The sequence below is a fragment of the Tenacibaculum sp. MAR_2009_124 genome, from assembly GCF_900105455.1.
GTDB lineage: Bacteria > Bacteroidota > Bacteroidia > Flavobacteriales > Flavobacteriaceae > Polaribacter.
The window spans coordinates 524,045-581,715 of record NZ_FNSF01000001.1; the positions used below are offsets into that span (position 1 = coordinate 524,045).

Sequence of the window (57,671 nt, forward strand, 5' to 3'; positions counted from 1 at the left end):
CAATTAAATACTTAAAATTTGTAATTCACAGATAAGTTAAATAAAGATCCTAATTGACTAAAGTGGTAACCATCATAAGTCATTTGAGAGTATCTTTGATTAAATGTGATTAAGTTTGATTGGTTCTTAACCTGAGCAGGATCATTTAATATAGCTTCACCAGCAGCATTTTCTGCTTTGAAACTCCATTCAGGTAAAACATTTAAAATGTTATTGGCATTGAAACCAATAGTCCAGTTTTTATCAACGTTAAAGCTAACACCTAAATCAGATACAATCTTTGGTGTAAATTCAGTTCTTAAGTTGGTGTCTAAACCTTGTTGTTTAAAGATAGTTTTACCGAAATAAGTATTATTTAAAGAAAAACTAAATTTTCCAATATCATAATTTACTCCTAAAATCCATTTTGTTCTAGGTCTAGAAGTGAAAAATAACGCTTCCTGTGTTTCATTTACAACTGATTGACCAGCTCCTTCTACAATAGCAGGGTTTTTAACATCACCATCTCTTTCATTTTGAATGGTATAATTACCTGAAAGGTTGAATCCTAATTTTCCGTTACCTGCTTTTAAATTATTATAACTAAAAACAAAATCTAACCCTGAAGTTTTAGTGTCAAGAGCATTTGAGAAGAAACTAATATCACTTAAATTGTTATTAGTTAAAACAATGTCTAATGGGTTTGTAGGATCTCCCGAAGGACCAATTTCCGTCCCTAAAACGATTCTATCTTCAACAGATATACTATAATAATCTATAGTAAACGAGAAGTTTTTAAAAGGCTTTCCTCCAATACCAACGGTAAAGTTAGTAGAGCTTTCAGCATCTAAGTTAGGAATATTTAATAAACGAGCTTGTGGAGATACGTTATTCACTAATCCACCAACTTGAATACCTTGTCCTGGAACGAAACTATATTGAGCTTTTTGAGTGTAGATTTGGTGTAAGGTAGGAGCTCTAAATCCAGTTGAAATCGAAGCTCTTAAAGTATATTTGTCTTCTGCAAATTTATATCTTGAACTTGCTTTCCAAACAAAAGTACTCCCGAAATCAGAATAATTTTCAATCCTAGCAGTTCCGCTTAATAAAAAGTCTTTATTTATATCCCAGTCGATACTAGCATAAGCACCTAAATTGTACCTGTTAAAGTTTCCTGAGTTTTCAGGTCTATTTCCAGCAAATGAATCCGCGCCTCCACCGTCATATGAAGCTAATTCACCTTCAATTACTTCAAAGTTTTCTGTTCTGAACTCAGCACCAAAGGCTACAGCAACTTGATCAGATAATATTTTTGAAATATCAATATTTCCTACTACGTGACTAAAGGCCGTTCCTCCTGGATCAAAATTTATCTGACTATTTTCTTGATATAATCTCGTTGGTTCAAAAGTTCCTGTATTACTATCATAAGTTGGTACAAAAACTTCATTTCTATTGTGTGAGTTACTTACTTTATAGGTTTGTTGGTTACCACCGAAAGTAGCACTTACATCAACATTCCATCCATTAAGCTTTGATTTAAACCCAACGGTCGCGTTATAATCATTTAAATCACCTTCAAATGTTGGAACATATCCGTCATACCCGTTACCTTGAAAAGTATTTCCATAAGCATCGGTATAAGAACCTTGATTGTTTGAGTTACTGCCAGGGAAGAAGTTTCCTAAATAAGGAAAATCTTCAATAGTTCTCCAATATGGAGTTCTATAATTAGCAAAACTATTTACCTTTTTGTAAATATAAGCAGCATTAAAATATAGTTCACTATCATCCTTTAAATCAACAGATCCATTGATTAAAAACTTAGCAGCTGTTGTTTCTGGAGAACCATTAACATTTCCTGCATCTGGTCTTCTTGATAAAAATTCTTGTACATCGCTAATGTCAGCACCAAAATCTGCTGCTTCACCAGCGGCGTCAACTGTACCTGGTCTGTTTGCTAAAGCTGTTTTAGAGAAATCAACTGTATAGTTGATAAAACCTTTACCTTCTCCAAGTTTAGTACCGTTGTTTACACTAATACCTAACATTTCACCATCACCTTCACCAGTTAGTCCTGATCTAAAGGTTGCTGAACCGTTTTTATAATCATCTTTTAAAATAATATTCATTACCCCCGCAATTGCATCGGAACCGTATTGTGCAGAAGCTCCATCACGTAAAATTTGAATAGTTTTAATGGCATCTGTAGGGATACCAGAAATATCAGCACCAGTTTCACCTCTACCTGGAGATGTTTGTGTATATAGTAAGGCACTTAGGTTTTTACGTTTACCGTTGATAAGAATTAATGTTCTACTTGGTCCCATATTTCTAATTTCATATGGATCAAGTAAAGAGGTAGCATCATTTACAGGTGTATTTACAGTGTTAAATGATGGTATTTTGTATTGTAACGCCTTGTCAAATGTTGTTTGACCTGTAGCTTGTAATTCCTTTACGCCAACAATGTCTACTGGCAAAGGACTTGAAGTATTACTTCTCGCCGGTGTTCTACTTCCCGTAACAACAACTTCTTCCAATTGAAGTCCATCTTGAAGGGTTATCGTAAATGTTTTTTTCCCATCTACCGCTATTTCTTGAGTTTCAAAACCAGAATAACTGATTACTAGAATAGCTCCTTCTTGGATCGTTAATTGAAATTTTCCATCGAAATCTGTAGTAGCACCGTTTTGAGTTCCTTTTTCTAATACATTTGCTCCTGGTAGTACATTGTTATTAGCGTCTTTAACTACTCCGGATATTTGTGTTTGAGCCCACGAGGCATAAGTTATTGCAATAGAAAAAAGAAATGTTAGTATTTTCTTCATAAATAAAATTTTAGTTAATAATTTTAAGAATATGATTATTGAATAAATATTCATTTAACATATTCGCTACATTATTAAAAAAGACCCTTAGGTTTTATTTATACTCTTTTTTCTTAAAGAAAACATAAAAAAGTTAAAATTTTAACAATAATTTGGAGTAATAGAAAGCACCATTAGCCCCCATTTGTATAGCGTCCCAAAGCCCTCCACTATCAGTGTTTCTAGCTTGTTCAGAGGGATAAGTGTTGAAGAGGTTGTTAACTCCGGCTTGGAGAGATACATGATTTGTTAAATCATATGTAATATGTGTGTCGAATGTATATTTTGGTTGGTAATAATCGACTGAAGCATCAAATCTTTGTTGAGGAGAATTGTTAAATAGGCTTAAAGGTTTAAATATTTGCCAATCAATTAATTCTAAACTGCTAAACCTCGTTAAGGTACTACTTATAGAAAAATTTTTGAGAGAGTAGATTGCGTTTAAAATAAGTTTGTGTTTTGGAGCAGAAGCAAGTAAAAAGTACTGTTCTCTTGAACCAAAGAAAGTTTCTTTATCAAGATTTTTATTATTAATCTTAGTGATCGCCATTTTATTTAGGTTCCCAACAAAACCAATATTTAACCTTGAGTTCTCGAAATATTTAACCCAATCAAATCGAAAATCTAAACCAATAGTAGAAGTGTTTACACCATTAGCAAAAAATTGCACATTCTTAACGTTAGAATTAAGTTCGGAGGCATCAAAGTTTCCACTTAAAATTATTCTATCCTTAATAAAAATATAATAAGAATCTAAAGAAAATTTGAAGTTTCTATTAAAAACATGATTGATTCCTAAACTATAGTTAATAGCTTTTTCTTCTTTCAACTGCTCTATTCCAAACTTTTCCGTTAACGGGTTATTATTAGCTATTAAAAAAGATTCTACGGCTTCGTTATCGATAAAATTTGTAAACTTTAAATTGTAATAGATTTGGGCTAATGAAGGAGCACGAAAACCTGTACTGAAGGAAAATCGTAGGTTTGTTTTTGGAGTAACTTTATAGCGGGCTGCAATTTTAGTGTTAATGCTACTTCCAAAGTCGCTATAATTTTCATAACGAAAAGCGGTTGCTAAGAGCCATTTTTTGGTGAAATCTATTTCCCCATCAAAATACAAACTAACACTTGTTCTCGTTCTATCTACTTCATTTAATGGTGAATATCCAGGGAAACCCTGAGAACCACCAGGTCTTATTTCTCCGTTATGCATTGGTAAAAGGTCTGTAGGTGTTGAATCAGTTACTATATCTCCATTAATGTCATACCATTCATAGGAACCTTCTTCACCTGAGAAAATTCGATAGTTCTCGATTCTATGCTCAACTCCGGCAGCAATATTTAACCCTTCTAAAAACTTATTAAAGTGTTTGGAAACATCAATATTTGTGGTGTTCTGAATTAGACTATGACCACCTGCATCAAATTCTTTTGGAGATGCTGCTAAAAGTGAGGCATTAAGTGTTTTTTTTATATAATATTGAAAGTAGTTATTTCCATAAGTGTTGCTAAAGTCAACATTCCAACCAGAATATACTCCATTTGCACCGACGGTTAAAGATTTGTCTGAAATATTAGAGGTTATTAAAGGGTTAAACCCCATAGGATAAATTTCTGTAACATTTCGTTCACTATCCGAAGGTCTTGTAAAGGCATAAGCACGAGTATTCTTGTAGTTATAACCTCCATTAAAATAAAGTTTCATTCCATTTGATAAAGGGATTTCTGAATTAACGAAAATACTACTACTGGTAGTAGCAGGATCTCCATAGTTCTCTCGTATATCCGTTCCACGCCTGAAAGTATGTCCTTTACTTAAAAATTCAGCTGATAAATTTATAAATCCCTCTTCGTTTATTTTGGCTCCATAATTTACATCCGCTTTATATGTAACTCCATCAATTCCTTGTCTATCTTTATTCGTGTTATTTGAAGCATTATGAAAACCAAAAGTTGAATTGATTTGAGTTTCTTTCGATTGATCATTCAATACAATGTTAATTACGCCAGCAATTGCATCTGAACCATACTGCGCTGAAGCTCCATCTTTTAGAATTTCAATTCTTTTTATTGCGGAAGCGGGAATTGCATTTAAATCAGTCCCAGAATTACCACGTCCTCTTGTTCCATAAAGATTAATTAAAGATGCTTGATGTCTTCGTTTACCATTAATAAGAACAAGAGTTTGATCAGGTCCTAAACCGCGATAGGTTGCTGGAACAATATGATCAGAACCATCGGAACCAGATTGCTTTGTAGCATTAAAAGAAGGAATTTCATTTTGAATGAATTGATTGACTTGAATAAATTCACTTTTACTTTTTACTTGACGAATATCAATAACGTCCGTAGATACAGGTGAATCAATTTTTTGTCGAGTATTATTTCTAGATCCTACTACAAAAACTTCATCTAATTCAACACCCGATTTTAAGTGCACTGTAATAAAGCTTTTTTTAGGGGGAATAACTTGTGTATTATATCCTATATGAGATATTTCAATTGGGTTGTTACCTGAAACATAAAGATCAAAGGTTCCATCGTTATTGGTAATAATACCATTTTGCGTATTTTTTTCAATAATATTGGCTTTTTGAATAGGAGCATTGAACTGATCTAGGACAATTCCTTTAATAAGATATTTATTTTCTGATATTTGTTTTTTTAGCTCTCTAACATCAGCTATTGTTATGTTAACAGAGTCTTTACTTTTTTTGGATATACGTTTATACTGTTCATTTATTTTATAAATAACAAAATAGTTATTTCCTAAATATTCAATATTAAAAGGCGTAGTTTCCTTTAGAAAAGCAATAGATTCATTAATAGAAAGATTTTTGAAATCTGCAATTTTCACCTTTTGTTTTTTTATAACCACAGGGTTATATGTGAAAAAAACGCGATGTTTCTCACTTAAGAAAGTCAAAGCCTCTGGAAGAGAGATATACTCGGTATCCTGAGAATAAAGTTTATGGGAGTTGCTGCTGAATACAAAAATTATTAGAAAAAATAAAAAAGTATTCTTACGTATCATTAAAAGAGGATTACTAATTTTTATATACAACTAATTTAGCATTTTCTTTTTTGATGATAACATTTGCAGATTTTTTTATTGCGTTTAAACAAATTTCAAGGTTTGTTGTTGGAACCGTTCCAGTTATGAGTGTGTTTTTTGTTTCTTGGTCATGAAAATCAAATTCAACGCCATATGTGTCAGAAACTTTATATAAGGCATTTAAAAGACTCGAATTGTTGAAAATGAGTGTTCCATTTTTCCAAGCGAGTTGCTCATCACTTGAGCTTAACTGATCGTCGATTAGAATTTTTTTTGCATCTGAAGAGTATTCGATATAATTACCTGGAATCATTTTTTTCGAAGTTCCATTATTTAAATTCAACCATATATTCCCTTCCTCAAGAAAAACCTTTGTTTTGTTCCTTTGTGTATTTACATTAAATTGTGTTCCAAATACTTCAACAATTAAATCATTAGTGTTTACCCAAAATTTAGCATTCGTGCTTTCTTTTTTGTTTACTTTGAAAAACGCTTCTCCTTTCAGCCAAACATTTCTAGCGTTATTTTTCTTGTAGGATATACTTGAGTTGGAGTTTAATGTTACTAGCGTTCCATCGTTTAACTTTAATTCTAAAACTTCTCCATACGCCGTTTTATGAGTTACTCTAGATAAATCATTCATTAAAAACCAAGCACTCACGGAAAATAACAAAAGTAAACTAGCAGCAACAGCTGTAATAGCAAATTTCTTATCTCTTTTTGGAAGTGTTTCTTTTTGTTCTTTTTGTTGAATCTTTTTTAATTTTGTTTCAAGCTTATTCCATTCAAAATCAATTTTTTCTTCAGGAATATCATTTTTTTTGAAGTTGATACCTAATAAAATATCCCGGGCTTCAAAAGCTAATTCTTTTTTGAGTGGGTTGTTTTTTAGCCAGAAATCCCAAAATGAAACATCCGAGAGCCGGCTATTAAACGCCCAATTTTTAAATGACTGATCATTTAAAAAATCATGAATGGTATTGTAATTTTTTTGTGCCATACGAAAATTAAGCATAGGGTAACATATAAATGAGATGCTAATCTCATAATTATACCCTTTTTATTTTACAAATTTACGAAATTATAAGTTTAATAATTCTGAAACTGCTATTTCTTCTCTTAAACTCTTAATGGCTTTGTGTAAGGTGTTGACAACACTTTGGTAATTGATTTCCATTGTGTCGGCAATTTCTTGAGGTTTGAGTCCGCAATGGAACTTTAAATAGATAACTTCTTTTTGCCTCTTGGGAAGTTGATTGATTATTCTAGCTAAATTTTTGTTGCGAAAAGTTGTTGATTCTTGATTGGTAATGAATTCTTCTGGTGTAAAATCGATATCCACAATATTGGAATCTAAATTTCTAACCATAGAATATTTTTTAGATTTATTTAATCTCTTTATAATGAATCTTCTAAAAGAGGAGAATAAGTATGGAGCTATGGTTTCTAGATTACTTAAATTTTCTTTGTGTTCATATATATAAACAAAAAAGTCCTGCAAAGAATCTTCGGTTACATCAACATCATTTGAAATTTTTAAACCATAACTAAAAAGGGAAGGGTAGAACTTTTTGAATAAAACAGAAAAAGCTTTTAAATCTCCCTCCTTTAACGATTTCCATAAAATTTCGTCACTTAAATAACTCATTTTTCGTTGGTTAAAGTACGTAAATGTAGTAAAAAATTAACAAACCTTTAATAAAGTCTTAATTTCTCATTAAAATAGTTGCGAAGAGTTTGGAGATCATATCGTAAAAAATGAAGTATTGTGCTATATTTGCCACGCTAAATTAATACAATAGATAATGAAAGCTGGAATTGTAGGATTACCTAACGTGGGGAAGTCAACCTTATTTAACTGTTTGTCAAACGCGAAAGCACAGAGTGCGAACTTTCCGTTTTGTACGATAGAACCTAATTTAGGTGTTGTAAATGTTCCTGATACAAGATTGGAAAAGCTTGAAGAATTAGTAGACCCTGAAAAAGTTATACCTGCAACAGTAGAAATTGTTGACATTGCAGGACTTGTAAGAGGTGCTAGTAAAGGGGAAGGTTTAGGAAACCAGTTCTTGGCAAATATTAGAGAAACAGATGCTATCCTTCATGTGTTACGTTGTTTTGATAATGACAACATTATACATGTAGATGATTCTGTTGATCCAATTCGAGATAAAGAGACTATTGATATTGAATTACAGTTAAAAGATCTAGAAACAGTAGAAAAAAGACTAGATAAAGTAAAGAGAGCTGCAAAAACTGGTAATAAAGAAGCTCAGAAAGAATTAGAAATTTTACAAACCATACAAGAAACTCTTTTAGCAGGGAAATCTGTTAGAACTATTGAGTTTACTGAAAAGGAAGACGAACTGGTTAAATCAATGCAATTTATTACTGATAAACCAGTATTGTATGTTTGTAATGTAGATGAATCATCAGCAAAAGATGGTAATCACTATGTAGAAAAAGTTCGCGAAACAGTGAAGGATGAAGATGCTGAAATAATTGTTTTAGCGGTAGCGACAGAAGCTGATATTGCTGAGCTTGAAGATTACGAAGAGCGTCAAATGTTCTTGTCAGATATTGGATTGGAAGAACCAGGAGTTTCTCGATTAATTCGTTCAGCTTACACATTACTTAATTTACAAACGTATTTTACAGCAGGAGTAAAAGAAGTAAGAGCTTGGACTATAGATGTAGGGTCAACGGCTCCGCAGGCGGCAGGAGTAATCCATACTGATTTTGAAAAAGGATTTATTAGAGCAGAGGTCATTGGCTATGATGATTATGTAGCTTTTGGTTCGGAATCAAAAGTAAAGGAAGCTGGAAAAATGAGAGTGGAAGGGAAGGAATATGTAGTATTAGATGGTGATGTAATGCATTTCAGATTTAACGTATAAATAAGTATTTAAAAGCATAATAAGTAAACTCTACAAGGAATTTCCCGTAGAGTTTTTTTTATATCTTTAACCAAATCTTTTTTTATGAAGTTTAAAAAGGAAAGTCTTACTTATTTAAAAGACTTGAAAGAAAACAACAATCGAGACTGGTTCGCGGAGTATAAAGAGGAATTTACTGAAGCTCAAGGTAATGCGAAAGAATTGTATGCTTCTATCAGAGAAAAGTTAGAAGAGCACGATGAAATAGAAAAATTCAAACTATTTCGAATATACAGAGATGTTCGGTTTAGTAAGGATAAAACACCTTATAAACCCCATTTTGCGGGTTCTTTTTCACGAAAAGGAGCTCATTTAAGAGGAGGTTATTATCTTAGAATACGACCAGGAGAAAGTTTTTTAGCTGGAGGTTTTTGGGAACCTAATAAAGAAGATTTATTCAGGATTAGAAAAGAATTTGAATTAGATGATTCTGAAATTCGAGATATTTTGAGTGAACAAAAATTTACAAAGTATTTTGGTGGAAAACTTGAAGGAGACGAATTAAAAACTGCACCAAAAGGATTTGATAAAGAGCATCCAACAATAGATTTGATAAGAAAAAAAGCTTTTATTGCAATAAGGAATTTTTCGGATGAAGAGGTACTATGTAATAACTTTTTAGAAGAAGTTAATAATTCCTATTTAGCACTACGTCCGTATTTTGATTTTATGAGTGATGTATTGACTACAAACTTAAATGGAGAATCGATACTTTAAATAGTAAAACTATTTAAAGTATCGATATGAAATTTTCTTAAATTTGACTTAATCCACCATCAACCTCGAGCTCAACACCATTAATATATGAGGCATCATTTGAGGCTAAAAATAGTGCCGTATTTGCAACTTCTTCTGATTTACCAAATCTTCCTAAAGGAACGCTTTGAGCAAAACCTTTTCCCATTTCTTGAACAACTTCTTCAGGTAAATTCATTTTGCCATAAATAGGAGTTTCGATTGGACCTGGAGCGATAGAGTTTACTCTAATACCTCTATCTTTTAACTCTGATGTTAATACACGTGCATATGCTCTTAGAGCTCCCTTACTCGCTGAATACACAGCAAAACCATCAAAACCTTTTTGGTGTACGATAGAATTGGTAAATAAAACGGAACCGCCATCGTTAAGATATGGAATGGCTTCTTTTGTAGCTAAGATTGGACCTTTTACATTAATATCAAACACCTCATTATAGTGATCGCCAGTAATATCTGAAGTTGGCATAATGGGAGCAACACCAGCATTTAAAAATAGAACATCAATAGTTTTATATTTATCAACGGCTTCCTTAATTAAGCGTTTATTGTCCTCTTCTTTTGCAACATCAGCTACTACGGTAATGAAATCTCCTGTTAATTCTTTTGAAGCTTCGTTAAGAGCTTCTTCTCTGCGTCCAGCCAAAACAACTTTGGCACCTTCATTTAAAAATAATTTTGCAGTTACTAATCCAATTCCACTATTGGCTCCTGTAATAATTGCTACTTTGTCTTTTAATTTATTCATTATTGGTTTATTTTTTTATTTGAAACAATCGTTTCAAATAAGGTTAAAAAAAATTAAGTTAATACGGATAGGGTTGTTGTAATAATACTTTCTATCTCTTTACGATCGTTTTCTAATATATTCGCCATGCTTAATCCTTGAAAGGTAGCAAGTAAATACAGAGCATATTCACGCGCTGATTTATTGCTGTTTATTGCTCCTTGCTCTTGCCCTAGCTGGACTATTTGTTGAAATAATCCAGTCATTCCTTTTTGATTATTAGTTAAAAACTTTCTAATAATGTCATCCTGATTGGCCATTTCAGAAGTACAGTTATTAATTAAACACCCTTTAGAGTTGTTCATATTCATAGAAAAGATATTCTCTAAAACTTTAAGAGAGCAAGTATCAGCATGGATTATACTCTCAATTTTACACCTAGAATCAGATTGGTAACTTTTTAAACATGCTAAATACAACTCATGCTTACTACCAAAAGAATTATAAATACTCGATCGATTTAAACCAGTGGCATCTACCAAATCTTGCATAGAAGTGGCATTATAGCTTTTACTATGAAAAACTTCTCTAGCTTGGTTTATGACTTGTTCTTTGTTAAATGTTTCTGTCTTCGGCATATATTTGAAATGATCGTTTCAAAACTAAGTAAAATATAAATACCAAGTTAAAAAAAACTGTTAATTTTCATATTTCAAGTCTGAATTAAGTGCTCTATGAAGAAAAATATAGGTAATAATGGTCGATAAAACATCGGCTATAGGAAAAGAAATCCAAACACCATTGACACCATAAAATTTAGGCAACAAATAAACCAAAGGAATTAAGCAAAACCCTTGTTTTAATAAGGTTAGCATTAAAGCAGGGAGTGCTCTACCTGCGGCTTGGAAATAAGCAGATCCAATTAGTTGTATTGTAATAACAGGTGTAGCGAGAAAAGCTATAACTAAGGCCTTTGGTGTTAAATTTAATAATTCTTTGTCATTTGTAAATATACCAACTAGTGGTTTAGAGAATATTAAAACAATTACGAATATAAATGTGGCTACTCCTGTTCCGAATAAAATAGATTTTTTAACTGTTTCTTTGACACGAAGGGCGTTTTTAGCTCCAATATTGAAGCCAGCTACAGGTAAAAAAGCCTGCATTACTCCGAGTACAGGAGAAAGTATAAACATCATTATTCTGTTGATTATACCATATACTGAAATAGAAATTTCACCACCATATACGAATAAACTGTGGTTCATAACAATTATTAATATACTAATAACACCTTGTCTAACTATTGAAACACCTCCAAGTGAAATGATTTCTTTTAAGATAGGAATATTTAAAATGAAATATTTTGGAATGATTTTCAGCTCATTATGCTTTGATAGAAAGAACCACAAAACAAAGAGACCCGAAACGCCATAAGATATAGAAGTTGCCAATCCAGCTCCGAACATTCCTAGATTTAGAAATTTTATGAATATAATATCTAGGATAATATTTATAATAGCCGGTAAAATCATCGTAGTCATCGCATAATTAGGTTTCCCCAAGGCGCGAATAACTGGGTTTCCCATCATTGCAAATGCCAAAAAAGGAACCCCCATAATAATTACGTTGAAATATTCGGTGGCGGGTACAACAATATCACCATGGGCACCAAATATTTTCAATATTGGCGCACCAAAATATATTCCCAAAACGACAAAGAAAATTGATAAGCTTACGGTTAAACTTATTTGGTTTCCAAAAACATTAAAAGCTTTTGTATGGTTTTTTTCTCCTAAATTTCTTGAAATAATTGAGCTTCCTCCCATACCAATCCCCATTCCAATTGATGAAATTAAAAAGGCTATAGGCAAAACTACGGTAATTGCAGCAATTGCTAGAACACTAATCCATCGACCCACAAAAATGGTATCAACAATCATGTTTAATGACATCACCAATATTCCGACAGTTGCGGGAATTGCTTGTTTAAGCAATAGGCGGCCTATGCTATCAGTTTCGAATTTATTTGTCAAGATTTTTGTTTTAGTTAGTTCGCCCCGAAGATCTATGTTTTTTTTATAGAAATTAACAAGTGAATGTTAATTTAAGGAATAATTAACGAAAGGTGTAGTAATGGTCTGATTGTTAAAGGGTTGTCTTTTTGTGGTAGCCGTTAAATAATGTAGTATTACTTTTAGTTAAGTACTGCTTTTCAGGTTTAGTTTTATTTCTCTTCTTAGAATAACAAAAGTAACGAAAGCAGAAAGAAAATCGGCGATAGGAAATGAAATCCATATACCGTTAATACCATATACTTTTGGTAGAAAGTAAACCAAAGGTATAAGAAAGAAACCTTGTTTTAACAATGCGATTAATAAGGCTTTTAAAGTTTTTCCAGCTGCTTGAAAGTAAGCAGACCCTATTAGTTGTATTGTAATTAAAGGTGTGGCTAAGAAGGCAATAATTAGTGCTTTAGAGGTTAATTTCACCAATCTTTCATCATCAGTAAATATTTGAATTAACTCGGTATGAAAAAGCATAATTAAAACAAAAATCAAACTAGCGATACCCGTTCCAAAGAGTAGAGATATCCTAATGGTTTCTTTTACTCGTTTTACATCTTTCGCTCCATAGTTATATCCAGCTACCGGCAAGAAACCTTGTGTAACTCCTAAAACAGGAAATAACGCAAACATCATTACTCTGTTAATAATACCGTATATAGAGATAGAAATTGCACAACCGTATTTGAATAAACTATAATTTAATATAATAATCAAAACACTAATAGTTCCCTGTCTGATGAATGTAATACTTCCTAAGGATAGTATTTCTTTAATTATAGAAGAACTTATTTTTAGCTTTTTTAAGTTCAGAGAAAGTAGATTTTTTTTCGAAATGAAGAACCAACAAACAAATAAACCACTCGTAAAAAAAGAAGCGGTGGTAGCCAAGCCGGCACCATACATACCAAGGTCGAATACTTTAATAAACACAACATCTAAAGCAATATTTAATAAGGCAGGAAGAATAATAGTGTACATTGCGTAATTCGGTTTCCCTAAGGCACGAATAACGGGGTTTCCCATCATCGCAAAAGCGAAAAAAGGTACTCCAAAAATTATTACATCGAAGTATTCTTTTGCTAAAACGGCAATTTGTCCCTGAGCGCCAAATAAACGAAGCAGTGGAACCGAAAACAAAGAACCGATTATCAAAAATAAAATTGAAATGCCAATGGTTAAGAACAACTGATTTTCAAAAACCCAATTTGCTTTTTTTTTGTTGTTGTTACCAAGTGCACGAGATACTATTGAGCTACCTCCAATTCCAATTCCCATTCCAACTGACGAAACAAGAAATACAATAGGAAGTACAACCGTTAAAGCTCCAATGGCTAGTAGGTTAATCCATCTTCCAACAAAAATGGTATCGATAATCATATTCAATGACATAGCTAAAATCCCGATAGAAGCAGGAATAGCCTGTTTAAGTACTAGCGAGCTAATTTTTTCAATACCGAATTTGTTAATCACGATGGGGTGTTTAAAGTTTGGATTTTCAATATCTCGTTATTATCACTAACAAAGCAAATACCAAAGGTTATTTTAAGCATTAATTAACATCATTTATGTAAGTTTGTTAAATGAATGTTTACGAAAAGACTCATTTAGTTCAAAAAAGTGAGATAGATGAGTATAATCATGTGAATAACGTGGTATATGTTCAATGGATTAACGATATAGCAAACGAACATTGGAAAGAACTGATAAAAGGAATAAAATCCATAGATTATGCTTGGTTTGTTGTGCGACATGAAATTGATTATAAAGCTCAAGCACTGCTAAATGATACCGTTCTTATCAAAACTTGGGTTGGTAAAACGGAAGGTGTGAAATCTGTACGTCATGTTGAAATTAGCAGAGACTCTCAGGTTCTAGTCAAAGCGCTAACAACATTTTGTTTAGTAGATAGTAAAACAGGAAGACCAAAAAGAATAACTGAAGATGTAACAAATTTACTTATTAGCAAAAAATAAGCAATATCTTTGCGCGCACAAACAAATTGGGATGACAACATTTAGAGAACTAGGAGTAGGAAAAGATTATATAAAAGGATTAAATGAATTGGGTATAAAAAATCCTACAGAAGTTCAGGAGGAAACGATTCCTTATTTGTTAAAAAACCAAACAGATTTTATTGGTTTAGCACAAACGGGTACGGGTAAAACGGCTGCTTACGGCTTACCGGTTTTACACAATATAAATACTTCAAAAAATGAAATTCAGGCTTTAATTTTATCTCCAACAAGAGAGTTAGTTCAGCAGATAAAAAAGCAGCTTTTTAAATTCACCAAATATGTTGATGATAGAATTTTTTTGGAAGCTGTCTTTGGTGGAGAAAAAATTGAACGTCAAATAAAGAATTTAAAAAGAACGACTCATATTGTAATAGCTACACCTGGAAGATTAATTGATTTAATAGAGAGGGGAGAAGTTGATTTAAAAAGTATAGAAACCTTAATTTTAGACGAAGCAGATGAAATGTTGAGTATGGGATTTAAGGAGGAGTTAAATCGTATTTTAAAGTATACTTCGGGAGAAAGAAAAACATGGTTATTTTCTGCAACAATGCCACCTGAAATAAGAAATATAATAAAGAAATACATGTCCGCTTCAGCAAAACAAGTTGAGGTAAATAAAAACTCATTAGTAAATGCGAACATAACGCATCAATTTACTGAAACTACAATCCCGGAAAAACTTGATATAATCGTTAGATTTCTTGAAAAAAGAGAATCGCAAAGAGGCATAGTGTTTACGAGAACAAAAGCGGGTGCCCAGAAACTAACAAAAGAGTTAAAAGGGGAAGGTTTTTCTGTAGAAGCACTGGAAGGTGATATGCAACAGAAAGAGCGCGATAAAGTGATGAGAGCTTTTAAAAATGAAAACTTACAGGTATTGGTTTCAACCGATGTTGCTGCAAGAGGTATCGATGTTCGAAATTTAGGTTTTGTTGTTCATCATCAGTTACCTGAAAAACAAGAGTACTACACGCATCGAAGTGGTAGAACAGCTCGTGCTGGAAAAAGTGGGGTTTCTTTAGTTCTAATTCTTAAGAATGAAAGAGAGCGTGTTAGAGAAATAGAAAGGTCATTGCAAATAAGAATTTCGGAAATTTCGATTTAAAGTGAGTATAATATACACCATTGACATTCTGGGGACATTTGCATTTGCAATTAGTGGAGCTTTGGTGGCTCTTAAAAAAGAATTTGATGTTTTTGGTGTTGTTATTATTGCTTTTGTTACTGCTGTAGGTGGTGGAATGCTAAGAGATGTTTTAATTAACGCGCACCCTATTAATTGGATTGGTGACATTAATTACATTTGGACAATCCTATCGGCAGTATTATTTACTTTTTTGTTTAAATCGAAAATAGCTCCTTTACGCAAAACAATGTTTTTGTTTGACACGATAGGAATTAGTGTGTTCACATTACTTGGTTTAGAGAAAGGATTAGCATATGAATTACATCCTTTTTTGGCTTTAGTTATGGGCATGGTTTCGGCTGTTTTTGGAGGTGTAATTAGAGATGTGTTAACCAAAAAAGTACCTTTAATTTTCAAAAAAGAAATTTACGCTTCAGCCTGTTTGTCTGGAGGAATTATGTATTTACTTCTTGAAAACATCAATATAAACGATAACGTACAATTTGTAATTTCGGCTATTGTAATTGTTATTATTAGAACTGTTTCAGTTATAAAAAAGTACGAATTACCGAAAATAAAAGGAGATTTATTTTTTTCGTTAAAAAAGTAAGATACATTCTTAGTTTACTTCTGTCTCTATCTATTTTTTAAACAACCTACTTAATAACTATAGATTAACCTTTATGTGTTAAAGGGTGTTTTAGGTTGTTAATTTCATGTTGTTTGTCGATTTTTTTTTAAGACTCCTCCAATAATTAGGAATTTCAGGTTCAACTAAATTATATATTTATGAAACCCTTCTCACTTATTCGAAAAAGGATGTTTATAGCATTCTTTTTCTTAACTGCGTGTTTGTACGCGCAAGTCAACACTGGTGGAAATGCCACCACTGCAAATCATCAAAAACAAGTAATTGGTTATATTACTAACTGGGATGCTTGGAAAAACAATAGAGCGGGTGTGCCCGGTGCAGGAGCTCTAACTCATTTAAACATTGATTACTCTAAATACACCATTTTGAATTATTCATTCTTTGGTGTTGCAAAAGACGGATCATTGCATAGTGGAGATCATCGAAATAAAAGTATTTATAAAGATGGTGTTTCACAGGAGCCTAAAGATATCTTTTTTAAAGATATTTATAGTAGCTGGGATTTGCATATCCTGTTTGGAGAAATTGAACCTCTTCAATATATCAATGAAGAAGCAAAAACAAGAGCAGAAGCTCAAGGTTTTCAAGTAGCACTTAACGGAACATCATGGACACAACCTACTTGGGGGTTAAGTGGAGGTTTGCCGTTGCCTTTGCATAAAGAAACAGGTGCTCCTGGTTTATTAGAGTTAGCTCATCAAAAAGGAGTTAAAGTAATGGCTTCTATTGGAGGATGGAGTATGTGTAAGCATTTTCCAGAAATGGCGGCCGACCCAGTAAAAAGAGCACGATTTATTGAAGACTGTAAAAAGCTAATAGCAACAGGTTTTGATGGAATTGATCTTGATTGGGAATACCCTGGACCATATTCAGGAATGAACTTTACTGGAACTCCTGAAGATTTTGTAAACTTTCAAGTTTTAGTAGAAGAAATTAGAACAGCTATTGGTCCAGACAAACTAATTACTTCTTGTTTTTCTGCTGATCCAAGAAAATTAGACGGTTTCGACTGGAGTCGTTTGGTGAACTCAATGGATTATTTTAATATGATGACCTATGATTTCAATGGAGGATGGTCAAATAAAGCAGGACACAACGCTCCAATTTATCCTTACGCTGATGCCGAAGTACCATTTTTTAACTGGCAATCTACTTTACAAAAGTTAAATCAACTAGGAGTACCTAGTGGTAAAATTTGTTTTGGTGCTCCATTTTATGGAAGAGGAGTTGTTACAGACGGGCCTGCAGATTTAAATGTAAAAACGGTAAAACGTAATGAAACTGTGCAGCCTGATGGACCTATTCTTACAGCCGCAGATTACACTAATTGGAAAAAAGAAGTGTACGATGGTACGCCTAATTATTTTTTTATTAAACAAAAAGCCTTGTCACCAAATAGTGGGTGGACAAGAAAATGGGATAATGAGGCTAAAGTTCCTTACTTAGTAAAAGGAAATTATTTCTTGAGTTATGACGATGAAGAGTCAATCGGAATTAAGGCACAGTTTATCAATGATAACTCTTTAGGAGGAACAATTGTTTGGACTGTTTATGGAGATCTTGAATTTGGAGGAACCGCCACATCTTATGGAACTAAGTTAAAAAAATGGTCAAATGTTAAATCACCTTTGGTAAACAAAATAAACGATGTTTTCGCGAATGGTAATGGAGGAGGAAATGTAGCTCCAACAGTTAGTGTTACTGATCCTTTAAATAACGCAGTTTTTCAAGTAGGTGATTCTATTATGATAAAAGCGAATGCTGCCGATACTAATGGAACCGTAACTAAAGTTGAGTTTTTTAATGGAACAACGAAGTTAGGAGAAGATAGCACTAGTGCTTATTCTTATTTAATTGCCAATGCGCAAGTTGGTACGTATAATTTAACGGCGAAGGCAACTGATAATGAAGGAGCTTCAGCCACTTCTAGTTTAGTGAAGGTGACTGTTAAAGATGGAACGCAAAATGTTGCTCCTGAAGCATCAATTACTTCACCTAAAAATGGAGATTCATTTGTTGAAGGAACAGCAGTAACTATTGAAGCAAGCGCTTCGGATGTTGACGGTACAATTGCGAAAGTTGAGTTTTTCAAAGGAGCTACTAAATTAGGAGAATCGGCGACTTCACCATACAGTTTTGCGGTAAACGGTTTGACAGTTGGTAAGCATTCATTTACGGTAAAGGCTACCGATGATCAGGGAGCGTCAACTACATCTACAGCAGTTGAAATTGATGTAACTAAAGATTCAACAGGTCCATGTGATCAATATCCAGACTGGTCTGCTTCAGTGGCATACTCTAAAGGAACAGATGTAAAACATAACAATATTCATTACAGAAATAGATGGTGGTCAAGAAATCAAAACCCTAGCACCAACTCTGGACCTTGGGCGGTTTGGGAAGAAATTGGACCATGTGGAGGCGGATCAGGAACTAATAATCCTCCGAAAGTGAAGATTGATTCTCCTGTTACTGGAACTACATTAGATAATGGCGCAACAATTAATATTGAAGCAAGTGCGTCAGATAGTGATGGAACTATAGCGAAAGTTGAGTTTTTTAACGGTGTAACTAAACTGGGTGAAGATTCAACAGTACCATATACTTATAGTATGGCAAACGCTCCAGAAGGACAATATAATCTAACAGCAAAGGCAACCGACAATAAAGGTGCTTCAGCTACTTCTGCAAATGTTGCGGTAACTGTAAAGGCTGATACAACTGGAGGAAATTGTGCAGGAGTAAGTCAGTATGTGGCTGGAACTTCGTATCAACAAAATAAAGAAGTTCAAAATCAAGGAGCAAAATACAGTTGTAAAGTGGCTGGATGGTGTTCATCTGCATCAGGTTGGGCTTATGCTCCTGGAACTGGAATGTACTGGGATCACGCTTGGACTAAAGTAGGAACATGTTCAGCTCCTATATCAGGAAATAAACTTGAGGTTCATCCAAATCCTGTATTAGACACATTAACTCTTTTGAACACTCAGGAATCTGGCGTAATGGCTAGAAGTATGGATGTTCAAATAGAAGTATACGATATCAGTGGTGTACAAGTAATAAATTCGAATGTTAATTCAAATAATGGTAGCATAACATACGATGTTAGTTCTTTAAGAAAAGGATTATATTTCTATGTTGTTCATTATGGACAAGTAAAGTACGAAGGTAAATTTGTAAAAACTGAGTAATAATTCTTTTAACCTTGTTCTGATCCTGTCTAATATTTGTTAGACAGGATTTTTTATTTAGTTGGTTTTAAGTAGTTGTTATTCATTTGTTTAGTTCTTTTTAATTAAAAAAATCGTAAATTTGAATAACTTATTAGGGGAATCATGAAATATTTTTTAATAGTAACATTGCTGGTTTTTAATCAGTTATTACTACACGGACAAGAAAAACAGCTACCAAAAGGGTGGGATAAAATTATACTCAATAAAGAAACAGCGTACATGAATTTGGTTATAGGTGAAGTATCCAAAGTATTTCCAGAGAAAGCTGCTGAAGAAAATAGAAATATAGAAGAATTTGATCCAACAATTGTTCATATAGTAAAAGAAGGTGAAAACCTCAGTAGCATTGCTCGACACTATAACTTGTCATTAAGTAATATGTACAAACTAAATAGTATGAGTAATTTTGACGAGCTTAATGTGGGAACAGAAGTTGTTTTAGGATATGCCGCCAATAAAGAGGAGAAAGAAGAGTTCTTCAAAAAACGAGGGCTTTCAAAATATAATGTCCACAAGGTATGCGAAGGAGAAACGCTATATAGTATTTCAAAACAATATAAATTACCTGTTGCCGAATTGAAACGTAAGAATAATATTGAGGATAACACAATTTATCTAGGTCAAAAGTTAAAAATTAAGTAGTAATCTTAAAATACTGTTAAACTCATGCAATTACTGTAACTGACTTGTTATTTGATCGTCTTATAAGTGATTACTTAACAATAACAGTTGGTGATTAGTTAGTTTTTAATAGTTGATTGAAGAAGGCTCAAAATAAATATTTTGAGCCTTTTTTTTATGCATTTATTTAGCGAAAAAATTTCGTGATAAGAATAAAAAAGCTTTTATTTACCGACCTAATTTTGAATTTTAATTTAAAATTGAAACTAACCAAACTACTACAACTTAAACTGTTGCTTTATGCGACTATATCTCTGGGTCAAAACCTTGAGAATATTGGGAAATCTTCACTATTTAAACTAACCGGAGGTGTTGGTGTTAATAGTGTTTTCTATGAAGGAAGCTCAAATCGTGAGCCTTTCACTTATTTTTTGTCCGGAAATGTAAACTTGAATATAAGTGGAGTGTATAATATTCCATTTTCGTTTTCTTATTCCAATGCAAAACTTCAAACAAACAACCCTTTTTCATTTAATAGGTTTAGTATCCATCCTAGTTATAAATGGGTAACTGCTCATATTGGTGATATTAATATGACGTTTTCACCGTATACCTTAAATGGTCATCAATTTACAGGAATAGGTTTTGATCTTTCACCAAAGGAAAAGCTGAAAATAAGTTTGATGTATGGAAGACTTCTTAGAGAAAGGGAATACGATGTTAACAACCTTAATGGAGAAGCGAATTACAGGAGAATAGGATATGGTATAAAAGCATCTTACAAGTTTAATAAGTTTACCCTAGGAGGAATATTCTTTAAAGCAAAGGATGTCATAGAATCGTTAAAAGAAAGAATACCCATAGAAAACGAAGTCCAACCCAAAGATAATACTGTAATTAGTTTTGATGGAGAGTTTGAGGTTCTAAAAGGATTAAAGTTAAGAGGTGAAGTAGCTCTGTCTGCTTTAACAGAAGATGCTAGAGGAACTGGTAAGCAAGAGTTCATGTCTTTTTTATTGAACACAAATTTAACGACACAATACTATAAGGCTTATAATATGAATTTTACCTACCAAGTGGGTAAAGGAAATATTGGAATAAGGTATGAATTTATTGATCCAAATTACCGAACTCTTGGAGGTTATTTCTTTAATAACGATTTAGAGAATGTAACGATTAATGCTTCTCAGCAAATTTTGAATGATAAACTAGGGATTACTTTAAACGTAGGGTTACAAAGAGATGATTTAGATGGTGATAAAGCTTCACAATTAAGGAGGTTAGTTAGTGCATTAAATTTGAATTATAACGCGAGTAAAAAACTGAATTTAACTTTTGGTTACTCGAATTTTCAGTCATACACAAATATTAAAAATCAATTCGATTATATCAATGGAATTTCCCAAATAGAGGAGGATTTGGACAGGGCGAATATTACCCAAATATCTCAAAATGCTAATCTTAATGCTAACTATATTTTAAGAGAAGATGAAGAAAAAAGAGAAAATATAAACGTTGCAGTAACATTCCAAGATGCCGAAAATAGAATAGGAGAAGAGCAAAGTTCTTTGGATCAATCTACGCTATATAATGGGAATTTTGCTTATACCGTTGGTTATCCTAAAAGAAATTTAAGTATTTCAGGAGCTATGAACGCAAGCTATAATAAAATTTCAAATAGCAATAACGTAATTTTTGGACCAACGATTTCTGCAAGTAAAAGTTTCTTGGAAAAAAAGCTAAAGTTAAATGGTTCTTTAGGGTATAATCAGAGTACCATGGATGGAGAAGATCAAGGGAATATCACAAACTTTAGAGTTAGTAGTCGCTATGTTTATAAAAAGAGACACAACTTTAGCTTGAATGGATTGGTTCAATTAAGAAACTCAGTAAATAATTCAAGAGAAGATTTTACCATAACCTTCGGGTATACCTACCAATTTGGTGTGTTTGATTCGAAAAACATAAGATTTAAGCGAAAAGATAGGTCGAGTAAATCAAGAAAAACGAAAAAAGCCAAATTAGATAAGAATATTATAAAGTTTACTTATAAAGATTCTTTATATCAAGGTACTATTGAACAAATAGACTACAAAATAGAGCGATTAATTAACGCTCCTGATTTTAAGAAGGTTCCTGAAAGTAGAAAATCTAAATTTCAAAAGAAGAGAATTGAAATAGCCAAAGAAAAAAATAAGAGAGTTTATAAAATAAAGGCGATTCAATTACTTAAAGAGATTTATGATTCGAAGGCAATTCTGGATAAATATTATCGAATTTTATTCAATACCATTAAAGAGTTCCAATTAGATGCGAAGCGATTAGATTATGCCATGGAATCGCAATATGTAAAGAATAGAAAAGAAGCAATAAAGCATCTTCTTTGGAATAAAAGTGAAAATGATCGAAGAGAGTACCCTGAAGAATTACAGAAGGAATATTTAGAAATTGATGGTAAACTCAAGCTTTCACTTGATAAATTATTGACGCATCGTTGGATAAGTAAAGAGATTGAACAATATAAGACCATTGAAGATGTGAAAGAAGATCAAACGCACCTGAAGGAGTTTTATATTAAAACTCAAAATGAAATCTTTGATACTTTCGAAAATGAACAAGATAAACGAAAAATACGTTTTTACATATTACAATCAGTAATTGAGTTTTTTGGAGAAAAATCTCAAAAATACTTAGATAGAAAAAACTTTAAACTAAAATATTTTTAAACTAACCAGCCTCCATTGTATGAAAAAACTACTAACCTTTTTTATTTTCTTTACAATCGTAGAAACTTTATTAGGACAACAATATCCAGTAACTATTGTTCCAAGAGTTAACAGTCCAGCTCCCGTTAATTTTTATAATTATGCCGATGATTCAAGTCTTAACAGTCCAGTAACAATTCAAGTATTTTTAAATGATATTACAATAGCAAACAGGCAAATTAGGTTGAAAACCTATTTTGAAGGAGGTAATATTAACTTTCGAAGTAAAGATTTTGTTTTAGGAGCTAGTGATTTGTTTATTGAAGGAGGAGTCCCATTAAGTCTTACAAACGTAGATTTAGCTCCATATTACAAGTTTGATAATATCGAGGGGATTAATTCAACGACCTATGCTCAAACCATACCAGAAGGAAGTTATAACTTTTGTTTTGAGGTATATGATTACCTATCGGGAACTAAGCTTTCCGATAAAAGATGTGCAACTGTATTTATATTCAAAAATGAACCTCCTATACTAAATATACCTTTTAATAACTCGAATATTGAACCACGAGATTTCGAAAATATTGTTTTTCAATGGACACCAAGGCATATTAATGTTAGTAATGTTGAATATGAATTTAGCATGGTTGAAATTTGGGATGACCATATTAATCCTCAGACGGCTTTTTTGTCTCAAGTTCCTGTTTATGAAGAGACGACAAGAAGAACTACTTTGGTTTATGGACCAGATAAGCCGCTATTACTTCCTGGAAAGAGATATGCTTGGCGAGTACGAGCAAAAGCTTTGCAAGGGCTTGAGGAAATTGGATTATTCAAAAACCAAGGATATAGTGAAGTTTTTTGGTTTTCTCGAACATTGCCTTGTGAAACACCTGATGGTGTAAGCGGTGAACCAAAGGGAACATCTAAAATTAATGTGTATTGGAATCAAACTCCAGATATCCATTCAGAATATATTATAGCTTATAGAGAAGCTGATAAAGCTAATGCTTTTTGGTTTACAAAAAGAACAAATAGTAGTTGGGCAACAATTTGGAATTTGAAGCCAGGTACAACATACGAGTATAAAGTAAAAGGAAAGTGCCAATTTCAATACAGTGATTATTCAGAAATTCAAAGGGTAACAACTGAAACTATACAAAATGATGATGCTAATTATCAATGTGGAATTGTTCCTGATGCTATTGCAATTAGTAACAGAGAACCACATCCTGGATTAATTTTGGGAGATGTTTTTACTGCTGGAAAATTTAGAACAACAATTACTGAAATACAAAATCAGGGAAATGGAAGAATTACTGGAAGAGGATATGTTGAAATTCCGTATTTAAAGTTCGCAAAGTTCGGAGTTGAGTTTAAAAGTATTTTGGTAAATTCATCTAATCAACTTGCAGAAGGTGAAGTTGTAACACTTTATGATGCCGAGTTTGGTCAAGGATCTTCTGCAATAGTCGACGTTGACATTTCTGATGGAATTAATGGTGATGATGGAATACTAGAAGATGCAATTGAAGTTGATTTTGTGATTGATACTGTTGAGATTGATTCAAATGGAGCTATAGTTATCACAGGGGCTAATGGTGAGTCAGCTATTGTTCCTGGAGATGATGATATTAATATTGTTAGTGCCAATGGAGATGTTTGGTCGGTTGGAGAAGATGGTACAATTACAAAACAAGACGGTGCTGATGGTGGGGCTGTAGTTGATTCAAATACCGATGGTGTTGATGATGATGGGAATATAACAGATGTTTCAGCAGATGGAGTTAAGGTTGTATTTGAGAATTCTGGATACTATTATTTTGATGAACTACCAGAAGGAACTTCAGATGTTTTCGAAAAAGAGTATAAAATACTAAATAACGGTTCAAGTAAATATAAAGTACCTTATAAGGTAGTTTCAGATTCTAATGGGAAGGATTTTGTAAGAGCTAAAGTTGAAATTTTAGATTCTGATATTACAAAAGAAGATATCATTTTTAAAACCAAAGATGGTGCTCAGCTAAATGTTGAATGGTTGGATGATAAAACAGCTAAAATCAACTTGGAAAGAAAGTATCATTATGTTGATGAAGAAATTTTAGCTGTAGTTAAATCGAAGGATGATCCTGAAAGGTTTGAAATAGCAGGAAATTTAATAGTGACCCACTTGGCATCGGAAAAGCTTGATGTAATTAATGTTACTCTAGTGCCAGTTGGGATACCGAGTGTTGATTCGCAGGTTAAAGAAGGGGTTAAAGAAATATACAAAAAAGCTGGAGTTCGATTAAATATACAAGAGGTTCCAAGCGTAGATCTAGACCAAATTTATGGATGGGATATTAATAATGATACTAGATTGAAAGTAGGTGATAGTTCTATATTATCACATTATACCGATGAAGAAAAGGCATTCAACAATTATGTAAAAAAGCAAAACTACTATTCAAAAACTACATACTATGTTTTCGTAACAAATGTACCCGTAACCGATTCGGAAGTAGCTGGTTTTATGCCTTTAAAAAGACAATTTGGTTTTGTTTTTACGAGAAATGCCAATACAGTTGAACATCAATCGAGAACTTTAGCGCATGAGCTAGGACATGGGATTTTTGGATTAGAACACACTTGGGATGAATATAAATTTCCACCTGCAGCGACCGATTTCTTAATGGATTATGGTTCAGGAACTGTCTTGAATCATTTGGATTGGAAAAAGATTCATGCACCTGGTATGAAATTATATTGGTTTCAAGGAGATGATGATGGACAAAATATTATAACAGGAATTGACTATAAAGCCTTAGTAGATTGGTTGAGAGACAATAATGGTAATTCTTCGGTTAATTACGACCCAAAACTTTTTCTAACGGATTCTTTCAGAACGATTATGAGGGAAAGAATTCCAATATCTGTTAATTTTAAAATTGGAAATCGTCAGTTAAATTTAAGTGGAAGTCTATCGAAAAATAAAGGAAAAGTTGATTTAGCAAATTTGGAAAGATTTTTAGAACTAGAATTAAATAAAACGCATTTTTATCGAGATAAAATAAAGTATGCTGTTGGAGATGAACGTTCAGGAGCGGATGCGGTTAGTTTAAGAATTGGTGATGTAAAAGATTACGAGGAGTATTCCAATTATGTTGGTTTAACTGTGGATAAAGAATATATAATTAATGAATTTAATAAGGAGTTCGAAAAGGCAGGAGCAGATTGCGATAAACTCGATTATTTATATGAACATATTCCCAATTTCGTAATTGATAGCAGGAATGCTAATTTATGGAATGATCTTATCACTTTAAGTAATTGTTCTATTGATCAATGGGGAACAGATGAAGAAAAAGGGATATTAAAATTAATTGATGGAATAGGCAGGAATAATGCTCAAGATTTGGTTGATGGACTTATTTCTAGAAAAATAGATGAGAAAGCTCTTTTCGGAGTCTTATATGACAAAATACATAATTACGGTGGAGAAGATAATTTTTCGAACTTTATAAAGAAAATTTACACATATTGGTTAAAAAGTAGTTACGGTAATAGAGAACCCCAGTTATTTATTCCATATAGCTCCGAGAAGAAACTAGGTTTTTATACAAGTAACTTCAAAGTTTTTCCTAAAACCAATGGCGAAGAAATTTTTATAACTTCCAAATATAATGGTAGATATTATAAAGAAGTAGGTAGTTTTCATTTATATGATAAAATAGATCTGATTAATAGTAATCAGGATGCGGAAGGGTTAAGATTGCCTTCTCAAGAAATCCCAGGATTTTATTTAAGAGCGCTTAAAGATGTTAATGAAACCTCAAATCTAGAAACAGCTTTCAGTTTAACATTTGATGTAGCAGCTACGTTTACAGGAATAGGAAACATTGCCAAATTACGTCATTTAAGACACTTAACAACTGCTCAAAAATCATTAAAGTACTCTATAGCTGGGGCGGAAATAACATCAGGGGTATTAAATGCAATGCTCACCCTTTCTGATTGTAATACTGAGTTTTGTAGTAAACTTAGAACACATTTATTCTGGTTAGAAATGGGATCGCTTGGTCTTGATACTTTCACGGAACAAATGATCCGAAAAACAGCTAAAGAATCGTATGATGTTGCTGATGCTTCAATAGATGTTGCGATCAGAGACGAGTTAGCTAAAATTGCAAAGGTTCAGGTAAGTATAAAAGATAAAATAAAACAATTACTAAGAGGAAATATAAATCTGGCTGGTGATAATGTATCTGTAGTTAAAAGTTATATTAATAATAATGATAATTATGTTGATATTATTGTCCATTCAGATGACGTGGGAGACAATTTTTCTGTAATTATTGAACTCCAGGGAAGAACCGAAAATGTAACATTAACAGCGAGTGAGTTTGCGCAAGCTTTGGAGTCGATACCTAATAATAAAACAATTCGCTTATTAAGTTGTAATAAACCTAACAGTGCCAGTGAAATAGCTCAAATACTAAATAGGAACATAATTGGATCTACTGGTGAAATGAAGATATACAGTAATAGTGTTGTTGAAGGAGATTATTGGTATGTAGCTAAACCGGATGGACAAGTCAATGATATTTCAATAAACACAGGTGTTCCTTCAGGTTCTTTTGTTGTTCTTAAGCAAAAATTTGTAGATGATGTACCTGCTGCTGTTTCAGCAAAAGCACGTAACATTCTCGGAAATCAATATGATGAATTCATTGAAATGCTGACAAGAAGTAATTTACCGGGTACATGGAGTTTAAAGAGCGTTGGAAATACTTTACAAGTTGTAGATAGAAAAGGTACAGTTTGGGCAACGATCTCTGATAAAAAAATAGAAGCAAAAATTGGAGGGACTGGAGATGGATGGAACCCTCTGTTGAATGTTGATCCTCCATTAATGAAAGGTTTTACCTATAAAGTACAAGGAGGGAGATTTGAGTATAAGATTGATGGTCAGGGTAGGGTAGTAAAAGCTACTATGAATCCAGTTACAATTAATCAAAATATCAGAAGAAATGAAGCAGCACAAAGAAGGGCTAAAGACGTTAAAGATGGTTCTAATCAAAATGTAGATGATGGAGGCCATATTTTTAGGAACGAATGGGGAGGACCAAGTGAACAAATAAACTATTTTCCTCAGAATTCCAATGAAAATAGTTCTGGGGCTTGGTTTCAGATGGAAAAAGCTGTTTCAGATAAGTTAAAGTCTGATAGTCTTCTAGGTGTTAAAATCGAAATGGATTTTAATTATCCAGGGAATTCTAAAAGACCAAATTCGGTAGATGTTAAAGTTATTATTGATAATGAAATCGATATTAGTTTGTCAGACAATTATAAAAACCCATTATAGATGAAAATAAATGACTTAGTAAAAAAGATAAGTAGTTTATCTCATTCAAGTAATATTAGAATAATTATGACGCTATCTACTTCTAAGATTAGTACAAGATTTTATCATTATATAAATGAAGAATGGAAAGGGTTTTGGGTTGAACCTATAGAATATTCGGATTTTAGAAATCATGTTAATTTATTATATGAAAATAGATTATATAATTTTGAACGAAGATTCAACAAATTGGAAGTTTCGATAGATGAAAAAGGTAATTATAAAGAAAGTTACTCTTGGGATAATTATAAGGAAAGAGAAGATAAAATAATAGCAGCAAAATACTTTTTCCAATGGTTAAATGAAACAATGATGAATCGAATTTTTGAATATGAGAAGGAAAATGATTTACTAACCCCAAATTATGATGAAGATGGTGATTTTGTCGATTATCAATCTTCTTACGAAAAGGGAGTTTTCACTTTTACCATAAAAGATAATTCAATAATTCATGAAATAGAATTGTTGAAAGGTGGAGTGAACAGAAAATCACCAATGATTTTACCGATCTATATGGAGAAAGCAATTTTAGAGCATTTCAATATGACCAATAATGATTTAAGAAATGAGTGGGACTCATGGAATAAATTGGTAATAAACTGTCCTCATAATTCAATTCCATATGATAAATGGAGTGATTATGTTTTTTATAGTCTTGAAGATTTGTAAACCATAAAATAAAGCGAAAAACTAAAAAAATTAACTAACTAAACTACGCTACATCAATGAATAAAAAACTACCCCTAAGTTTTTTTATGATCATGTTTGTAAGTATTCAACTATTCTCTAGCAATACTTTTGATTATAAAAAAGACAGTTTGAGTGTAAAAGATTTGGAATCACCAAATCTATCTAAAGCAATAGCCAAAAAGAAGTTTAGAAATTTTTCTTCATTGGAAAAGTTTGATTCTGATCAAGTTTTAGAAGAAAAAGCGAGTTTTGATCAACAAGGATATGACTTTTCCTCGGTTGAGAATCAAACAAATGAAAAATGGTTAAAGATGGCTAAGAATACTTTTAAAAGTATTGAAGAGTCTGGAAATTATATTGATCTTTTAACAAGAGATGGTCTCAGTGAACTGCCTGTTGCTATAAAACCTGTAACGATTAGCAATGTAAAGTACACTGTTGGTATTGCCAAAGCCGTTTTAAAACCAACCTATTCCGAGTTAACCGTTTTTTTAAAGGTTAATTTGCCAAATACCAATCCAGATAGAGGAGAGCAAGAATTAATTCTTGGAGCATCTAACGTAAAGTTATCTCATGATGGAGGAATTGTTGGAGATGCAAGGCTTCATTTAATTTCTCAATTTACGGTTAACATAAATAACGGTTCACTATTACTAACCTTAAAAGGAAGTTTTGAAGAACCCGGAACTTATGCAACAATAGATTGTTCTGGATTTAAAGAAATGGGAATCGATGCCAACTTAAAATTTGCAAGTGATTTATTATTTCCTGTGGATGACAACGGTAAAAAGAAAGTCGGTTATGTTGAAGCCGATTTTAAAACAACAGCTTCCGATTGGAACGATATGGTTGTGAATATATCATTGCCTGAGTTTGGTATTAAAGGTTTAGAGGGAACGACCTTCAAGCTAAATACAGCTGTGTTTGATTTTAGTGATCTAAGAAATGACGAGGCAACTCCGCAAGTTTATTTAAATAAATTTTATAGTACACAACCAACTTTGTGGAGAGGTGTTTATGTAAAATCACTACAAGTTGTTTTACCACCCGAATTCAAAAAGAAAGGAAGTAGCGATAGAATTGCATTTGGAGCTTCAGATTTAATTATCGATGAGCAAGGGGTAACAGGTAAATTCATAGGTGAAAATATTATTGGGTTAAATGAAGGAAGTGCCTCAGGATGGGATTTTTCTTTAGATCATTTTTTATTAGATATTGAAACGAATCATTTGAGAGGCGGAGAGTTTAAAGGGAAGCTCGTTTTACCAGTTTCTCAATTAGATAGTTTACAATACAATGCTGTATTTCAACCTGGAGAATATAAGTTAGCGGTAAAAACTGAAAAGGATATAAAGTTTGATGTTTGGAAAGCGAAGGTGCACCTTACTCAAGATTCCTACGTTGAAATGAAGGTGAAAGATGGAAAGTTCAGGCCGAAAGCAAGTTTAAATGGATCAATGAGTTTGGCATCTGGACTAAAAAAGGATGATACTTCAAATAGTTATGATAATTCCAAAAATATCATTGATTTTAAAGGGATTACTTTCCAAAAAATGGTACTTCAAACAGAGTCTCCTAAGTTTTCTGTTGATTACTTTGGAATAAAAGGAAGATTACAATTAGCTAATTTCCCGATAGCAATTAATGAAATAGGCTTGAAAACTCCAGGAGACAACAAAGCTGAGTTACTTTTTGATTTTGAAGTGAATCTAACATCCGAATCCGACGGAGGAAATGGAGGGGCATCAAAGTTAGCCATTAAAGGAAAATTAGATGATGCTGGTAATAAGTGGAAGTTTGATGGTGTACGACTTGAGCACCTGTTCATTAAAATGGACGTAGCTGGAATGCAATTAAAAGGGGCTATTTTTATTTTTGAAGATGACCCAACATATGGAACAGGCTTCGCGGGAGCAGTAGGCGCAAAGCTTTCAACAGGATTAAAGTTTGAATGTGAGGCGAAAGCTCTATTTGGAAGAACAGATACCTTCCGTTATTGGTACGCCGATGCGAAAGTGACCATCCCAGGTGGAATTCCTGTGTTTCCAGGTTTTGCCTTAAATGCTTTCGGTGGTGGTTTTTACAATAAAATGCGAATGGCTGGTAATACCAATGTTCAGGACGCTGCTTTTAAAGAAATTGGAGCTTCAACGTCTGGAGTTATTTATGAGCCATATGAGCAAAATTCGTTTGGTTTAAAAGCTTCAGTGGGTATTATTACTCAAAATTCTGAGGAGTTGTTTCATGCCACAGTAGAATTTGGTATGGCATTCAGAAGATCGGGAGGACTACAGGAAGTATACTTAAAAGGTTTTGGAGAGTTAATTACATCTTTACCGGGAGATTTCTTTGATACGGTTAATAGTAATTTAAGCAGTATAGCGGCTGTTGGTGGTCAAGGAATACCAGCACAATCTCCAACTGCGGCAATTTCCGCGAATGTTTTTATTGGTTTTGATTTTGTCAATGACATTTTCCATTCTACGTCCGAAGTATATATCAATTTTGGCGTGTTAAAAGGTATTGGACCAAATGGAAGAGCTGGCTGGCTCGATTTCTATGTGTCACCCGATGAATGGCATTTATTAATAGGAACTCCTGAAGATAGAGTGGGAGTTAAAATCGACCTTGGTATTCTTAGAGTTCAGATGGATAGTTATTTTATGACTGGTGATGATTTACCAGGAAGTCCGCCTCCGCCTCCTATAGTTGCTGATATTTTGGGAATGGATGCTAGCGAACTAGATTATATGAGAGACGCCAATATGCTGAAGTCAGGAAAAGGTTTGGCATTTGGATCAAGTATGAGTGTATCTACAGGAGATTTGAAATTTTTGATATTCTATGCACGTTTTGATGCTGGAATCGGATTTGATATTATGCTAAAGGATTATGGAGATGCTTATTGTAGAGGCTCTTCAGAACCCGTAGGAATGAATGGTTGGTATGCTAACGGACAAGCATACGCTTATTTGCAAGGAGTTTTGGGACTTACCTTTAAATTATTCGGAATTAAAAAGAAACTTCCAATTATTTCTGGGGGAGGAGCCGTTTTATTACAAGCTCGCTTACCGAATCCAGCTTGGTTCAGAGGATATTTGGCCGGGAAATATAGTCTATTGGGTGGTCTTGTAAAGGGTAGATTCCGATTTAAAATTGAGCTTGGGGATAAATGTGATATGATTGGAGGAGGTCCATTAGATGGAATTGTTGTCATAAGTGATTTAACACCGAAAGATGGCAGCAGTGATGTTGATGTATTTGCTGCACCTCAGGCTGTTTTCAATATGCAAATAAATAAAGTTTTTGATATTCCTGATGATACCGGTGATAGAAGATATAAAATTTTATTAGATGAATTTAATGTAACTCATAATGGAAATAGCATTGATGGAGAGGTAAAATGGAATGACAGAAATGACGTTGCGGCCTTTTATTCTCATGAAATTTTACCACCACATTCGCAATTAAAAGCGAAGGTACAGTTGTACTTTCAGGAATATAAAAATGGAAGATGGGAAACCATAAAGTCAGGCGGTACTAATGCAACTGAATTTAAAGAAGTTAATTTTACCACCGGAGAGGCACCAACAACAATTCCGTTATCCAATATTGATTATATGTATCCTGTTCTTGGTCAAAAGAATTTCTATAAAGATCAGTATAGAACGGCGTATATAAATCTGAAAAGAGGACAGTCATATCTTTTTGATGAAGTACCTACTTGGAAGAAAGAAATGAATATGGTTTCTGGATTTGGAAGTCGTTATAAGAAAACATACACCTATAATAGAGCTAGAAAACAGGTTACCTATGCTTTACCTTCTCAAATCGACAATCAAACGGACTATAATGTAAGTTTGATGCTAGTTTCTGAAGGGAATACTTTAGACACAAATGTTTCGGAAAGCTATCAATCAAAAAATATAAATGGAGATAGTAATAATACCGCGCAAGTAAAATCTAGAAAAGCAGAAGGAAGTATAAGTAAAGATGGTGAAAGAGAATTGCTAACGTATGATTTTAGCACGAGTGCATTTAGAACTTTTCAACAGAAAATGAGAACAATGAGAGTTGTTCGAAATTTATATGAGCATTTGATTTATCCAAGTGGGATAATTTTATACTCTAAAATTAATTTTCTTGAAACTTTTGATATTCCTGAGCTTAGAGGAAATCAATTTACGGGTAACAAACCATTAATAGTGGCTGCGGCTAATTTAGACGATAGCTATTATAAAAGGCAAATATTTCCAATGATTTATAAGGGATATCCTTATGAAGGTGTTATTACAGTATCAAGAGAAACTTATAAAGTAGGAGTGCCTCCGAAACAAGCCGTTGAGCCTCTGACATGGTACGTGACTTATGCTGAAAATGGATATACGGATGAAGCAAACTTATACAATCCTTATAGTTACAATTTGGCTTATTATTATTTAAGGGATTATGAAGATTTGAGGTATCAATTGGTAAACTCTAGTCTATCATGGGAAACAAATCCTAGATATATAAAATTAGCAACGGATCCTTTCCCATACATGAGAAAAGGTAGATATAATGCTACATTAAAGTATATGTTGCCAGGTCAATCTAGAGCGAGTTCTACGAATCAAATAAAATATGAAAACCCTTTACATGATTAAGATGAAGAACCTGAATATAATCTGTTTATTCTTAGGAATAATCTCAAACATTTATTCACAAAAAGAAATTGGTGGTCAGGCTTCTGAAGTGAAAGTTATAGCCACCGTATCGAATAAAAAGATACTATTGAGATGGGGAGTTACTACACCAAGAGCTTGGAAATATGCGAATAAATATGGTTATCATATCGAGCGAAAAACTATTGTAAAAAATGGAGTAGTACAACAACAACCTAAAGTAGAATTATTGACACCTATCCCTATTAAGCCTCGCCCAATGATGGAATGGAAGGAGTTTACTGAAAATAACGTAAACGCCGCTATTGCAGCGCAAGCCTTATATGGAGAAGAGTTTGAAGTAGATATGAACAATGGAGGAAATGGTATTCTAAATATTATAAACAAAGCACAAGCTTTGGAGCAACGTTTTACATTCGCTTTACATGCGGCAGATCAAGATTTCGAAGTAGCAAAATTTTCAGGATTGGCTTTCGAAGATATTACTGTAAAGGAAGGTGAGAATTATTTGTATAACATACGTGTCGCAATTCCAGAAAATGAAAATAAAAAAGTAAAAAAAGGAGGTGTTTATATTGGTTTAAGAGATAAAAAACCTTTGCCTGAACCTAAGGAGTTTGTCGGAGTTTTTAAAGATAAAACGGTGCTTTTATCTTGGAATCAAGCGATTGTAAGTAGTTTCTATACCAACTATATTATTGAAAAATCGGAAGATGCAGGGAAGAGTTTTAAAGAATTATTAGGAACACCTTTAGTTGATTTAGGAGGAAGGGAACGAAACCCATCTAATAGAATGATGTATATCGACAGTCTTTTCCAGAACAATAAAGTATATCAATACCGAATAAAAGGAGTCTCTCCTTTTGGAATAGAGGGGCCTTATTCGAAAGTGGTTTCAGGAAAGGGAATCACACCATTAACTTTTACACCTTTTATTTCGGATGTATTGGTTGATAATTATGGAGTTATGTTAAAGTGGGAGTTTTCGGGAGAAGCGATACATACTTTAAAAAAGTTTAAGTTATTACGATCAAATACACCTAAAGGGAAGTATTTGGTAATAAACGACAATATTTCGAAAAATCAGCGGAGTATCCGTTTAACAGGACTCCAACCAGTTAATTATTATAAAATAGTAGGAGTGGGTTTTGATGGAGGAACAAGAACGTCATTTCCAAAAATGGTGCAACCCGATGATAGTACTCCACCGGCAATACCTTCCTTGTTAAATGGAACAATCGACTCTTTAGGAGTCGTGAGACTTCAATGGAAGAAAAATACTGAAATCGACTTTTTAGGATATAGGGTTTTCAAAGCAAATCTTAAAACAGATGAATTCACGCAAATAACTTTTGAACCAGTTCCTCAAAACTCTATTACCGATACAATCAATATTAAAACTTTAAATAAGCATATATATTATAAAGTACAGTCTTTCGATAAACGCTATAATCCATCTGAATTCTCTGAGGTTATAGAATTAAAAAGACCTGATATCGTACCGCCAACACAACCCGTTTTTACGTTGTTTAATGCGGATAAAGGAGTTGTATTATTAAAATGGATTAACAGTACCAGTGAAGATGCGGAAACTACCAGTATATACAGAAAAGAAAGAGGAGTCGAGGAACCTTGGCAGTTACTAGCGACAATTCCATTGCCTACTACTGAATATGAAGATAGAACTGGTATTCCTGATAAAACGTACTTATATACGGCTTTAACGACAGATGAATCGGGGTTAGAGTCGGAACCAATTACTCCCTTAAAAATTACTATTATTGATAATAGACCAAAGCCTATAATAGAAAGGTTCGTTGCAGAGGCCAATAGAATTGAAAATTATATTCGTTTGAATTGGACTTATAAGCATGATGGTTTAAAAGGGTTTAATCTTTATAAAGCGAAAGAAGGAAAAAAGCCCTCACTTTATAAAGTTTTTGGAAATGAAACCAATAAGTTTTTGGACAAAAACCTATTGATTAATACAAAGTATTCATATCTATTACAAGCAATTTTCGAGACAGGCGCCAAGTCTCCCTTGAAAAAAATTGAAATTAACTACTAAACTTTAAGCAGTATGAAAAAAAATATATTTATTACTCTATTCTTATTGCTATCTATATCATCAATAGCTCAAACGTATACGTTAAAAATCAATGGATATATAGGTCAAGGAAGCTCGAGCTGTGGAACGAATAAAAACGGATTAAAAGAAATAAGGGTATACTTTAGTAACGGCAGATCGGAACGATTTGCTTATAATCCCTCTCAATTTATTAATAGAAGCTTTTCATATCAAAAGAATTATAGTACTAGTAAAAGAGTAACTAAGGTTATGTTTCACACGATAACTAGAAAGAGAAGAAAATGGGGAGGGTGTAGAAGTTCAAGAGAAACGAGAAAAACTGTAAATGTTAGTGGGACATGTTATTCAAGAAGATATACTAAAAATCAGGTATTTCGTGATGGAATAAATTCAGGGTGGGCTCAAATTACTATGACACCCAATATGAGTATTTCATTCGTTGGAGGTAGTGCTACATCTGCTACTATTTGTGAAAATGCTTCTAAGACTCTTCGAGCAACATCAGGATTTAGTCCAGGTTCGAGCGTATATAATTGGGAGTTTTTTGATGCTATAAATACCGCAACTCAAACACACCCTAATTATCAAAGATTACTTAATAATGTTTCAAATTTAGAAAATCAAGCTCGAGGTTGTTATACTGGAGGATGGGATTGGAGATGCGAAATGATCTTGGAACAATTAGATATTGCTCGTGCGGCATTGAGGAATTATTCTGGACCTCGAACACGTCAAGTACCTGTTTGGCGATCTATTTCGGCAGGTCGTGGACGAACAAGTTTTAATTTAAGATTAAGTCATTTATACTCTAGAGCTGCCGATCGAAGAAGGGCATTAACAAGAACCATAAATATTCGAGTAAAACCTGGTTGTTCTGGAAGTTATGTATCAAGAACAATTGGTATCCGTTTTTTACCAGAAGGGCCTAAAACAATAAGAGCTCCTTCAGTAAAACAACCAACATGTTCGTACAGCACTGATGCGAATTTTACACTGTATTTTAATAGACAAATTAGTAGTGGAGAGCGTGTTAATATTAACTTGTTAAAAAAACTAAGGCATTCAAATAGGTATGTTTCAGTTGGTAATAGAACTAACATAAGATCTTTCAGAAGGGTTCGAGGAAATTGGGTATATGATTGGAATTCTGGAGATTTAGAAGGAGGTAATTATAAGGTTGAAATAACCGGGTTTCGAAGTGGAAGTTCTGAAACTTGTGGTCGAGATAGTTTTACTTTTAATATAACGAAACCAGCTGCAGTAACATATAACGCAACCAAAAACCAAGATGAAACTTGTTTTGGAAGGAGAGATGGGAAAATTACAATTACGGCTTCAGGAGGTTCTAGAAGTTTTGTGTATAGTTTAAATAATGGACGAACTTGGAGCAGATCATTTTCTGGATGGACACAAGTGACCAACCTTACTCCAAATAATTATATCATTAAGGTTAAAGACTCAAAGGGGTGTGTTCAACAAGGTAAACCTAATATACCTATTAGAATTAATTCAAAAACGGATATTAGGCATTCTACAGGTTCTGTTATTATGCCTAGTGCTTTTGGTGCTAGTGATGCGTCTATAAGTTTTAACTGGGTGCAAGGTGGAACACCGTTCTCAAATTATTATAACTATAGGGTCTTAATTAATGGGAGTTCTTCAAATACAAGAACAGGAAGAGCTTATACGAGAAGTTTTAGTATTAGCAATTTACCAGCAGGAAATCATAAAATTATTTATACTGATAAAAATGGTTGTACGAAACAACTCAATTTACCCAGAATAACAAATCCTGCCCGAGTAAGCTTTTCTGTTTCGGCAGTAGCACCAGATTGTTTTGGCGAACAGGGGCGTATTAATGTATCAGGGATCGGAGGTGGATATTCTGATTATACGGTTTTTATCAAGCAAGGAAACATTGTTAGGCGAACTATTTATAATGTGCGAAATACTACTTCTGTAGATGTTAATCCGGGTAATTATACTGTTGAGGTAAAGGATACAAGAAGTGGGGAGGCTCAAAGAAGTATTACAGTTGGTGGACAAACGGAGGTAAGAATAGCGAATGTTTTTACAGATAGAATTAAATGTAATGGGCAAAAAGCTAGAGTAACCGTAGTAGGAACTGGAGGTAAAACAGGAAGATATCAATATGCTGTTTGGAAAGGAAATAGAACCGTATGGCAAAGCAGTAATGTGTTTTTTCTTGATGAAAATCAATATGTTGGATATCGATTTAGAATCAGAGATATTAATATAAGAAGTTGTATGTCTACAATTTCTAGTCCAATAAGAATTACAGAACCCGACCCAATTGAAATTACTAGAGTGAATAAGACTCATAATATGGTTTTCAATGGAAGCTCAGGAAGTATAAATTTAACAATTCGTGGAGGAACACCAGGTTATACTGTTACTTGGAGGAAGCGAGGCGATGGTTCTTTCTCTAAATCAGGAGCTAGTATTTCAGGACTAAGAGCTGGTTTTTATGTTGCCACAATTAGAGACGTAAATTCATGTATAATTACCTCTAATGAAATTGAAATTACCGAATTACCTGAATTAAGAGTACAATTAAGAATATCAAGAGCTATAAATTGTCATGGAGGAAGAGGAGATTTAAGAGCTCAAGTATCTGGAGGTTCAGGATCGTATACCTATAGATGGAAGAGAAATGGTGTTAATGTAACGAGCTTTGGTGACGCTATTATAAATAGAGTTGAAGGGAATTATTCTGTTACTGTAAACGATGGGTATACAAGTAAAACGGAATTCATTTCGTTAACACAACCCACTCCTTTAAATTTCAATATATCAAAGACCGATGTTACTTGTTTTGGAGTAAGTAATGGAAGTATAAAGTTAGATGTTGGAGGAGGAACAGGAAATTATTTTTATTCGATAGATAATAAAAACACCTATGTTTCAACTACTACTTTATCAAACAATACAATTCGTGGGCTTTCTAATAATACATATAATGTATGGTTAAAAGATAGTAATGGATGTGAAGTTGATGCCGTAAGAACAGTTACTATTACCCAGCCATCTGAGTTGATACTTCAATTAAATTCTATTGTAAATTGTGATGTTCCCGGAGGCAATACAGGAAGTATTTCAATAAATACATCAGGGGGTATTCCATCTCATGTTTATCAATGGACAAAAGCGGGTGATGTTTCGTTTTCAGAAACAACAAAAGATATAAATGATCTTTTTGCTGGATTTTATACTGTAAAAGTAATTGATTCAAATGGGTGCGAAAAAACAAATACATTTGAAGTAAAAGAGCCACAACCTTTAGTAGTATCAATTACACAAACACAAGAAATACCATGTTTTGGTGATAGTAAGGCAGTATTGAAAGCAACTGTAGACGGTGGTTACCCTATTATTTCAACACCAGCAGATTTCACGTATAAGTGGTTTTCAATTGTAGGGAATGATAAAATTCCTCTAAACACTGACTATTCTTTAAATTCAATTTCTGATTTACCAATTGGAAAGTATAGAATTGAAGCTTCAGATATTAAAGGAGAAGAAAACTTTGCGGAGATTATTGTTTCGCAACCAGAGATACTTGGGGTGAGTCAGCAAACTATAAAGAATGTTAGTTGTTATGGCGGTAATGATGGAGAAATTACAATTAATGTTACAGGAGGAACATCGGGATACTCGTACAAATGGTCTAAACATGGTGATCCAAGTTTCAATGCTATAAGTAAAGATATTTCAGGTCTTCAAGAGGGAGTTTATTTTGTTGAAGTTACCGACGCGAATTCTTGTGTTGTTGTTTCAGAAGATATAAAAATTAAACAGCCAAGTTCTGGAATTTCAATTGATGCAGTAACCATTACAAATTTAAGAGGGTTTGAAACAAATGATGGAAGTATCGTAATTTCGGCCATTGGGGGAACTCCTAATTATACTTATGAATGGAGAACAGTTCCTAATAATCATATCTTAGGAACTGAAAGCAGTATTGAGAATCTTGAAGCTGGAGAGTATAAAGTAATAATTAAAGATAGAAATAATTGTGTTTTTAATCAAAATTATACCGTAACACAGCCATCTAAATTAATAGTTTCAAACATAGTTCAAACCAATGAAATATTATGTGAAGGAGATGAAACAGTTCGTTTAGATATGATTGTTGAAGGAGGAGTTGCCCCCTACACTTATAATTGGTATTTGAAAGGAGATTCTACAGTATTATCAACAAATAGTTTTGTTGAAAACCTTGGAGCTGGTATTTATGTTGCTGAAGTAATCGATGCAAATTTGATTAAAGCAGAAAGAGAATTTACCGTAACAGAACCAACTCAATTAGATTTAGGAGCAGTTACAATAACGGATGTATTATGTTTTGGAGAGGCAACGGGAGCTATTAACGTAAATGCTATTGGTGGAACACCTCCATATACTTACAGTTGGAGGCACGGTGAGAGCGAAGCTAATATTTCAACATTATTAGCGGGAAGTTATATGCTAACGGTTAGAGATAAGAATTTCTGTGAAATAACAAGAGTTTTTGAAGTAAAATCTCCATTAGCTCCAATATCCATAAGTTTAGTTGAGAAGAATGACGCTACAGGTTTCGGTCTATCAAATGGAAGTATAAAGGTAGCGATAGCGGGTGGTACACCTAATTATAGTTATCAATGGAAAAACTCGCTTGGAGACATCTTATCAAGTACCACTCATGAAATTGATGATTTAAAAGCAGATACTTACGAGTTAACTATCGAAGATGGTAATGGATGTATAAAACAATCTAGTTATACAATTACGCAACCGGAAATACTAGAAGCATCAATTGCATACGGAACGATTTTATGTCATGGAGAAAAAGCACAACTGAAAGCTCTAGTTCAAGGAGGTGTGACACCATATACATACGTGTGGAAGAATCATGAAAACCAAGTAATATCAAATGTTGATTTTATTGAAGTGCATGCTGGAATATATTCATTAGAAGTTACCGATAACAATAATAACGTAACTCAGGTAAATAATATCATTTTAACAGAACCACCATTACTTGAATTTGCAGATATAAACATTACGGACGTATTATGTTATCGAAATAATACTGGAAGGATAAGTGTAAATGTTAATGGTGGAGTTGGTCCATATACTTACAGCTGGAGGCATGGAGCTATTGGAAGTGAATTAACAGACCTTTTAGCAGGAAGTTATACAGTTACAGTTAGAGATAAAAACCTTTGTGAAATTTCTAGAATAGTTGAGGTACAATCTCCTTTAGCTCCTTTAGAAATTACCTTAGTTGAAAAGGTTGATGCTACTGGTTTTGAGTTGACTAATGGTAAAATTGAAGTAAATATTACCGGAGGAACAGTCGGATACACCTATGTATGGAAAGATTCATTAGGAAATACCATGGCGAATTCAACCAATTTATTAAGTAATATTGGAGCTGGTGATTACCAATTGATCGTAACAGATGCAGCTGGTTGTGTTTCAACATCGACTTATGTTATTACTGAACCAGAAAAGCTAGAAGTGCAAGTTGAAGAGATTGGTATTTCTTGTAATGGTGAACAAGGTACATTGAGCTCAGTCGTAACTGGAGGTGTTGCACCTTATGAATATCTATGGAAAGATGATAGTGGAAACACAATATCAACAGATACTTTTATAGAAGTATTCGCTGGAATTTATAACGTTTACATAAAGGATAGAAATAACAATATAACTGAGTTAACTACGATTCATTTAACGGAACCTCCAGTTCTGAAATTTGGGAATATTAGTATTGAAAATGTTCTTTGTTATGGTGCAGATACCGGTAGTATTGATGTGGAAGTTTTAGGAGGTGTGCCTCCATATACATATAATTGGAGTCATACAGCTCAAAACCAAGCCTCCCTTTCAAACTTAGTTAGTGAAGTATATAGTCTTGTCGTGATAGATCAAAATGGATGTTCCATATCGAATAGTGAAATTACAATATCGCAACCAGAGGTATATGAAATAGCTGAAACAAGTTTAATACGACCAACATCTAACACTATCCATGATGGAAAAATCATAGTAAAAATAGTAGGAGGAGTTGCTCCTTATAGTTATTTATGTACGAATGAAAATGGGGATGTATTTAAGGATGTTACTACTAGTTTAAGAGATTTGGATATCACGGAGCTTAGTGAAGGAACTTATACAGTGAGAGTAACCGATGTGCAAGGGTGTATTGCCGAAGAAACATATAATCTAGCCAATCCAGGAGAATTATTAGTTGATGTTGAACAGGTTCAAGATATTACTTGTTTTAATGGTAATAGTGCTGTATTGGATGTAATTACTATCGGTGGAGCAGGTGGAAATAGTTACACTTGGTATAATGCAGCTGATGACACGGTTGTAGGAAACCATAAACAATTAGTAAATGTTCCTTCTGGAGTGTACTATGTTGTTGTTGATAACGCCGAAGGGATAAATGAAAGAAGTCCTTTAATTGAAGTCCTAGAACCAACTAAAATAGAAACTACTATTGCTATTGAAAACTCTTCTTGTTATCAAGCAAATGACGGTCAAATTTTATTAGATGTTACAGGAGGAAATGGAGTATATGAATATCGTATTTCATACCAAGGAAATACCTATTCAAATTGGTTAGATATTAATGGAACGAATACAATAGTATCAAATTTACAACCAGGAGAGTATAAAATACAACTAAGAGATGGGTTCAACTGTTTCGCTCTAAATAACCAAGAAAATGATGAGTTTGTAGTAAATATCACTGAGCCAGAATTACTTGAAATTAGTTTAGTAAACAGTGAGAATCCGACAGGGTTTGGTTTATCAAATGGATTCGTAGAGATCAGTATTTCAGGAGGAACAACTCCGTATACATATACCTGGAAAAATGCAATTGGAGATCAAATAGGGAATGCATCTTTAGTAGAAGGATTAGCAGATGGGAATTATATGGTTACAATAACCGATGTTAACGGTTGTTCAACTCAGCAAGAATATGAGTTAACTGAGCCGGCCAAACTTGAAGCGACTATAGTTAGAACTTCTATAATAAGTTGTAATGGATCATCAGATGGAGGTTTAAAAGTTATGGCTCAAGGAGGTGTAGGAAATTATACATATCGTTGGTTTAAACATGGAAATTCTACTACAATTGAAACGGGAGATCTTATAAATGACCTAAATGCGAATACCTATTATGTAACGGTTACGGATGACAATAACAATAGCTTTACGACATTAGGATATGAATTACAGGAACCACAAGTATTGACTCTTGATTTAACAGCTGATTATGTTTATTGTGGTGATGGTAATGATTGGACAATAACAAGTAATGTAGCAGGAGGAACACAACCATATACCTATCTATGGAATAATGGTGAAGCAACGTCCAATTTAGAAAATATAACTTCTGGAAGCTATGAACTTACCGTGGTTGATATTAACGGATGTAGAGTTACACAGCAGGCTAAACTGAGAACTCCTCCAACGTTAACAATAAATACGTTAAATACATCCAATCCAACAGGATTCGGTTTATTCAATGGTAGTATTGAAACGGAGGTAGTAGGAGGAACGCCACCATATAGCTATTCTTGGATTTCAAATACGGGATTAGATTTACCGAATAGTTTGCGTATTGAAAATCTTCCAAAGGGAGAATACAAGTTAACTATTGTCGATTCAAAAGGATGTACAATTTCTCAGGATTATACATTAACTCAACCAGACAAGTTAATAGCTTCTGTAGTTCGTACTTCTATTATTAGTTGTAATGGTCAATCAAATGGAGGTTTAAGAGTCGAAACGAGTGGAGGTGTACCAGGATATCGATTTAAGTGGTATAAGGAAGGTGATTCAATAGTAATTAGTACATCTTCTGTTTTGAATAACTTATCAATAGGTTCTTATTATATTATTGTAGAAGATGCTAATGGTAATATTGTAGAGAGCGATGCATATGAATTAATACAGCCTGAGGTATTGGAGTTAACTTTAACTTACGATTATGTGAATTGTGGATTGGGGAATGAATGGACTGTAAATACTGATGTTTCTGGAGGAACTGAGCCATACACTTATTTATGGAATACTAATGAAAATACATCGTCAATATTAAACGTAGTAGCGGATACATATGAGGTAACTGTTGTGGATGTTAATGGTTGTAGAATAACCAAGAGCGTTACAATTAACTTACCAGAGCCGCTGGAGATATCACAAGAGGAAGTAATGGATCCAATTTGTTATCAAGGAAGTGATGGAAGTGTCGAAATTCTTGTTAATGGAGGAACTGGACCTTATACGTATGATTGGAACAATGGAGCTTCAACCAATAACATTGAAAATTTAACGGCTGGAGAGTATAATGTAATTGTTACGGACAGTAGAGGATGTAAAGTAATTGGAGAATACGTAGTGGAAGACCCTGAACCAGTATCTTTAAACTTAGGTGATGATATTACATTATGTAACGGTCAAACTGCTGTTTTAGATGGATCAATTATTGATGGTGTAAGATATCGTTGGAGTTCTGAAAATGGATTTAGTAGCTCCAATGCAATTATCGAAGTAAACCGATCGGGTATGTACAAATTACATGCAGTTGATAATAAAGGGTGTGAAGCTATAGATGAGATAAATATTAAATCATCAGAGACAGATATAATGGCAGATTTCATAGTTTCTACCCAAGTATTTAAAAACGAGAGTTTCATTGCGGCTAATATTAGTACTCCTAGACCCGACGAGTCAATATGGATTCTTCCTGATGGCGCTCAAAAAGTTGGAGAAGGAGCTAATTATGTAGAAGTTTTATTAAATGAGGTTGGAGAATATGAGTTAACGTTAATGACAAGAATAGGCGATTGTTACGAATACAAAACCAAAACTGTTTACGTTATTGAAAAACAGAATGACGGTCAATCAGATTCGGTTACAGGAAGTCAGCCTATGATTGATGAGTTTGTTATTTATCCAAACCCTTCGTCTGGAAGGTTTAAGATAGATATGAAGCTAAGAAAAGAAAATGAGCTAAATATAAGGATATTCGGAATTTACAATAATAACCTAATTGATGTTAAAACGGTAAATGGAAGTGATGAATATAACTTAGAATATGATTTACAACTAACAACTGGTATTTACATTGTTCTGGTCGAAACAGAAAATGAACGACTGGTTAAAAAGATAGTTGTTCAATAAAAACAATCCCCTTTCTAGTTTTAGAAAGGGGATTGTTTTTTAGATCAAAATAAAACCTTACGTGCTATTTAATATGAATTTATAAATGGCATAATCATAAGGTTTTTTTTTGTTTATTATTTTCTTTCAAGTAAAGCCATATAAAAGCCATCATATCCAGATTTATGAGCTAAAACTTTCTTATCGCTAACAAAAGCAAAGTCTTTTCCTTCATCTGAAGCCAAAAAGAATTCAATTTGTTGTTGATTTTCTGAAGGTAATACCGAACAGGTAGCATATACTAATTTACCACCAGATTTTACCATTTTAGAATATCTAGCTAGTATTTCTTGTTGAGTGGCTCTTATCTTATCTAAAAATTCAGGCTCTAGCTTCCATTTGCTATCTGGATTTCGTCGAATTACCCCGATACCAGAACAAGGAGCATCAATTAACACTCTATCAGCTTTATCGTGTAATTTCTTTATAACCTTATTAGAATCAATAACCTTTAAATCTATATTATGAACACCGTTTCTTCTAGCACGAACTTTTAATTTCTTTAATTTACTTTCGTAAATATCCATGGCAATTATTTGTCCTTTGTTTTGCATTAAAGAAGCCAAGTGTAGCGTTTTTCCACCAGCTCCCGCGCAAGTATCAATGACTTTCATACCTGGTTCAACTTCTAAGTATTTGGCAACGAGTTGAGAGGAGGCATCCTGTACTTCAAAATATCCTTGTTTAAAGGCTTGTGTTTTAAAAACATTTGCACGCTCTACCAATTTCAAGGCATCATCATGCCCTTTAATAAAAGTTGCGTTAACATCTTCAGTAGCTAAAACTTTTAGAAGTTTCTCTTTAGATATGTTTAACGTATTGGTTCTCAAAATAACTTCTGCTTGTTTATTTAAAGCAGCTATTTCTTTGGTCCAAACTTCTTCTCCTAGTTCACTCACCCCAATTTCATCCATCCAATCAGGAATAGATTCTCTAAATTTTCTAATTTTAGAAAGTTCGTCAAACTTACCTTTTATTCTTCTAGTAGGAGTAGGCTCAATTTGATTCCAATCAGGTAATTTAATGCCTCTCAATACACACCAAACAACAAACAAACGCCATAAATCTGGTCGAGAATAAGGAACTTTTACGTTGGCTATTTCACCATACAAACGTTTCCATCTCACAATGTCGTAAATAGTTTCAGCTACAAACTTTCTATCTCTAGCTCCCCAACGCTTATCTCTTTTCAAGGCTAATTCTACAGCCTTATCAGCATAAACATCTTCATTAAAAATATCGCGTAAACTGTCAATAACCGCGTAAACTAAGTTTCTATGTAATCTCATTGAGTGAATTTAAGGCTGCAAAGATAGTTGATTTTAGTGGTTTTTTGTATTTTCGTTTATAGGAACTGTTTCAATTTCCTACGAGATTAAATTGGTTATAGAATAACGATAATATTTCGGAGGTAATTGCAAGTAAGTATCTTAAGATTGTATTGTGAAAAAATAGAACGAATTCTTTATGAAAAACTGTGGCATAGTGTTTTTGTTTTTTGGTTTGATCTGCATGAGTGTTAAAGCTCAGGAAAAATATATTCATCCGAAAAGTGAGTTTTTAGTGAATCAAACCGTAATGCTTTTTGGAAACGACGTAAAGTTGAGAAAAGAGCCTAATACAACTTCGAAAACCTTACAACTTTTACCGATTCTTTCAAAGTTAACAGTGCTGGAAAGGACCAATATGACCTTTTTATACGAAGGAATTGAGAGTCCTTGGTATAAAGTGAAGACAACGAACAACGAAGAAGGGTATGTAGTAGGAGGCTTATTAGCATTAGATAGTAAAACGGTTGATAATTGGACTTATTTGGAGCAATTGAAGCTTAAAGAAGAAAAATGGTTTGCGATTTTGAGAGCAATGCATGGAAATAGTTCTGAGTATATTGAAATAACTGATAAATTAGCAAATTCTATGTTTTCATTAAAAACCTATTCCAACAAACGCCTAGAGGCAATTAAGAACATGATTTACATAGATTATATGGCTGAAGCTTGTGGAGAAGAAGGTGGAGGTGTTTATTTTTTTAATAATGGTGTTTCTTTAATAAAGGCGGTAGAAGTATCATATGTTTTTAATGCTGATGTTTATTGGTTGAAAGAAACAATAACTTTTCCAAATGAGCAGGGAGGTAGTATAGGAAAGATTGTTTTTTCTAGAGAAGAAGGGGAAACATTTAATAATGACATACTACACGAAAAAAAAACAATTAAAACAAAAGAGTTTATTTGGGAAGGGAAAGAACTAAAATTAGCTACTAGCCAAGAGTAAATTAAATATGAACTTAAATAGTCCTGTAACATATATAAAAGGTGTCAGTGTAGCCAGAGCTGAATTATTGTATTCAGAATTAGGTGTAAAAACATGTAGAGATCTATTACATCTTTTTCCATTTCGTTATGTTGATAAAACACAGTTTTATACTATTAAACAACTAGAGCAAAATTCATCAGAAGTACAAATAGTTGGAAAAATCACAGGGATAAAATCTGTAAAACAGAAAAGAGGGAGCAGGTTAGTAGCCATATTTTCGGACGCAACGGGAACTATGGAGTTGGTTTGGTTTAAAGGAGCCAAATGGATAAAAGATAATTTAAAAGTAGATGTTCCTTATGTGATTTATGGGAAATTAAATTGGTATAATGGAAAAGCGAGCATGCCTCACCCTGAAATGGAAACAGTTAAGGCTTATAAAAGTAAGCTGCAAATGGCGATGCAACCCGTATATCCTTCTTCTGAAAAACTATCGAATAAAGGAATTACTAATAAGGTAGTAAGAGGAATGATGATGGATCTTTTTCAGCAATTTTTTGGAACGATAGAGGAAAGTTTTCCTCAGTATTTGATCGACCAGCATAAATTGATGGCGAAGAAAGAATCTCTTTTAAATATTCATTTTCCAAAAAGTCAAGAATTACTTGCAAAGGCACAGTATCGTTTAAAGTTTGAAGAATTATTTTTTATTCAGTTACAATTACTTCAAAAAAAGTTGATTAGAAAAGCAAAATTAAAAGGATTTGTTTTTGGCGAGGTAGGAGAGTGTTTTACGGATTTTTATTCAAATCATTTACCATTTAATTTAACCAATGCTCAAAAGAGAGTTTTAAAGGAAATTCGGAAAGATGTTGGTTCAGGGGCTCATATGAATAGATTATTACAGGGTGATGTTGGGTCAGGGAAAACCATTGTAGCCTTGTTAACAATGCTTTTAGCTATTGATAATGGGTACCAAGCAACCATTATGGCACCGACCGAAATTTTAGCGATACAACATTATAATGGAATTACTCAATTATTGGAGAATACTTCAATTAAGGTAGATTTATTGACAGGGTCGAGTAAAACGAAAAAACGGCGTGAAATTCATGCAGGTTTGGAAGATGGGAGCTTGCATATTCTTATCGGAACACATGCTATTTTAGAAGATAAAGTACAATTCAACAATTTAGGTATCGCAATTATTGATGAACAGCATCGCTTTGGTGTAGAACAACGTTCTCGTTTATGGAAGAAGGGACGACAAAATGAAGGCGAAGAATTGGTCCCACCGCATATTTTAGTAATGACAGCGACTCCTATTCCAAGGACTTTGGCCATGTCGGTTTATGGTGATTTGGATGTTTCTGTAATTGACGAATTACCTCCCGGGAGAAAAGAAATTAAAACAGTGCACCGATACGATAGTCATAGATTAGGAGTTTTTAAATTTTTAAAGGATGAAATAGAAAAAGGGAGACAAGTGTATGTTGTGTATCCATTAATTCAAGAATCTGAGGCAATGGATTATAAAGATTTAATGGATGGTTATGAAAGTATTTCAAGAGAATTTCCGAATCCTAAATATCAAATAAGTATTGTCCATGGACAAATGAAACCCGCCGATAAAGATTATGAAATGGAGCGTTTTGTAAATGGTGAAACCCAAATAATGGTGGCAACAACGGTTATTGAAGTTGGAGTGAATGTTCCAAATGCTTCCGTAATGGTAATTGAAAGTGCTGAACGTTTTGGTTTAAGTCAACTACATCAGTTAAGAGGTAGAGTAGGCCGTGGAGCCGAACAGAGTTATTGTATTTTATTATCAAGTTATAAACTATCGTCTGATGGAAAAACAAGATTAAAAACGATGGTAGATACTTCCGATGGATTTAAAATTGCTGAAGTAGATTTAAAACTTCGTGGTCCAGGGAATATTATGGGAACTCAACAGAGTGGAGTTTTGAATTTAAAAATAGCAGATATAGTAAAAGACTCTCCAATATTACATGTTGCAAGAAAAACGGCAATAGACACCATTAATGATGATCCGGCTCTTGCAAAGCCTGAAAATAGCAGTTTGGAAAAGATTATCTCAAGGCTTCGAAAGAAAACTGGTATTTGGAGTAATATTAGTTAAAACAGCTTATTGGATAAGTTGAAAATCACGCTTTTCAAACTCATTTCCATTCACAATAGGCACTGTCATAAAATAGCTAAACCCTTGTTTTTACGAGGGTTTTGTTGTATCTTATATTCATAATAAACCCCGAAAATCACCAAAAAAGGTAAAAAACGGGGTTTCCATTTGTGTAATTATGAAAATACGAAGAATTTCTGAAATGCAACACCGCATTTCAATTTTTTCCCCTCAGTGAGAATTATGATGCTCATTACACACGTTTTTTAGAGGGAGATTTGGGCAAAATCTATTCTGCTATTGATTGGGATGACTTGGTTACTACTTTAAATATTACTGAACAAAAAAAAGGGCGTAACTATCTTTTTAGCCCTAAAGGAAGACTTGGCTTGATGTTTTTAAAGCATTATGCCAATTGTTCGGATAGGAAAATGATTGAACAACTCAACTCAAATTTAGACTATCAATTTTTCTGCGATATAGAATTAGGTTTTGAACGTTTAACAAACTATAAAATAATAAGTCAAATACGTTGTGAATTAGCAGAGAAACTAGATATTAATTTAGTAGAAAAAGTTCTTTTTAATTCTTGGAAAAATCATATTGATAGTACCGACCAAATCGTAATGGATGCTACTTGTTACGAAAGTGAAGTTCGTTATCCTACCATCCAGAAATTACTTTGGGAATCTGTTCACTGGTTGTACAATCAATTACGTAAAACTTGCTCCATCTTAGGAACTAAGATGATCAGAAGTAGATATAACAAGTGGAAAAAACGTTACCAAGGATTTAGTAAAATGCGAAGAAAAACCAAGTCTAAACGTACTTCATTAACCCGAGCTTTACTGAAGCTATTAAGTAAGTTTATCGATTTTGAAAAGGAATTATCCAAGGCCTACAATATCGAGTTTAAGCCCTTGTATTATAAGCGAATCGACACAATCCAAAGAATTTACAAACAACAAAAAGATCATTTTGATACAGGAGAAAAAATCAAAGATAGAATTGTAAGTATTCATAAGGATTATATCCGTCCTATTGTTCGCGGAAAAGAAGTAAAGCCTGTTGAGTTTGGAGCAAAAGTTAACAAAGTTCAAATTGATGGAATTAGCTTTATAGAACATATTAATTTTAATGCGTTTCACGAAGGAAACCGTTTTATACAAACAGTTCAAAAAGCGCAAGGGTTAACTCGAAAAAAGGTAAAAGTAGCCGGTGGAGATAAAATTTATGCTACCAATAAAAGCAGAACATATAGTAGCTCAAAAACCATACAGACAGACTTTATCCCCAAGGGTAGAAAACCTAAAAATCATAAAGAGAAAAAGCAACTTAGGGCTATCATTGCTAAAGAAAGAGCAACAAGATTAGAAGGCTCTTTTGGTAAGGATAAAGAACATTATCACCTACGGAAAATAAAAGCCAAAACAAAAAAGAATGAAATTCTATGGATATTCTTTGGTATACACACAGGAAATGCATTAGAAATTGGTCGAAGAAAAATAGCTCAAACAGACCAACAAATAGCCTAAAATAAAATCTTAGTATTTTTTTCATGGGAGAGCTACGTCTTGTAGGTACGTTTTTAGGAGATTCAATCAATAAAACCTCTTTTAAACAGAAATAGAGGATAGAATTTATATAATTTTATCCTCTATTTTCAATGTATTTTAAAAAATAGACTGTTTTCTGAAAGTGCCACAATAACCGATACTTGATGAAGTCCTAAGTGAAACTTTCTTGTGGTTATGATTTTAAAAGACTGCTTTCTCGTAACATTTGTAGAACTATTTGCTGGATACTCTTTTTCACTTATCTTAAAAACTTTCTTTGATAAGGTTCCATTTGCTTTTTGGTAATACAAACCATATTCAAGTCTTAATTTTGACGACTCTTTACTGTTATTCTTAATTTGAAATGAAAATTCCAAAGAATCACCAACCTTAACAGAAGGAGTATTGATGCTAAAGTTTTGTATTTCAATATGATCTACGGAGCCAAAACCAAATAACTTCATCACTTTAGGTTCCCCCTGTTTTAAGAGCGTTCTACAGCCGTGTTTTACAACCCAGTCGAGTTCCTTTGATTTTCCTATCCAACGTTTGGCGATATCAATGACAATTTTAGGATTATCTTTTGCAATGTCATTTAAATTATTGGCAACACTTCTTCTAACTATTTCAGTTGCATCTTCTTTAAGCTTTTCGAGAATAGGAAGTATCGGGTTCGGGTTTTCTTTTAAAGAAGGAATGGCCATAGCCCATGGCAATCTTGGACGACAACCTTCAGTAGCGAGTCTTCTTACCATATGATGTTCGTGAGATCCCCACAATTGTAACTGAGGTATCATTTCTTCAGGATATTTAATAATAAACGGACGTACGGCAAATTCACAACTTGTAAATTGTGTAATTCGTTCAATAGCTTTTATAGAAATATCATAGTGATCAAGACCAAATACTTCAATATAATCTGGAAAGAACATATATTCAATAGAGGTTTCTCTTATATTTTGTTCTTCCAGATGATCAATGACCTTAAGAATTAAATCGGCATTTTTTTCAAAATCTGTTGAAAGGTGATTGTTTAAAGTAACTGAAATATGACGCATTCGCTGTTTTAATTCCATTGCTTCCCAATCTGCATTAAATATAGAATTAACAAACGATTGCCTTTTGAAATCAGAAACAACCTGTTCCAAAATTTCAGAAAATTGATTAATAAATTTTGTGTTATATATGTTTTTAAAGAGTTCAGCCATATTTGCTATTTAAAAAAAGTGTATAAGTTTATAGGTTTAAAGCTTCGATTATAATTTGATGATCTTCAACATCGGTTAAACCAGATACCGTTATTGTGCCAATCATACCAGCATTATCTAAAAACAAAGGAATAGAACCTCCTTTAGCTAAATAATCTTTGTTAGGTAATTGAAAAGTATCCTCTAAGGTCATATTTCCGTTTTTTAAATCGTTTTTAACGCTTAAAGAACTTTCTTCAAAATGCTTAGCTACGTTAGCTTTTCGTCTTAACCAATTGTGCTTATCGGCAGGTAAGGTATCATCAATATATAAAAAGACAGTATGATTTAATCGGCATATTTCAATAGCTATTCTCTGGTTTCTTTCACGCGCTAAATCTAGTATTTTTAGTCCCATTTTTAATGAAATATCATTAGAGAACTCTTGTAGTGTTATTTTCTTGAGTAGGCCCATTTTTTTGTTTTTAAAAGTACTATATTTTACTTTTAAAATATGTTAAGGAAAGACTTATTGTTTCAAAAAAAGAAGTGTGTTTGAGATTAATAAAGAAAAAGATAAGAAGCACCTTTTTGACAAAAAAATACTTCTTATTCTTTAAAACAAACTAAACATTGAAAAATAAAGGATAAAGTTTTTATCTTCAAAATAAAGATAGTTTTAACATGCAATACATTCCTAGAAAGTTGGTTGAAAAGCATGAAAATATAGACAGAAAACAAAATAGAACTTATTAACAATTAAAAAATGGAGATAAGTGAAAAAGAAAAACCTCTCTGAAAAACAGAGAGGTATGAATCAAACAATTACGCATTAATATTTTTAGAAACCCTTCATTTTTTCTATTGATATAATGCTCGACAAAAGTAAAATTCAAAGGAGGAAAATTGTATTAAATAAAACTTAAAAAAAAGCTAAACTTTACGGAAAAACAATGGGGTTTGTTAAAGTTTTATTTTGTATTGGATTTGATACAAATGCATTGCTTTAAGAAATAAAATACTATGTATTTATTGGAATGTGATTGGAGGTGATATAAATGTTTTTTTTCTTGGAAAAAGAATGTAATTCGGTAAAGAGAAGGTGTAAGTTATGATATTCCTTTTAATAACTTCAGTAAAAAAAAAAGAAGTACTCCCCGTGAATACTTCTTAAATCAACTTTGAATCTGTCTAACTATGATTTATTAAAAATTAAAATCAAATTTATAATTATACTTTAAAGATATATTATTAAGTATCTAACGTGAAAATAGTTAGTTGTATTGTAAATATCTGTAGTTGAAGTGATGTTTTTTAATAGATGAGTTGTTTTTAATTACTGGTAATCAGATGTTTAGATGTATTTGTCGTGCCTAATAAACTTTTAAGTAAGGTAGTAATTGCTTATACCAGTTATTGTTTGATATTACTGTAAAAGAAAAAATGTGTTTTAGTACGGTAATTTACAGATGTAAAATAGAATACATTGGCACATAAAAAAAAGAAGCATTTTTTTGAATGCTTCTTTTTAAAACTAACTAAACAACTATTTTAAAAATAAAACTATATGTTAAAATTAATAGAAGTTTAGAAAGTGTTTTATTTTATTAGTTCAAATGAATGTTATTTAAGTTTAGCTGAATAGAGAAGAAGGATGAAACGTTTTAAAGAATAGATTGTCTTCTTTAAATAAATACGTATCCCATGTAAACATTAAATGAGTTCTATATCTTCTTTTAATGTTTATTTGGTTTTACCCTCCAAAACCTTCGCCGCCACCGTCATAATTTCTTTGAGGACGCTCACGCTTCTTTTTTTGGTTGAAACGGTAGGTAAAACTTAGCGATATCTGACGTTCTCTCCATTGAAATGAACCGTCGACAATACTTGTTGGATTTAGCCTGTCTCCATTATAAGTAGTGTTCTCTCTCTTTCTAGAATTTAAAAGATCTCTAACATTAAAAACTAAAGTTGCTTTTTCTTTAAACAAATCTTTACTAAACGAAAGGTCTGCAGAAAATATACCTTTTCTTTCCGATTGAGCATCTTCTTGAGCACCGCGATACATTATTCGAGTCTGCCACTGTACTTTCGCAGGTAGAGTAATTCTAGCATTAAACCTGGTAAACCAACTATTATTATTAACGGCTTCCAATTGAGTGGTAGTTTGTTCTCCATTTGATGTTGTATAAACATAGGTAAAAGCATCAGTTTTAAATTTAAAATAATTGAAAGTCGCCGATAGTCTTGCCCATTTAGCTGGAGAATAATTCGACGTGAATTCAAATCCATATCGTTGTTCATTGTTTAAATTCGTAGGCTGTCTAACAAATACATTCGTTCCATTTCTTTCTTCAATAATAGATACCATTTGAATAATATCGGTTGAGTATTGATAATATATTGAAGAATTTAGTGTTAGCTTTTTTATTTTGGTAGTATACCCCAAGTCAAAAGAACTTGTAAACATTGGGTTAATATCAGGATTCCCTCTAAAAACGTTTGTAGCAGAACTTCTGGATTCAAAAGGATTTAAAAACCAAAACCTTGGTCTACGTAATCTTCTGCTGTAACCCAAAGTTAAGTTATCCGTATCATTTAACTCATATCCAAAATTAACCGTAGGAAACCATTCGGTATAATTTTTATCCGAAAATTGATTTGTAGTAAGTACGTTTAAATCAATATCAGTAATTTCTGTTCTTAAACCTAAAAGGTATGAGAATTTATTAATTTTGTTACCATATTGCGCATAAAATGCATAGATGTTTTGCTTAAAATCGATAGCATTTGAAGGATCGAAATCAAAAGGATTTCCATTGGCATCTCTTACTCTAAAATCAGAGTTTAAATTCTGTAGCGTTGATTTATGTCCCAATTCAAACTGACTATTTTCTCCGATAGGATGTATATAGTCTATTTGGAAAAGTTTGTCAACTGATTTTGTCGTTTGAGAGTTTTGTTCAATAAGTATATCATTTTCCGTAATAGGAGCTAATTCAGTTTCGTCACTGTCTCCATACTGTAAGTCCACAATTAACTTTTTACCTTTACCGTCAAAATTATTGGTGTAATTCAAAGAGAATTGAGTATCGATACCATCTTCATTTTCATTTTCAATTCTATTTTCTGTAGAAGTTAAAATATTATTAGCATCAAAATTGGTAGTAATGTTAGTAGCTATGTCTTCACCATTTGAATCTCTATAAAAAAACGATCCAGTTATTGAACTATTTTTTGTTAGGTAATATTCCATTCCTAAGGATCCATTGAAGTTGTTATTTTTTCTGTCGAATACCCTATCTTCATTTCTGTAATTCTGTACAACTCCATCTTCTAGATTAGTAAAGTAACTTTGTGAATTTCCTGGACCTTTTCTATAAGAGTATCCAAGGTTAGAAAATAAGTTAAACTTTTTCGTACGATAGTTTAAGTTTGGCGCTACTCGAAACATTGCAGGATATCCTGTAGTGACATTAATTGAGCCATTAAAGCCTGTAATTTTACCCTTTCTTAAAATGATATTTAAAATACCAGCTGTCCCCTCTGCGTCATAACGGGCAGAAGGTGATGTTATTACTTCTACCTTTTCAATAGCATCCGCGGGAAGATTTCTTAAAGCATCAGCCCCATTAAGTCCGACCAGAGCAGATGGTTTACCATCAATAAGAATTCTAACATTTTCATTACCACGCAAACTCACTGCGCCTTCGGCATCAACATTTACAGAAGGAACGTTATCCAACACATCAGAAGCATTTCCTCCCTTTACGGTCATATCCTTACCAACGTTGTATATTTTTTTATCTAAACGAATTTCAACTGTAGACTTTTCAGCGATTATTTCAACTTCGTTAAGTTTTTCTGCATCCTCACTCAGTAAAATGGTTCCAAGATTAAAATCTTCAGAAAATAGCTTGTTGGGTAAGTTTTTGGTTTTAAAGCCTATATATTCGACTTTTACGGCATAGGAACCCTTGGGTATTTGAATTTCAAACTTTCCAGTTGTATTCGTTACGCCGCCAGTAATTTTATTGTTTTTAAGGTTGGTTAAAACAATTGTAGCATATTCTAACGGAACATTGCTGTTATTTTCTAATATGCTACCCGTTATGGTTACTTTAGGAGGTTTCCCACCGTAATTACCTCTCTGCGCAAGCAATGTTACGCTGAAAAGTAGAAATAATACAGTAATTTTTTTCATTGAATTAGTTTGTGAAAATATTAGACAGCGAAGTTCTATATAGGTTTAATTGCTTTTTGTTAAAGCTTTGTTAAATAAAAGGTTGACTATAATTGGTTAAGGCTTTTGATTTTTAAGTCGTCCAGATTTTTGGCATTTGTAGTGAATACAATGGTTTTTTCTTTGTTAGGAAGTAAGTCGAAAAAATTATCATTATAACTACCTTTTTTCGAAGTGTATATAAATACATCTTTTTGTAAACTAGAACTTTTTAAACAAATGGAAAAACCATTTTTAATTTTTTTAACGGTACTATGAATTGAAGCTTTTTTTAATTGAAGGTTTTTTGGTTTTGTTAAATAAAATAAACGAGATTCTTCTTTAAAATTAGCTAGAACTGCATGAGAAGCATTCGCTATGTTTTTTAGTGCTATCTTCTCGAAAACTTTACTGCTATTTGGTAAAACAGATATGTCTTTTTTTAATGCTAATACAATGTTTCCTTCAAAATCTATAACTCTAATATCTAGCATGTCTTTGAGGGTATTAAAGCCATCATTAATAATATGAATCTGTAAACTATCATTCTTTATTTCTGAAGAGATTAATAGATTTTTAAATGCTTTTTTCGCTTTATACTGAAGTGCTTTCCAATTCCCTAAATAGTCAATACTAGACCAAGAAATTGAAGGCCAACAATCGTTTAATTGCCAATATAGAGTACCCATATTTTTAGGTTTGGCACGCCTGTGAGCTTCAATTCCCATAGAAATTCCTTTTGCTTGGACTAACTGACTTGTATATATATAGTCTTCAGAATTTTCTGGTATTTTATAATCTCTTTCCATATATGCTTGTATCAATTGAAAACCTCTGGAATGTTTTTGATGATTCGTAATATGATTGGATGTTATATTTTGACTTTTATCTTGATTGATAGCATTCACGACGTTATAACTAGGAAAAGATTGAAATCCAAATTCACTCATAAACCTTGGGATTTTTTCTTCGAAGTGCTCAAAAGGAGTGGCGTCATGCCAAACCCACCAGTCATGAGCATCTCCTTCAAATTCATATTTAGGATTCCCCCTGCCGTGTTTTGGAGAACTTTCCCAATAAGAAGTTCCATCACTGTATTTTTTTACTATGGTTGGAAGTATATCATTAAATAGTTTCTGATAATGAGACCAAATAATATTTGTCTCTTCATCAGTTCTGTTTGCTTGCCAACCCCATCGGTGCCAACCTTCAGAGTTTTCATTATTTCCACACCAGAGGGCAATAGAAGCATGATTTCTTAAACGTTTAACCTGTTGGTTTGCTTCGACTTTTACATTATCGAAAAAGGCTTTGTCGCCAGGATACATGGCGCAAGCAAACATAAAATCTTGCCAAACTAAAATTCCTTTTTCATCACATAAATCGTAAAAAATATCATTTTCATAAATACCACCCCCCCAAACACGTAGCATGTTCATATTTGAATTCACAACATCTGACAACAGGTTATGGTAGTTACTTTCT

The 57,671-nt window shown here is 33.0% G+C and carries 29 protein-coding genes (1 of these 29 cut by a window edge); 16 read left to right on the forward strand and 13 right to left on the reverse strand.

Going from position 1 to position 57,671, the window contains the following annotated elements:
* Positions 1 to 11 precede the first annotated feature (11 nt).
* The 4 genes from BLW23_RS01545 to BLW23_RS01560 all read right to left on the reverse strand — a co-directional run bounded on the left by BLW23_RS01545 (position 12) and on the right by BLW23_RS01560 (position 7,552).
* Positions 12 to 2,810 (reverse strand): TonB-dependent receptor, encoded by a 2,799-nt coding sequence (locus tag BLW23_RS01545; RefSeq protein WP_093668411.1) that lies wholly within the window; start codon positions 2,808 to 2,810, stop codon positions 12 to 14.
* A 133-nt stretch (positions 2,811 to 2,943) separates the two neighbouring features.
* Positions 2,944 to 5,706 carry a TonB-dependent receptor gene (locus tag BLW23_RS01550; RefSeq protein WP_255362705.1) on the reverse strand — a complete coding sequence of 921 codons (2,763 nt, stop codon included), beginning with the start codon at positions 5,704 to 5,706 and terminating at the stop codon, positions 2,944 to 2,946.
* A 190-nt stretch (positions 5,707 to 5,896) separates the two neighbouring features.
* Positions 5,897 to 6,904, reverse strand: coding sequence for a FecR family protein (locus BLW23_RS01555; RefSeq protein WP_093667492.1), 1,008 nt, complete (start codon positions 6,902 to 6,904; stop codon positions 5,897 to 5,899).
* An 81-nt stretch (positions 6,905 to 6,985) separates the two neighbouring features.
* Complete coding sequence (locus BLW23_RS01560; protein WP_093667493.1) at positions 6,986 to 7,552, reverse strand: RNA polymerase sigma factor; 567 nt, start codon at positions 7,550 to 7,552, stop codon at positions 6,986 to 6,988.
* Between the two features lie 157 nt (positions 7,553 to 7,709).
* Between BLW23_RS01560 and ychF the strand changes: the two genes are divergently transcribed.
* Positions 7,710 to 8,801, forward strand: a complete 1,092-nt coding sequence (ychF, locus tag BLW23_RS01565; protein WP_093667494.1) for a redox-regulated ATPase YchF — start codon at positions 7,710 to 7,712, stop codon at positions 8,799 to 8,801.
* Positions 8,802 to 8,885: 84 nt separating this feature from the next.
* Positions 8,886 to 9,557: a DUF2461 domain-containing protein gene (locus BLW23_RS01570; RefSeq protein ID WP_093667495.1), complete on the forward strand. Its 672-nt coding sequence runs from the start codon at positions 8,886 to 8,888 to the stop codon at positions 9,555 to 9,557.
* Positions 9,558 to 9,594: 37 nt separating this feature from the next.
* Here the strand turns inward: BLW23_RS01570 and BLW23_RS01575 are convergent, their stop codons facing one another.
* From BLW23_RS01575 to BLW23_RS01590, 4 genes are all read right to left on the reverse strand, one after another.
* A complete protein-coding gene (locus tag BLW23_RS01575) occupies positions 9,595 to 10,344 on the reverse strand; it encodes an SDR family NAD(P)-dependent oxidoreductase (protein ID WP_093667496.1) in 750 nt (249 codons plus the stop codon).
* 53 nt (positions 10,345 to 10,397) lie between these two features.
* Complete coding sequence (locus BLW23_RS01580) at positions 10,398 to 10,961, reverse strand: TetR/AcrR family transcriptional regulator (RefSeq protein ID WP_093667497.1); 564 nt, start codon at positions 10,959 to 10,961, stop codon at positions 10,398 to 10,400.
* Between the two features lie 60 nt (positions 10,962 to 11,021).
* On the reverse strand, positions 11,022 to 12,359 hold the full coding sequence (locus BLW23_RS01585; protein ID WP_255362706.1) for an MATE family efflux transporter: 1,338 nt from the start codon (positions 12,357 to 12,359) through the stop codon (positions 11,022 to 11,024).
* 165 nt (positions 12,360 to 12,524) lie between these two features.
* Positions 12,525 to 13,862 carry an MATE family efflux transporter gene (locus BLW23_RS01590; RefSeq protein WP_255362707.1) on the reverse strand — a complete coding sequence of 446 codons (1,338 nt, stop codon included), beginning with the start codon at positions 13,860 to 13,862 and terminating at the stop codon, positions 12,525 to 12,527.
* 110 nt (positions 13,863 to 13,972) lie between these two features.
* On the opposite strand from BLW23_RS01590, the gene BLW23_RS01595 reads away from it, so the two are divergent.
* From BLW23_RS01595 to BLW23_RS01645, 11 genes are all read left to right on the forward strand, one after another.
* Positions 13,973 to 14,365, forward strand: coding sequence for an acyl-CoA thioesterase (locus tag BLW23_RS01595; RefSeq protein WP_093667500.1), 393 nt, complete (start codon positions 13,973 to 13,975; stop codon positions 14,363 to 14,365).
* 31 nt (positions 14,366 to 14,396) lie between these two features.
* The gene (locus BLW23_RS01600; protein ID WP_093667501.1) at positions 14,397 to 15,515 is read left to right on the forward strand and encodes a DEAD/DEAH box helicase; all 1,119 of its coding nucleotides are present in this window, start codon (positions 14,397 to 14,399) and stop codon (positions 15,513 to 15,515) included.
* Position 15,516: 1 nt separating this feature from the next.
* The gene (locus tag BLW23_RS01605) at positions 15,517 to 16,146 is read left to right on the forward strand and encodes a trimeric intracellular cation channel family protein (protein ID WP_093667502.1); all 630 of its coding nucleotides are present in this window, start codon (positions 15,517 to 15,519) and stop codon (positions 16,144 to 16,146) included.
* Between the two features lie 179 nt (positions 16,147 to 16,325).
* Positions 16,326 to 19,379, forward strand: a complete 3,054-nt coding sequence (locus BLW23_RS01610; protein ID WP_093667503.1) for a glycosyl hydrolase family 18 protein — start codon at positions 16,326 to 16,328, stop codon at positions 19,377 to 19,379.
* A 144-nt stretch (positions 19,380 to 19,523) separates the two neighbouring features.
* The gene (locus BLW23_RS01615) at positions 19,524 to 20,063 is read left to right on the forward strand and encodes a LysM peptidoglycan-binding domain-containing protein (RefSeq protein ID WP_093667504.1); all 540 of its coding nucleotides are present in this window, start codon (positions 19,524 to 19,526) and stop codon (positions 20,061 to 20,063) included.
* 239 nt (positions 20,064 to 20,302) lie between these two features.
* Complete coding sequence (locus BLW23_RS01620; RefSeq protein ID WP_143032079.1) at positions 20,303 to 22,768, forward strand: TonB-dependent receptor; 2,466 nt, start codon at positions 20,303 to 20,305, stop codon at positions 22,766 to 22,768.
* Between the two features lie 19 nt (positions 22,769 to 22,787).
* Complete coding sequence (locus tag BLW23_RS01625) at positions 22,788 to 28,094, forward strand: DNA/RNA non-specific endonuclease (protein ID WP_093667506.1); 5,307 nt, start codon at positions 22,788 to 22,790, stop codon at positions 28,092 to 28,094.
* Positions 28,095 to 28,802: a hypothetical protein gene (locus BLW23_RS01630; protein WP_093667507.1), complete on the forward strand. Its 708-nt coding sequence runs from the start codon at positions 28,095 to 28,097 to the stop codon at positions 28,800 to 28,802.
* Between the two features lie 56 nt (positions 28,803 to 28,858).
* A complete protein-coding gene (locus BLW23_RS01635; RefSeq protein WP_143032080.1) occupies positions 28,859 to 33,469 on the forward strand; it encodes a hypothetical protein in 4,611 nt (1,536 codons plus the stop codon).
* Positions 33,462 to 35,555 (forward strand): fibronectin type III domain-containing protein, encoded by a 2,094-nt coding sequence (locus tag BLW23_RS01640; RefSeq protein WP_093667509.1) that lies wholly within the window; start codon positions 33,462 to 33,464, stop codon positions 35,553 to 35,555. Before BLW23_RS01635 ends, BLW23_RS01640 begins: the two co-directional genes overlap by 8 nt.
* Positions 35,556 to 35,567: 12 nt before the next feature.
* Positions 35,568 to 44,783, forward strand: coding sequence for a T9SS type A sorting domain-containing protein (locus BLW23_RS01645; protein ID WP_093667510.1), 9,216 nt, complete (start codon positions 35,568 to 35,570; stop codon positions 44,781 to 44,783).
* 116 nt (positions 44,784 to 44,899) lie between these two features.
* Here the strand turns inward: BLW23_RS01645 and BLW23_RS01650 are convergent, their stop codons facing one another.
* Positions 44,900 to 46,111: an RsmB/NOP family class I SAM-dependent RNA methyltransferase gene (locus BLW23_RS01650; RefSeq protein ID WP_093667511.1), complete on the reverse strand. Its 1,212-nt coding sequence runs from the start codon at positions 46,109 to 46,111 to the stop codon at positions 44,900 to 44,902.
* A 223-nt stretch (positions 46,112 to 46,334) separates the two neighbouring features.
* On the opposite strand from BLW23_RS01650, the gene BLW23_RS01655 reads away from it, so the two are divergent.
* The 3 genes from BLW23_RS01655 to BLW23_RS01665 all read left to right on the forward strand — a co-directional run bounded on the left by BLW23_RS01655 (position 46,335) and on the right by BLW23_RS01665 (position 50,756).
* Positions 46,335 to 47,096, forward strand: a complete 762-nt coding sequence (locus BLW23_RS01655; protein WP_176829729.1) for an SH3 domain-containing protein — start codon at positions 46,335 to 46,337, stop codon at positions 47,094 to 47,096.
* 7 nt (positions 47,097 to 47,103) lie between these two features.
* Positions 47,104 to 49,221 (forward strand): ATP-dependent DNA helicase RecG, encoded by a 2,118-nt coding sequence (recG, locus tag BLW23_RS01660; RefSeq protein WP_093667513.1) that lies wholly within the window; start codon positions 47,104 to 47,106, stop codon positions 49,219 to 49,221.
* A 278-nt stretch (positions 49,222 to 49,499) separates the two neighbouring features.
* Positions 49,500 to 50,756, forward strand: coding sequence for a transposase (locus BLW23_RS01665; RefSeq protein ID WP_093667514.1), 1,257 nt, complete (start codon positions 49,500 to 49,502; stop codon positions 50,754 to 50,756).
* Positions 50,757 to 50,884: 128 nt separating this feature from the next.
* Here BLW23_RS01665 and BLW23_RS01670 read toward each other — a convergent pair whose 3' ends face one another.
* From BLW23_RS01670 to BLW23_RS01685, 4 genes are all read right to left on the reverse strand, one after another.
* Positions 50,885 to 51,985: a DNA alkylation repair protein gene (locus BLW23_RS01670; protein WP_093667515.1), complete on the reverse strand. Its 1,101-nt coding sequence runs from the start codon at positions 51,983 to 51,985 to the stop codon at positions 50,885 to 50,887.
* 28 nt (positions 51,986 to 52,013) lie between these two features.
* Entirely contained in the window at positions 52,014 to 52,439 is a 426-nt protein-coding gene (locus BLW23_RS01675) for a heme-degrading domain-containing protein (protein WP_093667516.1), read from the reverse strand.
* A 1,278-nt stretch (positions 52,440 to 53,717) separates the two neighbouring features.
* Complete coding sequence (locus BLW23_RS01680; RefSeq protein WP_093667517.1) at positions 53,718 to 56,168, reverse strand: TonB-dependent receptor; 2,451 nt, start codon at positions 56,166 to 56,168, stop codon at positions 53,718 to 53,720.
* An 86-nt stretch (positions 56,169 to 56,254) separates the two neighbouring features.
* Positions 56,255 to 57,671, reverse strand: the 3' portion of a protein-coding gene (locus tag BLW23_RS01685; RefSeq protein WP_093667518.1) for a beta-mannosidase. Its footprint extends 1,049 nt past the window's final position; 1,417 of the gene's 2,466 nt are visible here — the last part of the coding sequence; its start codon lies off the right edge, out of view; it ends in the stop codon at positions 56,255 to 56,257.

What these genes read in the sequence shown, in the direction of transcription:
- BLW23_RS01545 (WP_093668411.1), bottom strand. Translation starts at nt 2,810, where the DNA reads ATGAAGAAAATACTAACATTTCTTTTTTCTATTGCAATAACTTATGCC.
- BLW23_RS01555 (WP_093667492.1), bottom strand. Translation starts at nt 6,904, where the DNA reads ATGGCACAAAAAAATTACAATACCATTCATGATTTTTTAAATGATCAG.
- BLW23_RS01560 (WP_093667493.1), bottom strand. Translation starts at nt 7,552, where the DNA reads ATGAGTTATTTAAGTGACGAAATTTTATGGAAATCGTTAAAGGAGGGA.
- ychF (WP_093667494.1), top strand. Translation starts at nt 7,710, where the DNA reads ATGAAAGCTGGAATTGTAGGATTACCTAACGTGGGGAAGTCAACCTTA.
- BLW23_RS01570 (WP_093667495.1), top strand. Translation starts at nt 8,886, where the DNA reads ATGAAGTTTAAAAAGGAAAGTCTTACTTATTTAAAAGACTTGAAAGAA.
- BLW23_RS01575 (WP_093667496.1), bottom strand. Translation starts at nt 10,344, where the DNA reads ATGAATAAATTAAAAGACAAAGTAGCAATTATTACAGGAGCCAATAGT.
- BLW23_RS01580 (WP_093667497.1), bottom strand. Translation starts at nt 10,961, where the DNA reads ATGCCGAAGACAGAAACATTTAACAAAGAACAAGTCATAAACCAAGCT.
- BLW23_RS01595 (WP_093667500.1), top strand. Translation starts at nt 13,973, where the DNA reads ATGAATGTTTACGAAAAGACTCATTTAGTTCAAAAAAGTGAGATAGAT.
- BLW23_RS01600 (WP_093667501.1), top strand. Translation starts at nt 14,397, where the DNA reads ATGACAACATTTAGAGAACTAGGAGTAGGAAAAGATTATATAAAAGGA.
- BLW23_RS01610 (WP_093667503.1), top strand. Translation starts at nt 16,326, where the DNA reads ATGAAACCCTTCTCACTTATTCGAAAAAGGATGTTTATAGCATTCTTT.
- BLW23_RS01615 (WP_093667504.1), top strand. Translation starts at nt 19,524, where the DNA reads ATGAAATATTTTTTAATAGTAACATTGCTGGTTTTTAATCAGTTATTA.
- BLW23_RS01625 (WP_093667506.1), top strand. Translation starts at nt 22,788, where the DNA reads ATGAAAAAACTACTAACCTTTTTTATTTTCTTTACAATCGTAGAAACT.
- BLW23_RS01630 (WP_093667507.1), top strand. Translation starts at nt 28,095, where the DNA reads ATGAAAATAAATGACTTAGTAAAAAAGATAAGTAGTTTATCTCATTCA.
- BLW23_RS01635 (WP_143032080.1), top strand. Translation starts at nt 28,859, where the DNA reads ATGAATAAAAAACTACCCCTAAGTTTTTTTATGATCATGTTTGTAAGT.
- BLW23_RS01640 (WP_093667509.1), top strand. Translation starts at nt 33,462, where the DNA reads ATGATTAAGATGAAGAACCTGAATATAATCTGTTTATTCTTAGGAATA.
- BLW23_RS01645 (WP_093667510.1), top strand. Translation starts at nt 35,568, where the DNA reads ATGAAAAAAAATATATTTATTACTCTATTCTTATTGCTATCTATATCA.
- BLW23_RS01650 (WP_093667511.1), bottom strand. Translation starts at nt 46,111, where the DNA reads ATGAGATTACATAGAAACTTAGTTTACGCGGTTATTGACAGTTTACGC.
- BLW23_RS01655 (WP_176829729.1), top strand. Translation starts at nt 46,335, where the DNA reads ATGAGTGTTAAAGCTCAGGAAAAATATATTCATCCGAAAAGTGAGTTT.
- recG (WP_093667513.1), top strand. Translation starts at nt 47,104, where the DNA reads ATGAACTTAAATAGTCCTGTAACATATATAAAAGGTGTCAGTGTAGCC.
- BLW23_RS01670 (WP_093667515.1), bottom strand. Translation starts at nt 51,985, where the DNA reads ATGGCTGAACTCTTTAAAAACATATATAACACAAAATTTATTAATCAA.
- BLW23_RS01675 (WP_093667516.1), bottom strand. Translation starts at nt 52,439, where the DNA reads ATGGGCCTACTCAAGAAAATAACACTACAAGAGTTCTCTAATGATATT.
- BLW23_RS01680 (WP_093667517.1), bottom strand. Translation starts at nt 56,168, where the DNA reads ATGAAAAAAATTACTGTATTATTTCTACTTTTCAGCGTAACATTGCTT.